The 41998-nt window shown below is 52.9% G+C and carries 36 protein-coding genes, 1 pseudogene and 1 riboswitch (1 of these 38 cut by a window edge); of the genes and pseudogenes, 10 read left to right on the plus strand and 27 right to left on the minus strand.

The genetic code is table 11. The features are described 5' to 3' along the window. Nucleotides 1-734 carry the 5' portion of a LysR family transcriptional regulator gene (locus tag ACZRKO_RS15065; RefSeq protein WP_463738048.1) on the minus strand. 166 nt of this gene lie to the left of the window's left edge, so only the first 734 of its 900 coding nucleotides appear in the window; its start codon is at nucleotides 732-734; the stop codon falls past the left edge of the window. Nucleotides 735-835: 101 nt separating this feature from the next. Here ACZRKO_RS15065 and ACZRKO_RS15070 point away from each other — a divergent pair, with 101 nt between their 5' ends. Further along, the gene (locus ACZRKO_RS15070; RefSeq protein ID WP_463738049.1) at nucleotides 836-1456 is read left to right on the plus strand and encodes a glutathione S-transferase; all 621 of its coding nucleotides are present in this window, start codon (nucleotides 836-838) and stop codon (nucleotides 1454-1456) included. A gap of 24 nt (nucleotides 1457-1480) precedes the next feature. Beyond that, nucleotides 1481-2410: a pyridoxamine 5'-phosphate oxidase family protein gene (locus ACZRKO_RS15075; protein ID WP_463738050.1), complete on the plus strand. Its 930-nt coding sequence runs from the start codon at nucleotides 1481-1483 to the stop codon at nucleotides 2408-2410. A gap of 4 nt (nucleotides 2411-2414) precedes the next feature. Here ACZRKO_RS15075 and ACZRKO_RS15080 read toward each other — a convergent pair whose 3' ends face one another. From ACZRKO_RS15080 to ACZRKO_RS15090, 3 genes and pseudogenes are all read right to left on the minus strand, one after another. Further along, nucleotides 2415-2768, minus strand: coding sequence for an MmcQ/YjbR family DNA-binding protein (locus ACZRKO_RS15080; RefSeq protein WP_463738051.1), 354 nt, complete (start codon nucleotides 2766-2768; stop codon nucleotides 2415-2417). Beyond that, a pseudogene (locus ACZRKO_RS15085) lies at nucleotides 2765-2872 on the minus strand (secondary thiamine-phosphate synthase enzyme YjbQ); the annotation flags it as partial. The pseudogene ACZRKO_RS15085 and the gene ACZRKO_RS15080, both read right to left, overlap by 4 nt. Before the next feature lie 81 nt (nucleotides 2873-2953). Next, nucleotides 2954-4147, minus strand: a complete 1194-nt coding sequence (locus tag ACZRKO_RS15090; protein WP_463738052.1) for an amino acid aminotransferase — start codon at nucleotides 4145-4147, stop codon at nucleotides 2954-2956. Between the two features lie 251 nt (nucleotides 4148-4398). Between ACZRKO_RS15090 and ACZRKO_RS15095 the strand changes: the two genes are divergently transcribed. Continuing rightward, the gene (locus tag ACZRKO_RS15095) at nucleotides 4399-5178 is read left to right on the plus strand and encodes a transporter substrate-binding domain-containing protein (RefSeq protein WP_463738053.1); all 780 of its coding nucleotides are present in this window, start codon (nucleotides 4399-4401) and stop codon (nucleotides 5176-5178) included. A 2-nt stretch (nucleotides 5179-5180) separates the two neighbouring features. On the opposite strand, the gene alr is transcribed toward ACZRKO_RS15095, so the two are convergent. Together alr and dnaB are read right to left on the minus strand one after the other, a co-directional pair. Then, a complete protein-coding gene (gene alr / locus ACZRKO_RS15100) occupies nucleotides 5181-6260 on the minus strand; it encodes an alanine racemase (RefSeq protein ID WP_463738054.1) in 1080 nt (359 codons plus the stop codon). 70 nt (nucleotides 6261-6330) lie between these two features. Then, complete coding sequence (dnaB, locus tag ACZRKO_RS15105; protein WP_463738055.1) at nucleotides 6331-7734, minus strand: replicative DNA helicase; 1404 nt, start codon at nucleotides 7732-7734, stop codon at nucleotides 6331-6333. Nucleotides 7735-7947: 213 nt separating this feature from the next. Between dnaB and ACZRKO_RS15110 the strand changes: the two genes are divergently transcribed. After that, complete coding sequence (locus tag ACZRKO_RS15110; RefSeq protein ID WP_463738056.1) at nucleotides 7948-8937, plus strand: NADPH:quinone reductase; 990 nt, start codon at nucleotides 7948-7950, stop codon at nucleotides 8935-8937. A gap of 389 nt (nucleotides 8938-9326) precedes the next feature. On the opposite strand, the gene pspG is transcribed toward ACZRKO_RS15110, so the two are convergent. Together pspG and dusA are read right to left on the minus strand one after the other, a co-directional pair. Further along, nucleotides 9327-9563: an envelope stress response protein PspG gene (gene pspG / locus ACZRKO_RS15115; RefSeq protein WP_463738057.1), complete on the minus strand. Its 237-nt coding sequence runs from the start codon at nucleotides 9561-9563 to the stop codon at nucleotides 9327-9329. A 202-nt stretch (nucleotides 9564-9765) separates the two neighbouring features. Next, nucleotides 9766-10794, minus strand: a complete 1029-nt coding sequence (dusA, locus tag ACZRKO_RS15120) for a tRNA dihydrouridine(20/20a) synthase DusA (protein WP_463738058.1) — start codon at nucleotides 10792-10794, stop codon at nucleotides 9766-9768. A 324-nt stretch (nucleotides 10795-11118) separates the two neighbouring features. Here dusA and zur point away from each other — a divergent pair, with 324 nt between their 5' ends. Continuing rightward, the gene (gene zur, locus ACZRKO_RS15125) at nucleotides 11119-11640 is read left to right on the plus strand and encodes a zinc uptake transcriptional repressor Zur (protein ID WP_463738059.1); all 522 of its coding nucleotides are present in this window, start codon (nucleotides 11119-11121) and stop codon (nucleotides 11638-11640) included. A gap of 200 nt (nucleotides 11641-11840) precedes the next feature. On the opposite strand, the gene ACZRKO_RS15130 is transcribed toward zur, so the two are convergent. The 3 genes from ACZRKO_RS15130 to ACZRKO_RS15140 all read right to left on the minus strand — a co-directional run bounded on the left by ACZRKO_RS15130 (nucleotide 11841) and on the right by ACZRKO_RS15140 (nucleotide 13362). After that, nucleotides 11841-12050: a CsbD family protein gene (locus tag ACZRKO_RS15130; RefSeq protein ID WP_140475900.1), complete on the minus strand. Its 210-nt coding sequence runs from the start codon at nucleotides 12048-12050 to the stop codon at nucleotides 11841-11843. Nucleotides 12051-12266: 216 nt separating this feature from the next. Further along, nucleotides 12267-12875: a transcriptional repressor LexA gene (lexA, locus tag ACZRKO_RS15135; RefSeq protein WP_463738060.1), complete on the minus strand. Its 609-nt coding sequence runs from the start codon at nucleotides 12873-12875 to the stop codon at nucleotides 12267-12269. A gap of 118 nt (nucleotides 12876-12993) precedes the next feature. Next, the gene (locus tag ACZRKO_RS15140) at nucleotides 12994-13362 is read right to left on the minus strand and encodes a diacylglycerol kinase (RefSeq protein ID WP_463738061.1); all 369 of its coding nucleotides are present in this window, start codon (nucleotides 13360-13362) and stop codon (nucleotides 12994-12996) included. A 176-nt stretch (nucleotides 13363-13538) separates the two neighbouring features. On the opposite strand from ACZRKO_RS15140, the gene plsB reads away from it, so the two are divergent. Next, complete coding sequence (plsB, locus tag ACZRKO_RS15145) at nucleotides 13539-16019, plus strand: glycerol-3-phosphate 1-O-acyltransferase PlsB (protein WP_463738062.1); 2481 nt, start codon at nucleotides 13539-13541, stop codon at nucleotides 16017-16019. A 110-nt stretch (nucleotides 16020-16129) separates the two neighbouring features. Here plsB and ubiA read toward each other — a convergent pair whose 3' ends face one another. The 4 genes from ubiA to pgi all read right to left on the minus strand — a co-directional run bounded on the left by ubiA (nucleotide 16130) and on the right by pgi (nucleotide 19874). Further along, nucleotides 16130-17041: a 4-hydroxybenzoate octaprenyltransferase gene (ubiA, locus tag ACZRKO_RS15150; RefSeq protein WP_463738063.1), complete on the minus strand. Its 912-nt coding sequence runs from the start codon at nucleotides 17039-17041 to the stop codon at nucleotides 16130-16132. Continuing rightward, nucleotides 17038-17577, minus strand: coding sequence for a chorismate lyase (gene ubiC, locus ACZRKO_RS15155; RefSeq protein WP_463738064.1), 540 nt, complete (start codon nucleotides 17575-17577; stop codon nucleotides 17038-17040). The genes ubiA and ubiC overlap by 4 nt, the downstream gene beginning before the upstream one ends. Nucleotides 17578-17678: 101 nt before the next feature. Continuing rightward, nucleotides 17679-18086, minus strand: a complete 408-nt coding sequence (psiE, locus tag ACZRKO_RS15160; protein WP_463738065.1) for a phosphate-starvation-inducible protein PsiE — start codon at nucleotides 18084-18086, stop codon at nucleotides 17679-17681. Nucleotides 18087-18224: 138 nt separating this feature from the next. Next, a complete protein-coding gene (gene pgi, locus ACZRKO_RS15165) occupies nucleotides 18225-19874 on the minus strand; it encodes a glucose-6-phosphate isomerase (protein WP_463738066.1) in 1650 nt (549 codons plus the stop codon). 239 nt (nucleotides 19875-20113) lie between these two features. Beyond that, a riboswitch (Lysine riboswitch) is annotated at nucleotides 20114-20303 on the plus strand. A gap of 106 nt (nucleotides 20304-20409) precedes the next feature. On the opposite strand from pgi, the gene lysC reads away from it, so the two are divergent. Together lysC and panS are read left to right on the plus strand one after the other, a co-directional pair. Beyond that, nucleotides 20410-21798 carry a lysine-sensitive aspartokinase 3 gene (gene lysC, locus ACZRKO_RS15170; RefSeq protein WP_463738067.1) on the plus strand — a complete coding sequence of 463 codons (1389 nt, stop codon included), beginning with the start codon at nucleotides 20410-20412 and terminating at the stop codon, nucleotides 21796-21798. 148 nt (nucleotides 21799-21946) lie between these two features. Continuing rightward, on the plus strand, nucleotides 21947-22870 hold the full coding sequence (gene panS, locus ACZRKO_RS15175; protein WP_463738068.1) for a ketopantoate/pantoate/pantothenate transporter PanS: 924 nt from the start codon (nucleotides 21947-21949) through the stop codon (nucleotides 22868-22870). Nucleotides 22871-22921: 51 nt separating this feature from the next. On the opposite strand, the gene ACZRKO_RS15180 is transcribed toward panS, so the two are convergent. Genes ACZRKO_RS15180 through ACZRKO_RS15210 form a run of 7 tightly spaced genes read right to left on the minus strand, consistent with a single transcriptional unit; the run spans nucleotide 22922 to nucleotide 29808 of the window. Beyond that, complete coding sequence (locus ACZRKO_RS15180; protein ID WP_463738069.1) at nucleotides 22922-24574, minus strand: Na/Pi cotransporter family protein; 1653 nt, start codon at nucleotides 24572-24574, stop codon at nucleotides 22922-22924. Nucleotides 24575-24589: 15 nt separating this feature from the next. After that, nucleotides 24590-25246, minus strand: a complete 657-nt coding sequence (locus ACZRKO_RS15185) for an HAD family hydrolase (RefSeq protein ID WP_463738070.1) — start codon at nucleotides 25244-25246, stop codon at nucleotides 24590-24592. After that, nucleotides 25243-26235, minus strand: a complete 993-nt coding sequence (locus ACZRKO_RS15190; RefSeq protein WP_463738071.1) for an ABC transporter ATP-binding protein — start codon at nucleotides 26233-26235, stop codon at nucleotides 25243-25245. Before ACZRKO_RS15190 ends, ACZRKO_RS15185 begins: the two co-directional genes overlap by 4 nt. Nucleotide 26236: 1 nt before the next feature. Beyond that, nucleotides 26237-27022, minus strand: a complete 786-nt coding sequence (locus tag ACZRKO_RS15195; protein ID WP_463738072.1) for an ABC transporter permease — start codon at nucleotides 27020-27022, stop codon at nucleotides 26237-26239. 29 nt (nucleotides 27023-27051) lie between these two features. After that, nucleotides 27052-27891 (minus strand): ABC transporter permease, encoded by an 840-nt coding sequence (locus ACZRKO_RS15200; protein ID WP_463738073.1) that lies wholly within the window; start codon nucleotides 27889-27891, stop codon nucleotides 27052-27054. Between the two features lie 26 nt (nucleotides 27892-27917). Continuing rightward, complete coding sequence (locus ACZRKO_RS15205) at nucleotides 27918-28715, minus strand: alkaline phosphatase family protein (RefSeq protein WP_463738074.1); 798 nt, start codon at nucleotides 28713-28715, stop codon at nucleotides 27918-27920. A gap of 34 nt (nucleotides 28716-28749) precedes the next feature. After that, nucleotides 28750-29808 (minus strand): ABC transporter substrate-binding protein, encoded by a 1059-nt coding sequence (locus ACZRKO_RS15210; RefSeq protein ID WP_463738075.1) that lies wholly within the window; start codon nucleotides 29806-29808, stop codon nucleotides 28750-28752. A gap of 209 nt (nucleotides 29809-30017) precedes the next feature. On the opposite strand from ACZRKO_RS15210, the gene ACZRKO_RS15215 reads away from it, so the two are divergent. After that, nucleotides 30018-30728, plus strand: coding sequence for a UTRA domain-containing protein (locus ACZRKO_RS15215; RefSeq protein WP_463738076.1), 711 nt, complete (start codon nucleotides 30018-30020; stop codon nucleotides 30726-30728). A 53-nt stretch (nucleotides 30729-30781) separates the two neighbouring features. On the opposite strand, the gene metH is transcribed toward ACZRKO_RS15215, so the two are convergent. Continuing rightward, entirely contained in the window at nucleotides 30782-34465 is a 3684-nt protein-coding gene (metH, locus tag ACZRKO_RS15220; RefSeq protein WP_463738077.1) for a methionine synthase, read from the minus strand. Nucleotides 34466-34727: 262 nt separating this feature from the next. Between metH and iclR the strand changes: the two genes are divergently transcribed. Beyond that, entirely contained in the window at nucleotides 34728-35570 is an 843-nt protein-coding gene (iclR, locus tag ACZRKO_RS15225; RefSeq protein WP_463738078.1) for a glyoxylate bypass operon transcriptional repressor IclR, read from the plus strand. A gap of 10 nt (nucleotides 35571-35580) precedes the next feature. Here iclR and aceK read toward each other — a convergent pair whose 3' ends face one another. The 4 genes from aceK to metA form a co-directional block, all read right to left on the minus strand. Then, a complete protein-coding gene (gene aceK, locus ACZRKO_RS15230) occupies nucleotides 35581-37338 on the minus strand; it encodes a bifunctional isocitrate dehydrogenase kinase/phosphatase (protein ID WP_463738079.1) in 1758 nt (585 codons plus the stop codon). A gap of 52 nt (nucleotides 37339-37390) precedes the next feature. Further along, nucleotides 37391-38704: an isocitrate lyase gene (gene aceA, locus ACZRKO_RS15235; RefSeq protein WP_463738080.1), complete on the minus strand. Its 1314-nt coding sequence runs from the start codon at nucleotides 38702-38704 to the stop codon at nucleotides 37391-37393. A gap of 55 nt (nucleotides 38705-38759) precedes the next feature. Beyond that, nucleotides 38760-40358: a malate synthase A gene (gene aceB / locus ACZRKO_RS15240; protein ID WP_463738081.1), complete on the minus strand. Its 1599-nt coding sequence runs from the start codon at nucleotides 40356-40358 to the stop codon at nucleotides 38760-38762. Between the two features lie 377 nt (nucleotides 40359-40735). Further along, nucleotides 40736-41665 carry a homoserine O-succinyltransferase MetA gene (metA, locus tag ACZRKO_RS15245; RefSeq protein ID WP_463738082.1) on the minus strand — a complete coding sequence of 310 codons (930 nt, stop codon included), beginning with the start codon at nucleotides 41663-41665 and terminating at the stop codon, nucleotides 40736-40738. Nucleotides 41666-41998 lie beyond the last annotated feature (333 nt).

Raw genomic sequence — 41998 nt, forward strand, 5'->3', positions numbered from 1 at the left:
TCGTCTGCCACCTGATAGCTCAGCAGCCGCGCAATACCATGACCATTGCGCACCGCCAGCAGTTGCGATTCCACGTCGTTGAACAGTAAACGCGGTGAGACTTTCACCCGCAGACCATCCTCATTCGGGCCAAATCGCCATTCGTTGCGCGGAGATCTCAGGGTGCCGACGATAGTCTGATGCTGCGCCAGTTCCGCCGGTTGTTGCGGGCTACCATGCTGTTGAAGATAAGCCGGGCTGGCGACCAGCACACGGGTGACTTCACCCACTTTACGCGCCACTTTGCCGGAATCTTCCAGATGCCCGATGCGGAACGCAAGATCCAGACCTTCGTCGATCAGCTCCAGATTGCGGTCATTGAGCACCATCTCAATTTGCATATCCGGATGCAGCCGCAGGAATTCCATCACCAGTGGCGCGACATGTTTGCGGCCAAACTGTACCGGCGCCGTGACGCGCAAAAGTCCGCTAAGCTGGGTTTCCGTGGTGTCGAACAACGCTTCCTGATAATGGCCGATCAATACTTGCGCACGTTCTGCCAGCCGTGCACCGGCCTCGGTAGCAGCCAGACGCCGCGTGGTACGTTCAACCAGACGGGCGCCAAAACGTTGTTCGAGCGAAGCAATGGCGCGGGTAATAGCCGGTGCCGAACGCCCGGTCTGCCGCGCCGCTTCTGCCAGACTGCCATATTGCAAGACGGCGACGAAAATCTCTAACTCATCCAGACGATCCATAGATTCTTCCACAAGATGAAACAGTCAATTTCAATCTTTACGGATTCGCTTCGTTTGTTGCAAGAGTAATCTGTCCCTGTAGCCCACACAGGAGAAAAACCATGCCCCCCATTCAGCTCTATGGCACCCCGCTTTCCGGCCACTGCCACCGCGTTGTTTTATTGCTCAATATGCTGAACCTGCCATTTGAAGCCAAAGAGGCACCGGCCAGCGTGCGTCAAACCGCCGAATTCCAGCGGCTCAGCCGGATGGCACAAATTCCGGTGCTGGTCGATGGTGAGCTGGTGCTGACCGACAGCAACGCCATTCTGGTCTACCTGGCGAAGCGTTACGCGCCGGGCAGTCACTGGCTGCCGGAAGATGCCGTACAGGCCGCGCAGGTACAGCAGTGGCTGTCGAAAGCCGCCGGAGAGATCCGCTACGGTGTGGCGTCGGCGCGGATGGTCGTGCAGTTTAAAGCACCTGAAGATTATGCGGCATCGCTGGCGGTCGCGGGCCGCTTCCTGCCACACCTCGAGCAGCATCTCAGCCGACATGATTTTCTGGCGACCGGTCAGATAACCATTGCCGATCTGGCCTGTTGCAGCTATGTACGCACCGCACCGGAAGGCGGGATTTCTCTCGAGCCTTATCCGGCTATTCGCCAGTGGCTGGCACGTATTGCGGCACTGCCGGGATATCAGCCTCAGCCGGAGCTGCCGCTTCCCGCCGGGGCACTTTAGCGTCCTGACGCACCGGAGGCCGACATGAGCGACACGGTTTATCATCCTGATGTTTTTCACCCTGACGAACGACGCGCACAGGCGCTGGCACAGTTTGAGATCGCCAGCGCACCGATTCGTTCCGCCATGCCGCAGCAACACCGCGAATTTTTTGCCGGTTTGCCCTACGTGCTGGCGTCCACCGTTGATGAATACGGCTGGCCGGTAGCGACGCTGCTGACCGGCCCGCGCGGTTTTATCAGCTCGCCGGATACCACCCATTTACGCATTAACGCGCCACGCAGGCAGGACGATCCGGCGCTCGCGGCGATGCACAGCGGCAAAGAGATAGGCCTGCTGGGGATAGACTTTTCCAACCGGCGGCGTAACCGGGCCAATGGGAGGATCGGACGTATGGATAAGAACCGCATTGAGATCGCGGTCGATCAAAGCTTTGGGAATTGCCCGAAGTATATTCAGATGCGCGAACTGGTAGATTGCGCACAACCCGGCCCGCGGCCGGTCAGGGAAGATCTGGCCTCATTAGACGATGACGCGCGAACGCTCATCGGCAGCGCCGATACTTTTTTTGTCGCTACCCACGCCTATAGCGACACACCTCAGGGGGGATCGGATGTCTCGCACCGTGGCGGCCAACCGGGGTTTGTACGCCTGGACGGCAACCGGTTATGGATACCGGATTTCACGGGCAATAAGTTCATGAACACATTGGGAAATTTGCTGGCACAGCCGCGTGTCGCCCTGCTGTTTCCCGACTTTGACAGCGGCGATATTTTACATCTGCAAGGCACCACGGAGATCCTCTGGCAGCCAGACGTGCTCAATGGCCCGGCAGGCGCAGAGCGATACTGGAGCGTAGAGTTCACCCGCGCATGGCGCTTTCGCGAAGCCCTGCCGTGGCGTGGCCGTCATGTGCAGTATTCGCCTGCGACGCTGGCTACCGGAAGCTGGTGAGCGGCTAAACGCCTAGCCCGTGGCGCGCCGCTTCCGGCAGTGATGACACCACCAGCTGATAGGAGCTGTCGATCAGGTAATAGAACTGCGAGTCGGGCAATTCACCGTCGAGATAAATGGTATTCCAGTGCGCTTTGTTCAGGCGATCGCCTGGAATAATACAGCTGTGCTTGGCGCGCAGTTCGTCGGCAAGTTCCACGCTGGTTTTGAGTGAAATGGCCTCACGCCCGTTGCATTCGCACAACATCGCGAACATCACATCCGCCACTTTAATCTGGTTGGCGCTGCGCTGGTTATTCAGCGTATGGTCTGCGCCGGGCTTGGCCAGGCAGTATTCAAGCAGTTCCGTACTGGTCATATTTCAACGTCCCCTTGCAAGGTTGTGACGATCCGGCGCTCTCCGCCGTCGATCCGGTGCTCGCCCAGCCAGATACCTTGCCAGGTGCCTAACACCAGTTTGCCTGTCTATTCTGTTGCCCGTTAAGAATAGCAGTCAAAAAAAAGGCCGACATTGCTGTCGGCCTCGTTTACCTATCTTTTAATTCATTGGACGGCGGCAAATGCCTCGGCCACCTGTTTAACGTTGTAGTGATTCAGGCCTGCCATGCAGACACGGCCGCTGGCGATCAGGTACACGCCAAACTCTTCACGCAGACGATCGACCTGAGCGACGCTGAAACCGGTGTAGCTGAACATCCCGCGCTGTTGCAGCAGGTAGTCAAAATTACGGCCCGGCAGCGCAACTTTCAGGCTGTTCACCAGTGTCTGGCGCATTTCCAGAATACGTACACGCATACCCTCCACTTCGTCCAGCCATTGGGCTTTAAGATGCGCATCGCCTAACACTTTCGCCACTACCTGCGCACCGAAATTCGGCGGGCTGGAGTAGTTTCGGCGTACGGTGGCTTTCAGTTGGCCGAGCACGCGGCCCGCCGCTTCGCTGTTATCACAAACGACGGACAAACCACCAACTCGCTCACCGTACAGGGAGAAGATTTTAGAGAAGGAGTTGCTGACAAAGCAGGTCACGCCCGCCGCTGCCATAGCGCGGATCGCATAGGCATCGTCATCAATACCCGCGCCAAAGCCCTGGTAAGCAATGTCGAGGAACGGAATTAACTCGCGCTGTTTAGCGACTTCAATCACCTGATCCCACTGAGCTGGCGTCAGGTCAGAACCGGTCGGGTTGTGACAGCACGGATGCAGCAGCACGATGCTTTGCGCTGGCAAGGTTTTCAGGGTATCGAGCATCCCGGTGAAATTCACGCCCAGACTTTCAGGATTGAAATACGGATAAGTGTGAACCTTGAAACCCGCACCGCCAAAAATAGCCACGTGGTTTTCCCAGGTCGGATCACTCACCCACACGGCGGAGTTCGGGAAGTAGGTTTTCAGGAAATCAGCACCGACCTTCAGCGCGCCTGAACCACCGACGGTCTGAATAGTGGCAATGCGGCCTTGCTGTAGCGCCGGATGTTCCGCGCCGAATAACAGCGTCTGGATCGCGCTGCGGTAAGCCGGCAGGCCGTCCATCGGCAGGTAAACTGACGCAGTTTGCGGTTGCGCGTTCAGCTGGTTTTCAGCCGCTTCGACGGAGGCCAACTGCGGGATAATACCTTGCTCGTCGTAATACAGACCGATGCTCAGGTTAACCTTCTTTTCTCTTGGGTCGTTTTTGAAACTGTCCATCAGCGACAGGATCGGGTCACCGGCATAGGCATCGACATGTTGGAACACGGTATAAATCTCCTGGTTTAATTTCTGGATACCGCTCAAAAACTGGCGCGGGCGTTGTTCGGCGGGTGGTCAACATTACTTCACAGACTATCAAAGTTCGTTAAAAAAGATGACAACAATGTTGTGATTTTGCGAAGGCTTAATGCCCGTAAATATCACACCAACTTAGGCAGATTTTTCAATATACTGAGAAAACTATAAATAAAGGCGCATGACGCCTGCCCTGCTGACCGCTACCAAGGAAAATCCCCATGAAGAAAACGCTAATGACTCTGACGTTACTGGCTGCCGGCACACTGGCCGCTCACGCCGAAGGCACTCCCTCGCATTTGGATCGCGTGCTGCAAAAAGGGTCAATTAACGTCTGCACCACAGGTGACTACAAACCTTATACCTTTTTGAATAAAGAGGGGCAGTACGAAGGCATCGACATTGCGATGGCGCAATCCCTGGCGGCCAGCCTTGGCGTCAAGGTTAACTGGGTACCGACCACCTGGAAAACCATCATGGCAGATATGACGTCGAACAAGTGCGATATCGCGATGGGTGGGATCTCTGTGACTCTGGCACGCCAGCAGAAAGCCTGGTTCGCTAACACACTCGATCAGGACGGCAAAATTCCGCTGGTGCGCTGCGAAGATGTGCGTAAATACCAGACCGTTGCGCAGCTAAATTCACCGAAAGTGCGTCTGATAGAACCGGCGGGCGGCACCAACGAGGCGTTCGTTCACAGCCATCTGCCTGATGCCCAGCTGGCACTGCACGACAACGTGACGATTTTCCAGCAACTGGTGGATAACAAAGCCGACGTGATGATCACCGACGCCTCCGAGGCGCTGTTCCAGCAGAAACACTACCCGAAACTCTGTGCGGTAAACCCGAAGAAGCCGCTGCAATATGGCGAGAAAGCCTACATGCTGCCGCGTGATGATGTGAGCTGGAAGATGTATGTCGACCAGTGGCTGCACCTGAGTAAAACCACCGGCGATTATCAGAATCTGGTCAGCCAGTGGCTAGCCGTGAAGAAGTAAAATTATCTTCCCACAAACACACGGACAACGCGGGAACTCAGCTGAGTGATCAACTCATACTGGCTGATACCGGTCGCAGCAGAAACCTGTTCGACCGGTAGCCCTTCCCCCCAGAAGATCACTTCGTCTCCCACGGCATCACAGGCGTCGGGGCCTAAATCGACCGAAATCATGTCCATCGACACACGGCCGACGATTGGCACGATGCGGCCATTGACCAGCACCGGCGTACCGCTCGGGGCACTGCGCGGATAACCGTCGCCATAGCCCATCGCAATCACGCCCAGACGAGTGGCACGTTCACTTCTCCAGATACCACCGTAACCGACCGGCTCTTCGGCGGCATGGTCACGCACGGCAATCAGGCTGGATGTCAGTGTCATGGCGGGTTTTAGTCCGAAATGCGCGGCATCAGCATAATCCAGCGGTGAGACGCCGTATAAAATAATGCCTGGGCGAACCAGATCCCGATGCGAATCAGGCCACAACAAGACACCGCCCGACGCAGCGATAGACTTCAGCCCCGGTTTACTCTGGACAAATTGCTGGAAAACGCTCAGCTGGTTTGGCGTGGCGTCAGACTCCGGCTCATCGGCACGGGCAAAGTGGCTCATGATATTCACGGGCTGCTGCACATTTGGGCAGGCGCACAGACGCCTGTAAAACGCCTCCGCGTCAGTTGGGTGCACACCCAAACGGTGCATGCCGGTATCCAGTTTCATCCACACGTTAAGCGGCTTCGATAAGTTCGCTTCTTCAAGAGCAACCAGTTGTTCCAGGCTGTGTACCGCAGTGTCCAGACCCTGCGCCACCACCTGTAGCAAATCCTCGGCGCTGAAAAAACCCTCGAGCAACACAATCGGCTTCACCACGCCACCGGCACGCAGTTCAAGCGCTTCACTCAGACGGGCAACACCATAACAATCCGCATCCTGCAACGCGTGGGCCGCATCGAGCAGGCCGTGGCCGTAGGCATTCGCTTTCAGCACCGCCACCACACGACTTTGTGGCGCAAAATGCCGCACCCGTTGCAGATTATGTCGCAGAGCGCGGCAATCAATGACAGCCGTAGCCGCTTTCATTTTTATTCCTTTAAAGAGTTTTTAAAAATGTGGAATATGGCATAAAGACCCGTAAGCTAGCCACGCACGATCAGTCTTCATCATATTGAGGACCGCCATAATTATCGAAGCGCGAGAACTGACCATTAAACGTTAAGCGCACGGTACCGATTGGGCCGTTACGCTGTTTACCGAGGATGATCTGCGCGATGCCTTTTTCTTCACTGTTATCGTGATAAACCTCATCACGATAGATGAACATGATCAAGTCAGCATCCTGCTCGATGGAGCCAGATTCACGCAAGTCGGAGTTCACCGGGCGCTTATCGGCACGCTGCTCCAAGCTTCGGTTAAGCTGCGACAGCGCCACGACCGGCACCTGCAACTCTTTTGCCAGCGCTTTCAGTGAGCGGGAGATTTCGGCGATTTCCAGCGTACGGTTATCGGACAAGGCCGGCACGCGCATCAACTGGAGGTAGTCGATCATGATCAGGCTCAGGCCGCCGTGCTCACGGAAAATACGTCGCGCACGCGAACGCACTTCGGTTGGTGTCAGGCCGGAGGAGTCATCGATATACATGTTCCGTTTTTCCAGCAGAATCCCCATGGTGCTGGAAATACGCGCCCAGTCCTCGTCGTCGAGTTGGCCGGTACGGATTTTGGTCTGATCCACGCGCGACATTGATGCCAGCATACGCATCATGATCTGGTCGCCGGGCATTTCGAGGCTGAAGATCAGCACCGGTTTTTCCTGCATCATCGCGGCATTTTCACACAGGTTCATCGCGAAGGTGGTTTTACCCATCGACGGACGTGCGGCCACGATAATGAGGTCGGATTTTTGCAGGCCCGCCGTTTTTTTGTTGAGATCCGCATAGCCGGTATCTACCCCGGTCACGCCATCATGCGGACGCTGGAACAGCTCCTCGATGCGCGATACCGTCGTTTCAAGAATACGGTCGATGCTTTTCGGGCCTTCATCTTTACTGGCACGGCTTTCGGCAATCTGGAATACGCGGGATTCGGCCAGATCCAGCAGGTCTTCGCTGCTGCGACCCTGCGGGTCATACCCTGCATCGGCGATTTCGTTGGCGACGGAGATCATCTCACGTACTACCGCACGTTCACGCACGATATCCGCATAAGCACCGATGTTCGCCGCACTAGGCGTGTTTTTCGATAACTCTGCCAGATAGGCAAATCCACCGACCGAATCCAAATCCCCTTTCTGCTCCAGTGATTCAGAAAGCGTGATGAGATCGATGGGCTTGCTCATTTCCAGCAGGCGCTGCATTTCGGTGAAAATTAGGCGATGCGGACGGCTGAAGAAGTCATTACTGACCACGCGCTCCGCCACGTTATCCCAGCGTTCGTTGTCCAGCATCAGCCCACCCAGAACGGATTGCTCAGCTTCCAGCGAATGCGGCGGAAGCTTGAGGCCTTCCATCTGGCGATCGCGGTGTTCGTTCTGTTGAATGGTCGGTTTTTTTGCCATGTGTCGCTGAATTCCTGATCTAAGCGCCTGTTTTCAAAACAGGCTTTGGAAATGTGTTGTCAAAACGGGAAGCATAATGATGCGTCAGTATACGCAATTATATTTCGTTGTGATGCCTCATTTCCAATTGGTCTTAGCCGTTCGCCCTCTGCGCTGGATTGTCTCAATCAAATAGCCTAGGGTTATCCACAGACCTGATAACGAGGAAGTAAAATGGCTAAGCGCATTGAATTTTCCGCCACCGGCGGACCTGAAGTTTTGCAATATGTCGATTTTCATCCGCAGGACCCCGCAGCAGGCGAAGTGCAGGTTGAGAACAAAGCGATAGGGATCAATTATATCGATACCTATATGCGCAGTGGCCTGTATCCAACGGCCTCGTTACCGTCCGGATTAGGCACCGAAGCGGCCGGTGTCGTGAGCAAAATTGGCAGCAGCGTTACCGGCATTAAGGTCGGGGATCGCGTGGTGTATGCGCAGTCAGCACTGGGTGCGTACAGCGAGATTCACAACGTGCCGCAGGAGAAAATCGCGCTGTTGCCCGATGCTATCAGCTTTGAGCAGGCTGCTGCCTCGTTCCTCAAAGGTCTCACCGTCTATTATCTGCTGCGTCTGACGTACAGGGTGAAGGCCGGTGAAACTTTCCTGTTCCACGCCGCGGCTGGTGGTGTCGGGCTGATTGCCTGTCAGTGGGCCAAAGCACTGGGCGCGAATCTTATCGGGACCGTAGGTTCGGATGAGAAAGCCGAACGCGCCAAACACGCGGGTGCCTGGGCGACCATCAATTATCAGAAAGAAGATATCGTTACGCGCGTCAAAGCGCTGACCGCGGGTGAGAAAGTCGGGGTGGTGTACGATTCGGTCGGCAAAGATACCTTTGAGCGCTCCCTCGACAGCCTGAAACCACGCGGATTGCTGGTCAGTTTCGGCAACGCGTCTGGCCCGGTGAAAGATGTCGATCTGGCGATACTCAACAAGAAAGGCTCGCTGTTTGTGACCCGACCATCATTGAATGGCTACGTCACCACGCGTGAGGAGCTGAAAACTGCCAGCGATGAGCTGTTCTCGATGATCGCCAGCGGGGCTATTAAAGTGGACGTCAGCGAAGCGCAGAAATTCCCGCTTTCCGAAGCGAAGCGTGCTCACGAAACGCTGGAAAGCCGTTCGACCCAGGGTTCAAGCCTGCTGATACCGGGTCGCTAATCTGGTCAAAGTACAGACGCAAAAAGGGCCTCCACATAGATGGAAGCCCTTTTATGCTGTCTGTCTCAGACGACCTCTGATTCAAGACGGGTACTGCTGTAGGGTACTGCCAGGTCACTCCACGGACGATGTCGCTTAAGCAACTATTTTATGTCTCATGGATTTGATGAATTTTTTCGGTATGGCATTCATGTTGCCAGCAACGAAAATCAATCCTAGCAGCCCGTCATGTTAAAAAATATGATTAATAAAATTTCGGTGCACTTTAAGCCGTAAGCTGTGATCGATGCCACATAAGTAAAAGTTATATCTGCAACGATTACATATTAATGGGCATTCAGCCTGCTGATAATTCAAGAATTAGATCTTCAGGATTGTACTGCCCGGCTTTACGGCAAACGGCGGCCCTTATAACGCGGCAGCTCAGGCTTGTTGAAAGCACGGTAAATCCAGACGACGACGACGGCCAAAACCAGCCAAGGCAACATTTTTATAACAATTGCCAAAAAACCACCAAACATCATCAGCGCAAACGCCACTATCAGCGCGGCAATCATCCCCAGCAAAGAAATACCGGTCAACAACAACATAAAGAAAAAACCAAGCACAAAGAGAATTTCCAGCATCGCGTGCTCCTTACAAACAGCGAGAAAACAGAGTCAGCCTGACAAATGCCATCTGAGGTACAGAGGATATTACAAGAAACGTGCCAGAGTGGAGGGTTGCTTAACGCAATGAAAATATTGAATAATTGTCACCAGCCGCAAAATCACGCGGCTGGTGACATCGTCATTTAGACTAATTTTTAGTGAATTTAACCAAGAGCGATCAGACCTGGCTGAATACTTTCTGCGGCTGAGTCACGAGTTGCAATGCTTGCTCAACCACTTCCACGCCCGCGCCCGGTTTATGTGCATTTTCACTGAGGTGGCGACGCCACTGACGCGCGCCCGGTACGCTTTGGAAAATTCCCAGAATATGGCGGGTCATGTGCCCGAGATACGTACCTCGGGACAGTTCTGATTCGATGTACGGATACATGGCGCGGATAATGTCCGGCGCGGTGCGCAGCGACGTATCCATGCCGAACAGCTCACGATCCACGTTCAGCAACAGACCGGGATTCTGGTAGGCTTCGCGCCCGACCATCACGCCATCCATGTGTTGCAGATGCGTTTTGGCTTCTTCCAGCGTTTTGATACCGCCGTTAAGTGCCATCGTCAGGTGCGGGAAATCTTTTTTCAGCTGATAAACGCGCGGATAGTCCAGCGGTGGGATCTCTCGGTTCTCTTTCGGGCTGAGGCCCGACAGCCAGGCTTTGCGCGCATGAATGATAAAGGTATCGCAGCCGCCATTTTCTGAAACTTGTGAAACAAAATCGCAGAGGAACTCGTAACTGTCCTGCTCGTCAATGCCGATGCGGGTTTTGACGGTGACAGGAATCGACACCACATCACGCATCGCTTTCACGCAGTCTGCCACCAACGAGGCTTGCGCCATCAGGCAGGCACCGAACATGCCGTTTTGTACTCGGTCAGACGGACAGCCGACGTTCAGGTTGATCTCATCATAGCCGCGCTCTTCGGCGAGTTTGGCGCAGTGCGCCAAATCGGCCGGATTACTGCCGCCAAGCTGCAACGCCACCGGATGTTCGGCATCCCCAAAGCCCAGATAATCGCCCTTACCGTGAATGATGGCGCCGGTAGTGACCATCTCGGTATAAAGCAGCGTCTGGCCGGTCATCAGCCGGTGAAAATGGCGGCAATGACGATCGGTCCAGTCAAGCATCGGCGCGACTGAAAAGCGTTGGGCAGAGAATGGGGCTGAATAAGGTGTGGCGTTTTGAGTTTCTGACATCGACCTGAGATTCGCTGAAGGTGTTCGGGGCTCCCCGGCAAACACAGTAGGCTTCTACCGGAGGGTAATCGTGGATTATATCACAGAACAAAGATTCAGCATCCCGCCTCGTCCCCGCGGGTTTCAAGCGCCTTGCGCTCAAGCGCGAATATCAGATCATGGGTATCGGAAAGAGAAATGTCGAACAAGCGCTGGCAAAGATGTGCCAAACGATGACCCCTGTCACTGAAATGGCGCATAATTCGGCGATTACCCCGAAGCATGGTAAAATCCGCCTTGCTTGTTCAAAGCATTCAACCCAGCAGCGTATTCAGAGAACCTTTTATGACCCTGACTAACCCGGATCAACTCCTCTCGCAAGTTCTCGCTCAGGCGGAAAAACTTTGCCAGCAGCGCAATGTGCGCCTGACACCGCAGCGTCTTGAAGTGCTGCGTCTTATGACGCAACAACCCGGTGCCATCAGTGCTTACGACCTCCTGGATTTACTGCGCGTCAGCGAGCCTCAGGCTAAACCCCCTACGGTTTACCGGGCGCTGGATTTTTTGCTGGAACAGGGTTTTATTCATCGCGTAGAATCAGCCAACAGCTATGTTCTGTGCCACCACTTTGAAGAGCCAAGCCATACTTCTGCCCTGTTTATCTGTGACCGCTGCGGGCTGGTAACCGAGAAAACCACCGACGGCATCGAAGAACGTCTGGCAAAACTGGCAATAGATTCAGGATTTGAATTGCGCCACTCCGTTGTCGAAGCTCACGGATTGTGCGGAGAGTGTAAGGTGGTTGAACAGTGCGACAGCCATGAGCATTGCGAACACGATCATACTATCGTCACTAAAAAGCGTTAATGCATTCAGGGTTTCTGGTTATAGATTGGTAAGGTAGTACAGGGATAGTGCGGGAAAGAAGAATATTGCGGAGGGTAATCTTTTACTCAGCGTTGCAGCAAGGTCGGTACGTCCCTGTACCTTGCATCCTGAAAGCGTTTCCGGGTAGGAGCAGCGTATTTCTCAGGATGCATCATTGATGCGCAAGGGGGAGTTGCGACTTACCAATGATATTTGTTATCCGTTTCCCAGGACTTGAGTTCTTTCTCGGCTTCTTCTTTCTTGTAGCCGTAACGCTCCTGGATTTTACCTACCAGCTGATCACGTTTCCCTTCCACCACAGTCAGGTCATCGTCAGTCAGCTTGCCCCATTTTTCTTTCACTTTACCTTTAAACTGCTTCCAGTTACCTTCGGTTTGGTCCTTATTCATAACAAATTCTCCTATTACCTTGGGTTAGGTTGTCGTGTTTTCTTCAACACGGTAAGTGCTTACCACATGAATAAGAGTAGTTGAGAATTTGGTTTTTACTTCAGATAACAGCGATAATCGCCACTATTAGGATTATTCCAGAGTGGTAAATAGCGATAACCGCTAAAGATTTCACCCGCGGCGGAAAAGAAAATTTGTTTTACCGTCGCAGGTAATTTAGATCCAGTCACCGTTGCGGATAACGCCAACCGCAAGGCCTTCAATACTGAAACTCTGTTCACGCAGATCAACGACGATAGGTTCGAAGTCGCTGTTCTCAGGCAGAAGCTGAACTACGCTACCCTGTTTTTTCAGACGCTTAACCGTCACTTCATCATCAATACGAGCGACGACGACCTGACCATTACGCACATCCTGCGTTTTATGCACTGCCAGTAAATCACCGTCGAGGATACCGATATCACGCATCGACATACCGCTGACACGCAGCAGGAAATCGGCACTTGGTTTGAACATCGCGGGATCAACTTGGTAATGCCCTTCGATATGTTGCTGAGCTAGCAGAGGCTCACCGGCGGCCACACGGCCAATCAGTGGTAAACCTTCTTCCTCTTCCATCAGCAGGCGAATACCGCGTGATGCACCGGAAACAATCTCGATGACGCCTTTGCGTTGCAGTGCTTTAAGGTGCTCTTCCGCCGCATTAGGTGAGCGAAAACCCAAGCGCGTAGCAATCTCAGCACGAGTTGGTGGCATACCGGTGGTGGCGATGTGATCGCGAATGAGGTCGTAGACCTCTTGTTGTCTGACTGTTAAAGCTTTCATCCCGCCCCCTGATTGTTTATACAGTATTGCTGTGAGTATATACAGGTAACCCCTGAATGAAAACCTAAGAGTGAATAAAAACAGATGCTAAAGTAAAATATGGAATCTGTATTCCGCTTTAGAACCAATGCGACCAAAACACACTGACCCAGGTGAAAACTGCCAGTATAATTGTCAGCAGAACCGCCGCAGACCCGATGTCTTTTGCGCGGCCAGACAGGACGTGGAATTCAGGCCCAATACGGTCAATAGCACATTCAACCGCGCTATTTAATAATTCGACGATGACCACCAGCACCAGAACACCCACTAACAAGATGCGCTCAATGCTGGTCACATCGAGGAAAAAAGACAAAATGATGAAGGGCAACACGCCGATCACTTCCTGACGAAAAGCCGCCTCATTTTTCCACGCCGCACTCAGGCCTTTTAGGGAAAAACCAGCGGCTTTAACGATACGGGTAAGTCCGGTAGATTCATTTTTCATGTGTTTTTCGTCTTATCGGAAAGTGTGCGGCATTTTATACTTAAAAGCCCCCGGGTTGCAGCAAGCAAAGCGGCAGCCAGATAGGCCCAGAAAACACACAGAGTATCACCACAGACCACGAATCCAGTTTCTGGTATCCTTGCGGCGAATTGCTAACGAAGAGGCTTCACGTTTTTATGTCAGGTTGGCGTAGACTTTATTATACCTTATTGAATTTACCGCTAAAATTGCTGGTAAAGAGCAAGGTCATTCCGACAGATCCGGTTACCGAGTTGCGTTTAGATCCGACTCGCCCGATCCTGTACGTTTTGCCTTATCATTCGAAGACAGATTTACTGACCTTACGCACTCAGTGCCTGGCGCAGAATCTGCCGGATCCCCTTATTCCATTGGAAATCGACGGCGTACAGCTGCCGAGTCACGTTTTTATCGCTGAAGGGCCGCGTGTATTCACCTATTACACGCCGAAGCTTGAGTCGATAAAACTGTTCCACGACTATCTGGATTTACATCGCAACAACCCGCAATTAGACATTCAAATGCTACCGGTCTCGGTCATGTTTGGGCGTGCACCGGGTCGCGAAGGACAAGAAACGCCGCATCTGCGTGTGCTGAACGGCGTGCAGAAGTTCTTTGCTGTGTTGTGGCTGGGTCGTGACAGTTTCGTGCGCTTCTCCAATACCGTATCGCTGCGCTATATGGCAACCGAACACGGTACGGATAAAACCATCGCACAGAAACTGGCCCGCGTGGCGCGTATGCACTTCTCACGTCAGCGTTTAGCGGCCGTTGGCCCGCGTCTGCCGGTACGTCAGGACCTATTCAATAAGCTGCTGGCGTCCAAAGCGATTGAGAAGGCTGTCGAAGACGAAGCGCGCAGCAAAAAGATCTCCCACGAAAAGGCCCAGCAGAACGCAATTGCTCTGATGGAAGAGATCGCCGCTGATTTCTCCTATGAAGCCGTGCGCCTGTCAGATCGCGTATTAAGCTGGACGTGGAACCGCCTGTATAAAGGTATCAACGTCAATAATGCCGAACGTGTGCGCCAGTTGGCGCTGGATGGTCAGGAGATCGTGTATGTGCCCTGCCACCGCAGCCATATGGACTATTTACTGCTCTCTTACGTGCTTTATCATCAGGGTCTGGTTCCGCCACACATCGCCGCCGGTATCAATCTGAATTTCTGGCCAGCTGGCCCGATTTTCCGCCGATTGGGTGCGTTCTTTATCCGCCGCACCTTTAAGGGCAATAAACTTTATTCGACGGTATTCCGTGAATATCTCGGTGAACTGTTCACCCGCGGTTACTCGGTTGAGTACTTTGTTGAAGGTGGCCGTTCGCGCACCGGACGCTTGCTCGAACCGAAAACAGGCACATTGTCCATGACCATTCAGGCCATGCTGCGCGGGGGTTCACGCCCAATCACGCTGGTGCCGATTTACATCGGTTATGAGCATGTGATGGAAGTTGGCACCTATGCCAAAGAGCTGCGCGGCGCGACGAAAGAGAAAGAAAGTTTTATGCAGATGATCAACGGATTACGCAAACTGCGTAACCTTGGTCAGGGCTACGTTAACTTCGGCGAACCTCTGCCTCTCACGACGTATCTTAATCAAAATGTGCCGACCTGGCGCGAGTCTATCGACCCGATTGAAGCCCACCGTCCCAGCTGGCTGACGCCGACCGTGCAGGACATTGCGGATAAGATCATGGTGCGCATCAATAACTCTGCTGCAGCCAACGCCATGAACTTGTGCTGTACCGCGCTTCTGGCTTCACGTCAGCGTTCGCTGACTCGCGAGCAGTTGACCGAACAGCTCGACTGTTATCTGCAATTGCTGCGCAATGTGCCTTATACCGCAGATTCTACCGTGCCGAATCTGACAGCTGGCCAGCTTCTCGACCACGCGCTGAACATGAATAAGTTCGAAGTCGAGAAAGACAATATTGGTGACATCATCATTCTGCCGCGTGAGCAGGCAGTCCTGATGACCTATTACCGCAACAATATCCATCATCTTCTGGTGCTGCCGTCGCTGATTTCAAGCATCATCATGCACCACCGTACAGTTACCAGTGCCGAGCTACTTCGTCAGGTATCACTGATTTTCCCAATGATGAAAGCCGAACTTTTCATGCACTACAGCAAAGAAGAGCTGCCGACCGTGCTAGAAGTGCTGTGTGCAGAGCTTGCACGTCAAGGACTGATCAAGATCGATGGTGAAACGCTGGCGCTTAATCCTCTGCGTATCCGTCCGCTGCAACTGCTGGCAGCCGGTGTCCGGGAAACACTGCAACGCTACGCCATTACCCTCTCCTTATTGAGCAATAACCCAAGCATCAGCCGCGGTGCGCTGGAGAAAGAGAGCCGGATTATGGCTCAGCGTCTGTCGGTGCTGCACGGTATCAATGCGCCAGAGTTCTTCGACAAAGCAGTGTTCACTACGCTGGTCGGCACGCTGCGCGAAGAGGGTTATATCAATGATATCGGTGATGCCATCCCTGAACATACGCGTGAAATCTACACCATCCTCAGTGATTTAATGACCCCGGAAATCAAGCTGACGATCGAAAGCTCGGGTATGCCATCTGAGCTTCCGCAGCCATCCGTACCCCCCGCTGAGCCCAAAGTCGATGTGCGGGATACCGATCACTAACGAAGCCCACCCGCAGGCTAGCTGGCTTCGTTAAAGGTACGATCAAAAATGCCCGGTTCTCTGTATAAAGAACCGGGCATTTTTTTATAGCTATCAGGATGGCAGCAGCTTCAGAGATTGAAGTTCGACAGACTCATCAGAATGCCGAGGAACAGCACCAGCCCGACATAATTATTCTGGCGGAAGGCGAGGAAACAGGCATCGCGGTCGCGTTTAGCAGTAAGTTTATGCTGATGCGTAAACAGTGCCGCCGCCAGTAGTAACGACCAGTAGAACGGCGCGCTAAGCTGTGTCAGATACCCTACCGCCGCCATCAGTACCAGCATGGCTAATTGCAGAATACCGTTGATGAGATTGTCAAAACGCCCAAACAGGATTGCCGTCGACTTGATGCCGATTTTCAGGTCATCGTCGCGGTCAACCATGGCGTATTGCGTGTCGTAGGCCACAGTCCAGCAGATATTGGCTGCAAACAGCAACCAGCAGCTCAGCGGTACGGCTTCGCTCACCGCCGCGTAAGCCATTGGAATAGACCAACCAAAGGCGGCACCCAATACCACTTGTGGCAAATTACTCACCCGTTTGACGAACGGATAAATCCATGCCAGCGCTAACCCGGCCAGTGATAACAAGATTGTCATCCGGTTGAGGGTCAGTACCAGAAGGAAAGAGGCCAGCACCAGACTGACAAAAAGGATTTTGGCCTGTTTACTGCTGATAGCACCGCTTGGCAACGGGCGGTTGGCGGTGCGCTTAACGTGACCATCAAATTTACGGTCAGCGTAATCATTCACCACGCAACCGGCCGCACGCATACAGAATACGCCCAGCACGAAAACCAGCATAATTTTCAGCGATGGCATTCCGCCACCAGCCAGCCACAATGCCCACAACGTCGGCCACAGCAGCAGCAACGAACCAATAGGTTTATCAATGCGCATCAGGCGACAGTAATCCCGCCAGTGGCCCTGAGAAAGGCTAACAGACACCTTTTGCTCCCCTTGTTGATTAGCCTGACTCATCCCTTTTGCACCTTATTTTCGGGGCGATGTAGGGGGGATTCAGGCAGGAAAATTTCAGTCAGCAGCAGTGGCTTGTCAGAAAGACGCAAACGCGAACGGCGCGCCCACAGGTCGCCCTGCTCATGTTGCAGTTGACCGAGATGAATATAGTCGCGGGTCAGCGTATTGCCGCCAAAAAGATAACGACCCAGCGGCACCGTGCCCAAATCCACCAGCGCCAGATCCGGTCCGGTCAGTGTTTCTTCCGGGATCACCGTGCGGCCAAGCAGCCAGGGCTCGTCATCAGCAAACAGCACCACTTCACGTATCCAGTAACGCGCACTTTCCGGCAACTGCTCCGCCTCGCTTTCGCCCAATTCTTCACGAGTAACAAAACATTCACGCTTAGGTTGTACCGTGACGGTGACGCCCTGCTTTTCAAAACGGCGGGTCATGGAGCCCATTTCCATCAGCCAGTCGGCAACATCAGCGGGCACGTGCTGCGGATCGTCAAACCAGTGAATGGGTGGCTGTGCGGCGGAATGAGACTCAGACATTACGAACTCCGTGAAGGGGAAACATTGAGCTCCCCCTATTAATCATCAGCCTCGCATTCTAACGCAGAATGCGCCAGCGGCAATCGGCTTGCAGAGCGCATTTACTCGCGGCGCAGGCGCTCACCGTTAGCCAGAAACAGCGTGACCACCAGCACCAGAATCGCACAGGCGTAAACCAGCGTATCGTACGGGCTTTTGTGATCAACAATAATCAGACGAATAATGGCCGTTATACCGATGTAAATAAAGTATCGCAGCGGGAAGTGATAGCCCGAGGAAAAGTACTTTACAATCAGTGCGATAAACTCGAAATACAGGAAGTAAATCACGATACCTTCAATCAATAAATAGGAGGACGACTGATCATTATTGACAAACAACACCATGGCCAGATGATAAGTTTCCCGGCCCAAAAACAGCATCAGGATCGCCGCCAGTCCTAATAAAAACACGTTCAAAACCCGCTGCATGATGACGGCTATCATCGTTGCACGTTTAGATCCTGCCATGTGATCTACATCCCACTTTTGTTGTTAATCTCCGCAGAATACCACAGTGCCCGCAGAGAAAAAGTGACATTAAAAAAGGGCCAGCCCGTTAAGGCTAACCCTTATATTTTTGGCAATCTTTAACGTATGACTACGTTATCAGGCACGCCAGTTTTTGAAGCGATTAATCAGGCCGTTGGTGGAACTGTCGTGACCTTTCACATCTTCGCTGCCAGCAAGTTCTGGCAGGATGCGGTTTGCCAGTTGCTTACCTAATTCCACACCCCATTGGTCAAAGGTGTAAATGTTCAGGATAGCGCCCTGCGTAAAGATTTTGTGCTCGTACATCGCGATCAACGCACCCAGGCTGTACGGGGTAATTTCGCGCAGCAGGATGGAGTTGGTCGGACGGTTACCTTCAAACACTTTGAATGGCGCAACGTGTTTCACGTCTTCAGGTTTTTTACCTTGTTCCGCGAACTCTTTCTCTACCACATCCAGAGACTTACCAAAGGCCAGCGCTTCGGTCTGCGCAAAGAAGTTGGAGAGCAATTTGGCGTGGTGGTCGCTCAGCGGGTTATGGCTGACCGCAGGTGCGATAAAGTCACAAGGGATGATTTTAGTACCCTGGTGAATCAGCTGATAGAAAGCATGCTGGCCGTTGGTGCCTGGCTCGCCCCAGATGATCGGGCCAGTCTGGTAATCCACCGGGTTGCCGTTACGGTCAACGAACTTACCGTTGGATTCCATATTGCCCTGCTGGAAGTACGCAGCAAAACGGTGCATGTACTGGTCATATGGCAGGATAGCTTCGGTTTCAGTGCCGTAGAAATCGTTGTACCAGATACCGATCAGCGCCAGCAGAACGGGCAGGTTTTTCTCAGCCGGGGTTTCTGCGAAGTGCTTGTCCATTGCGTGAGCGCCGCTCAGCAACTGTTCAAAGTTTTCGAAGCCCACGGACAGAGCAATAGACAAGCCGATAGCTGACCACAGGGAGTAACGCCCGCCGACCCAGTCCCAGAACTCGAACATGTTGTCAGTGTCGATACCAAACTCACCCACTGCTTTGCCATTGGTAGACAGCGCAGCGAAGTGTTTCGCAACGTGCTTAGCATCGCCAGCCGTTTTCAGGAACCAGTCGCGCGCACTGTGGGCGTTGGTCATGGTTTCTTGCGTGGTGAAGGTTTTTGAAGCCACGAGGAACAGCGTGGTTTCCGGAGACAGATCTTTCAGCGTTTCGGCAATATGGGTGCCGTCAACGTTGGAAACAAAATGCATATTCAGGTGGTTTTTGTACGGACGCAGTGCTTCGGTCACCATGAACGGGCCGAGGTCTGAACCGCCGATACCGATGTTCACGATGTCAGTGATCGGTTTGCCGGTATAACCTTTCCAGTCGCCGCCGATAACACGTTCGGTAAAGCCTTTAATCTTCGCCAATACCGCATTCACTTCCGGCATCACGTCTTTGCCGTCTACCACGATCGGCGTGTTGCTGCGGTTACGCAGCGCAACGTGCAAAACAGCGCGGTCTTCGGTGCGGTTGATCTTCTCACCGGAGAACATCGATTTGATTGCGCCCTGAAGATCGGTCTCTTTCGCCAGCGCCTGCAGTTTGTTCAGAGTTTCAGTGGTGATGCGGTTTTTAGAGAAGTCCACCAGCATCTGGTCTTCAAAGGTTGCAGAGAACTTGGAGAAACGGTCGCCATCTTCAGCAAACAGATGACTAATCTGCACATCTTTCATCGTATCGAAATGCTGCTGCAGGGCTTGCCAGGCAGCGGTTTGAGTTGGATTGATATTTTTCATAGCAATGCTCTTAGGCTGAGAATAAATGTGACGTAACTGACTTGATTGTATCCCGTTATACTGGAGATGAGATGCCTTTTCTTGCGATAGGTCAGATCTGTGTATTCGCAATGACAGAAAACAATATTAGATGACAATTGCTCAAAATGTATCGATGCGGGCCGTCAGACCGTTGACAGGAGAGCGATAACCCGTTATTCCTAAGCACCTAACTCGCAGGCGCGCTAACGCGCGCTTTGTGAGCCAGAAGAGGCGCGTCGCCCAGGCAGTGTATCGGAGGAGCCGAAATCCTACGAAGATACATCAGGGGGAGCGGCGCCGAGGTCAGAGGCTTTCGGCAGGCTGAAGACCGACTACAGGGGCTGAATCCCCTGGGTTGTCACCGAGATACCTGTGAGGGTATCGGCAAGGTGGGGCGCTTCTGGGTGTATCGTAGTATCTCTACGCCTGCTCCCGTTTCCCGCTCTCCCCCTAGTGCCAATTCTTATGGAATAGATGGTCGTCGTTTATCGGCGCCCCTGACACGAGGTTTACCATGAATTACGCTGTATCCCGCAACGCCAATCGTCCTCCTTTGGGCACTACGGTCGTAGCCAAATTTGGCGGCACCAGCGTTGCGGACTTCGACGCCATGAACCGCAGCGCCGACGTCGTTCTCTCTAATCCCAATGTACGCCTGGTGGTCCTTTCTGCCTCGGCGGGCATTACTAATATTCTGGTTGAATTGGCTATAGACCAGGATACCGAACGCCGCAATTTCTTGCTCGACGAGATCCGCCGCATTCAGTCTGCCATTATCGACAAACTGATCAGACCGGAGGTGATCCGCGACGAAATTGGCCGCATGTTGGACAACATCAGTATGCTGTCAGAAGCGGCTAGCCTGGCCACGTCCACGGCGCTGACCGATGAACTGGTAAGCCACGGCGAACTGATGTCCACCCTGCTGTTTGTTGAGATCCTGCGCCAGCGCAATGTGCCGGTGGAGTGGTTCGACGTACGTAAAGTGATGCGCACCAACGACCGTTTTGGCCGCGCCGAACCGGACACCGATGCGCTGTCGGAACTGACGATTCAGCAATTGCAGCCACGTCTTGAGCAGGCGCTGGTGATCACGCAGGGCTTTATCGGTTGTGAAGGCAAAGGCCGTACCACCACGCTCGGCCGTGGCGGCAGCGATTATACCGCTGCTCTGCTGGCTGAAGCGCTGAGCGCTGCGCGGGTGGATATCTGGACCGACGTTCCGGGCATCTACACTACCGATCCCCGTGTGGTGCCGGACGCCAAACGTATCGACCGCATAGCTTTTGAAGAGGCGGCTGAAATGGCCACCTTCGGCGCAAAAGTGTTACACCCTGCCACACTGTTACCGGCCGTACGTCGCGGTATTCCGGTGTTTGTCGGCTCAAGTAAAGATCCGTCGGCAGGCGGTACGCTGGTGTGCAACACCACCGATAACCCGCCGCTGTTCCGCGCGCTCGCACTGCGCCGTAAACAGACGCTGGTCACGCTGCACAGCCTGAGCATGTTGCATTCACGCGGTTTCCTCGCCGAAGTGTTTGGCATTCTCGCGCGTCACAATATTTCGGTGGATTTAATCACCACATCCGAAGTGAGCATCGCGCTGACGCTCGATACCACCGGTTCAACCTCTTCTGATGACAGTCTGCTGACCACCTCATTGCTGACTGAGCTGTCGTCGCTGTGTCGTGTGGAAGTGGAAGAAAACCTCGCGCTGATTGCCATCATCGGCAACAAATTGTCGCAGGCCTGTGGTGTCGGTAAAGAAGTCTTTGGCGTGCTCGATCCATTCAATATTCGCATGATTTGCTACGGAGCAAGCAGCTATAACCTCTGCTTCCTGGTGCCGGGCAACGATGCCGATCAGGTCGTTAAAACGCTGCACCGCAATCTATTCGAATAAGAACGGGCGCGGTGCATTTCAATGCCGGGCCTTTGTGCCCGGCTTTTTTATGCTCCCGGTTTTATGCTACAACCAAAATGCTATGGCAAAGCTTTACCTGCAACATCACATAATTAAAAACAACAAAGACCAATAAGGGATCCTCACCATGTTAGCCAAAATAACCCGCCTGTTCCCGCTGTGGGCCGTGCTGCTGTCCGTGGCCGCCTACTACACACCGAGCACCTTTACGCCCATCGCCCCACACGTCGCGACATTGTTGATGCTTATCATGTTCGCGATGGGCGTCACACTGGAGTTCGGTGATTTCAAACGCGTGCTGTCACGCCCGGCACCGGTCGCTGCCGCCACGTTCCTGCACTATCTGATTATGCCGCTGGCGGCATGGGTGTTGGCGAAACTTTTTCACATGCCGGCAGATTTGTCGGCGGGGATGATTTTAGTCGGCAGCGTGGCGTCAGGCACCGCGTCTAACGTGATGATTTATCTAGCCAAAGGGGACGTCGCCCTGTCGGTGACGATTTCCGCTGTTTCCACGCTGGTCGGCGTTTTCGCCACCCCGCTGCTGACCCGCTTCTATGTCGATACCCACATTAAGGTCGACGTGGTGGGTATGCTGTTAAGCATTCTGCAAATCGTGGTGATCCCGATTTTTGCCGGTCTGGTGATTCACCATCTATTTACTAAAACCGTTAAACGCGTCGAGCCACTGCTACCCGCGTTCTCGATGATCTGTATTTTGGCCATCATCAGCGCCGTAGTTGCTGGAAGTCAGGGCTTTATCGGTTCCGTCGGTCTGGTGGTGATTGTGGCCGTGATCCTGCACAACGGCATTGGTTTGCTGAGCGGTTACTGGGGCGGAAAACTGTTTGGCTTCGATGAAACCACCTGCCGTACGCTGGCGATGGAAGTCGGTATGCAGAACTCAGGGCTGGCGGCAACGCTCGGCAAAATGTACTTCAGCCCGCTGGCCGCGTTGCCAGGCGCGCTCTTCTCAGTCTGGCACAACCTTTCTGGTTCGCTGCTGGCAGGCTACTGGTCAGGTAAGCCGGTTGAGAGCAAAGAGAAATAATTCAGCACGATAAAAATGAGAAAGGCGCCTCAGGCGCCTTTTTTATGGCTGTCAGGCCGGTTTTACCAAATCGACTTCATCGCGCTCATCGTCTTCTTGCGCGTCTTTATCCAGCACATTATAGGCCACGGCGCAGAACAGTGAGTTCAGGCGCTTCATATCCCCCAGCAGCCCTAAATGCAGCGAACTGGTTTCGATACTCTGCACGTTGTGCTGATGCAGGCGGTCAACGTGCGCGTGTGCATAACGGCGGTCGAGCAGACGGAAGCGGTGTTTGGAGCGGCGCAGGCGGCGCGCGCTGGTCAGATCGTTTGACAGAAATACCGACAGGCTCAGCCGCAGATTATCCACCAGTTTTTCATGCAGAGAGTCCAGCTCGGTCAGCCCTTCAGCCGAGAAGGCGCGGCGGGCCGCATGAGATTTCGCCGCAATATCGGCGGTCATGCGCTCGATAATGTCACCGGCCTGTTCGAGGTTCAGCGCCATTTCAATGATTTCGGCCCAGCGGCGCGAATCATCCTCGCCCAGCCCCTCTTTGTTGATCTGCGCCAGATACAGTTTGATCGCCGTATACAGTACATCAACGTCATCATCGAGGCGGCGGACTTCACGGTCCTGCGCCAGCTTGCCGTGCATCACTTCATGATTGAGGATCAGCATATGCTCGACCACGTCGCCCATACGCAGGGTTTCGCGGGCAGCATTGGCAAGCGCCAGCGTAGGGGTATCGATAGCGCTGACGTCTAAGTGCCGCGGACGCAGGCGCGGGTCATCTTCCGCCACGTCAGCAATCATCAGTTCGCAAACACGGGCCATCGGGCCAGACAGCGGCACCATCGCCAGACAGCGGATCAGGTTGTAGAACATGTGAAAATAGATCACCAGCTCTTCATCCGGAATACCGAGCCGTGCCAGCTGAACCGAAAGCGGGCCGATAAAGGGCAGCACAATCACACAGCCGATCAGTTTGAACAACACGCTGCCAAGCGCCACGCGACGCCCTGCCGCATTCTGTTTGCTGGCGTTGATCATCGCCAGCAGCCCGCTGCCGACGTTGGCACCAATCACCAGACACAGTGAGACTTTGAGGGAGATAACCCCGGTCGCTGCCAGCGTCGCGGTCAGCAATACGGCGGCCAGACTGGAGTAACTGACGATGGCAAACACCGCACCGGTCAGCGCATCAAGAATGACGTCGCCAGTCAGCGAAGAGAACAGCACTTTAACGCCGGAGGCCTGGGTGATTGGCGTAGCGGCTGCGACAATCAGCTCCAACGCCAGCAGAATCAGCCCGAGGCCAATCGCGACGCGGCCCATCTGGCCCGCACGAGTCTGTTTACGGCTAAGGAAGAAGGAGACGCCCGCAAAAATCAGTAACGGGGAGAGCCAGGAGAGATCAAAGGTCAGCACACGCGCCATCAGCGCTGTTCCGACGTCGGCCCCGAGAATGATCACCAGCGCTGGTGCCAATGCGACCAGTCCCTGAGAGACGAACGACGTCACCAGCAGCGCGGTAGCATTGCTGCTTTGCACCAAGGCGGTGACGCCAATCCCCGCGACAAACGCCAGCGGTTTTTTCTCAACGCTGCTGCTGAGAACACGGCGTAAATTGGCGCCAAAAACACGCATGATGCCGGTACGCACAATGTGCGTACCCCAGACGAGAAGTGAAACAGCGGACAACAAATGAAGAAGAGTTAACACTAAAGAACAGCTCCGTTAACGCCAGGCATAAACAGGCCATCCTGCCTGCCGGGCGTGTTGGTGCAGGATAGCGTCCGGATTGACTGCATAGGGCTTGCCAACCTGGGTCAGCAAGGGCAAATCATTATGAGAATCCGAATAAAAACTGGCGGTTTGCAGCTGTGAAATATCCTGATTAATCAGTTCCATCAGCCGCGTAACTTTACCCTCACGGTAAGTCATCACGCCTTGCGTTGTGCCGGTAAAAATCCCCTTTTCAATACCGACACCAATCGCCAAAGTTTCGTTAACGCCGAGATAACGGGCTATCGGCGCAACCAGATGCACACCCGAAGCGGAAATCACCACGGTGCGGTCGCCGCGTGCACGATGCCGCTCCAGACATTCACGTGCATCAGTATAGACGCGGGGAGCAATCACTTCCTGAATATAACGCTCAACCATCGCCGCGACGTCCAGTTCCGGGCGGCCCTTCAGCGGCGCCAGCGTGCAGGTCATGTACTCCTGCATGTCCATCTGACCCACAGCATATTGCTGCATCAGTTGGGCGTCGCGTTGCAGGAAAGCCTGCTCATCCGCCACCCATCCCTGCTTCACCATAAAGGCCGACCACAGGCTGGAACAGTCGCCATTAATCAGGGTTTCATCGAGATCAAACAGCGCCAGACTCATGCAACTTCCCGTAACGTAACAAGATCTAACTGTAGACCAATTTCGATGCCATCGGCGAGAAGAGAGGCCACAGACCGGTTTAATACATCCACCGACAGCTCAACATTATTCGCCAGAACGCGATAACGCACGACGTTGCCGAGCAGGCTGTGATGCAGGATTCGGGCAGAAATACCCTGTTCAGGTGGACATATTACAATCGATTCAGGGCGGATTGCCACCTGCCCGCCGTAGTGCTGTCCAGTCAGCGCCTGTGCATCGGTGGCGCTGAGCAGGTTATAACTGCCAATGAAACCAGCGGCAAAAGCATCAACCGGTTCAGTATACAGGGTTTCTGCATCAGCATTTTGAACGATTTTTCCTTTATTCATCAGCACAATGCGGTCTGACATCGTCAGCGCTTCCTCCTGATCGTGGGTGACAAAAATGGCCGTCAGGTTCATTTCGCGCTGAATCCGGCGGATTTGTTCACGCAGATGTTTACGGATCCGCGCATCCAGTGCAGACAGCGGTTCATCCAGCAGCAGCAGGCGCGGTTCGGTGACGAGGGAACGCGCCAGCGCCACGCGCTGACACTGACCACCGGAAAGCTGATGCGGGTAACGTTTGGAGTAATCATTCATTTCGACCAGCGCAAGGACGTCCCCAACCCGGCGGTGCACCTCACTGGATGAGGCTTTCTGCATTTTCAGACCGAACGCCACATTGCCTTCCACCGTCATATTAGGGAACAGCGCGTAACTCTGGAAAACCATACCAATACCGCGCTGCTGCGGGCTGAGCGGAACGATATCCTGCCCCTGCAAAATGATCTGACCGCTGTCGACAGTCGTCAGCCCGGCCAGACAACGCAACAACGTCGATTTTCCACAGCCACTCGGCCCCAGCAAGGTGACAAACTCACCCTCTCTGGCGCTGAAATCGATGTTATTGAAGATCTGTGTCTGACCGTAATGTTTATTGAGTTGCGTGACCTGTAAATAGGACATATCAGCTCTTTCCTTTATTCAGCACGTTAGCCACCCAGGTAAAGGCCAGGACAACCACGAAATAAGAGATAACCAGGGCGCTGGTGAAATGGCCGCTGCCGTTACGCATGTTGTAGAGATACACCTGCAAAGTTTCATAGCGGCTGCCGGCCAGCAGGTTAGCGAACACAAACTCGCCGATTAAAAAGGAAAACGAGAGCAGCACGGCAATGGTTCCGCCTTTGCGCAAATTCGGTAAGACCACCAGCAAAGCCGCTTTCCAGGTACTGGCTCCGAGCAGATGCGCGGCGTCCATCAGGTCGCGCAGATTGATCGCCTGCATATTGTTGGAGATAGCACGGTAGATAAACGGCAATGCGATGGTGAAATAACAGCCGATTAGGATCCACGGCGTACCGGTCATCGCCAGCGGCCCCGATGAATAGAGCGACATCAGGCCAACGGAGGAGACCACCGGAGGGACAGCGAATGGCAACAGGATCAGCACATTCATCAGCACATCAAGCCGAGGGAAGTAGTAAGCGATCACAAACATCAGCGGCAGAATCAGAACCAGAGACAGTAATAACGTACCGAAGCAGATCAGCAACGAATGCCCCAGCGCCACCAAAAAACGCGGGTCACTCCACAGAGCCCTCATCCATTTCAGGGTAAATCCGCTGGGGAAAATCGTGGCTCCCCACTCGTTCACCAGCGCATAAACCAGCGTGGCGGCAAGCGGCAACAGCAGGATGATCATCAGGATCCAGACAATCAGACGATGGTAAAGCCCTTCAGCGCGGGACATAGCACTCCTCCCGGCAATCAGCCCAATGTTCAGCGCACATTCAGGTAGCTCCTGCGTAACAACCACTGATGAATCAGGGTAATAAAGGCCATCAGTACTACCAGCAGCATCGCCAGCGCACTGCCCATGTTTGGATCAAGAGAGATATCTCCCGACACCAGTGCCGCAATCCGCACCGGCACGACGTTGAAGTTACCCGTAGTCAGCGCATATACCGTGGCATAAGCCCCCAGCGCATTAGCCAGCAGAATAACGAACGTCCCCATCAGCGCAGGAAACAGCACCGGCAGGCCAATATGGCGCCAATAGCGCCAGCGCCCGGCACCGAGCAGCGCCGCTGACTCACGCCAGTCTTCGCGCAGCGCGTCAAAGGCCGGATAGAGCAACAGCACGCCGAGGGGGATCTGAAAATAGGTGTAAAGCACAATCAGTCCGTCTTTCGAATAGAGATTGAAGCTGTCCATCAGACCGTATTTTTTCAGTATCAGCGTTAAACAGCCGTTCAGCCCGAGCAAAATCACAAAGGCGAATGCCAGCGGAACGCCCGCGAAATTACTGGTCATATTAGTAAAGGACATGACGAAGTCATGCAACTTTGTCGGGCCGAGCTGTCGAAGTGAGTAACTGCTCACTAACGCAATTAGCAAACCGTACAGACTCGACCAGATGGAGATGTCGAGCGAGAAACGCATGGCCTGTAAATAGAAATCCGACGTCAGAATATCGCTGTAGTTTCCCCAGCCCCAGGCTTCGTAGGTGTCACTGTAAAAACTGCTGACTGCCACCCAAACCAGCGGGGCCAGCTGAAAAGCGATAAAAAACACCGCAAACGGCAGCATGAATAATGCGGCTATCCACTTGGCTTTCATCGGCACTCCTCAAAAAGTGGCGTGGTTCAGGCCAGCAATTCCGCGCAGTGCGGTTTGTCGTGGGCGATATTCAGCAGCTGGCATACCGTGCCACAAAGCTCAGTTTGCAGCGGTCCGGCGTCTTGCAGACTGAAGGAGGAACCAAACACAAACAGCGGCACCTGGCGCTCTTCAGGCAGAATCCCGCCGTGGCTGCGGTCATCATTCATGCCATGATCAGCGGTGACGATCACCTGATAGCCGGCCGCCAGCCAGTCACCGAGGTAATGCGACAAGATACCGTCGGCCACCCTTGCTTTGTTGCGATACTGCGGTGTGGAAAGACCAAACTTATGGCCGGCATCATCGATATTCATCGGATGGATCAGCAGAAAATCCGGATCATGACGACGACGCAGGCTCTCGGCGTCATCAAACAGATGGGAGTCTGGGTAACCGTCATCGTAATAGAAGTGGCCGTACTGGATAGCCAGCGTTTCGTCGCTGGTATGACGGTCGCGCGGCGGGTCAAACGGTGTACGATTATACAACTCGCTGACCCAGTGGTATGCCGCAGCGGCAGTGATCAGGCCCGCATCGCGGGCATAATGAAAAATGCTGCGCTGCGTTGAGAGCCGGTCAACGTGGTTATGCACGATGCCACTCTCAACCGGCGTCACGCCGGTGAGAATGCACTCATACAGAGGGCGCGAGAGCGAAGGCAATGCGCATTCCAGTTGATACAAGCGGCCGCGTCCAGCAGCGCACTGTGCCTGTAAATATCCCATTGCATCACGGGCGACCTGAAAATTCAGTCCGTCCAGTACCACCAAAATGCTTTTCATCGACTCTTTTGCCTTTCTTGCTAAATTGCGACAGTTATTGCTGCATGTTGATCATGACGTTTTCCTGCCACAGACGCGGCAGCGTTTTTGCGCTCTTATCCCAGGCTGCAGTATCAGCAATCGGGTGAGCATTTTTGTATTCGCTGGATGGCAGCAGTTTGGCTTTCACGTCGTCGGGTAAGGTGATGTGATCGGCGCGAATCGGACGGGCATAACCGCGCGCCAGATTGATCTGACCGGCATCGGAGAAGATATATTCACGTGCCAGTTTTGCGGCGTTTGGATGTTTGGCGAATTTGTTGATGATTGTGGTGTAGCCGGAGGTGATGGTGCCATCGGAAGGAATGACTACATCAAAGCGGGTTTTGTCGATTTTGTCACGATAGCTCAGGCCGTTGAAATCCCAGACCACACCTACCTGCACTTCACCTTTTTCCAGAGAGGCAATCACCGGGTCAGTCAGGCTTAGACGCCCCGCTTTTGCCAGTTTGCCGAAGTATTCCAGACCAGGTTTCAGATTTTTTTCATCACCCCCCATAGCGTAGGTCGCGGCAAGTACGCCATTCGCTGCCTGAGCCGCCGTGCCAACGTCACCGATAGTCACTTTATAGTTGCCTTTCAGCAGATCGGCCCAGCTGTGCGGCTCATCTTTTACCTGCGATTTATCGATAATAAAGGCGATGGTTCCGGTGTAAGCGAGTGCCCACATACCGTCTTTATCTTTCGCCCAATCCGGTACCTGATCCCAGGTCGTCGGTTTGTAAGCCTGAGTGACGCCCTTCTGCACCGCTACCGGTCCGAATGCGGCACCCACATCGCCGATGTCGGCGCTGGCATTGTCTTTTTCGGCAAGGAATTTAGCGATTTCCTGCGCCGAGCTCATGTCAGTATCGCTGTGTTTCAGCGCGTATTTAGTGCTCAGGTCACTCCAGGTCCCTTTCCAGTTCGCCCAGTCATCAGGCATACCGACACTGTTTACGGTTCCTTCGGCTTGCGCCGCTTTCAGGAGTTCAGCAGGAGGCTCAGCAGCAAAAACGGCTGAGGTCGAAAGAACGAGCGCGCTGGTTAACACAGAAGCGAACAACTGTTTCATAACGAATGCTCCGGATGGTAGGGTGTGTGAGTACTGGTCTAGTCCAGCAAGAACCAAGCCAATCTAACGGTCTATTGTGATAATTATATTACAGTGCGAAAAACCAGCATTTTTAAGCTGAAGGCTGTTAACAAGCGCACACTAATTCAGCAAAAGATTGCTGTAATTGACGTAATGGTGCAAAAACGCACTGAAATGAGGCCAGAACCATGAGCGAAGCCTTAACCACCGTGGCTGTGATCTGCCTGAAACTGAGCGAAAAAATCGCCAATGGAGATTTTTCTGCCGAGGGCCGTCTTCCATCCGAGCGGCAATTGAGCGAGCAGTTTTCCACCACTCGCATTACGCTGCGCGAAGCGCTTAGCCAGCTCGAAGGACAGGGATTGATCTATCGCGAAGTGAGACGCGGCTGGTTTGTTTCTCCGCCACGTATTGTCTATAACCCGCTGCAACGCAGCCATTTTCATGCGATGGCCCGGGAACAGGGGCGCAGTGCCCGAACAGAGGTAATTGATGCGCAGGCGCTGAAGGCCAGTGACGCAGTGTGCGGGAAACTTTCACTACCGGCTGAAAGTGAGGTTTATTGCATCCGCCGCTTGCGTTACCTCGACGGCAGGCCGGTGCTGTATGTTGAGCATTACCTCAACCCGCAATTCTTTCCAAATATTCTGAGCGCCGATCTGACACAGTCGCTGACAGACCTCTACTCATCACAGTATGGCGTAAGCTACGGCCGGGTGCGTTTTGATATGGTGCCCACACGCCTGCCTGAGCAAGCTTCCTGCGCGCTGAAAGTCGCACCGGGTAGCCCGGCGCTGTTCATCACCCGAACTAACCGTGATCAGCACGACCGGGTGATTGACTGCGATCTGGAATATTGGCGCTATGACGCATTACATATTGATGTAGAAGTGAATTAAGCGCAGTGAAGCCAGACGGGGAAAGTGCCCGTTTTTCCACGGGCATTTATAGGTCAATCCGCGTCGTAGCCTAAGTTCGGTGCCAGCCAGCGTTCAACTTCAGAGACAGGCATATTTTTACGTGCCGCATAATCTTCTACCTGATCACGCTGGATTTGGGCCACGGCGAAATATTTGCTGTCAGGGTGGCTGAAGTACCAGCCGGAAACTGCGGCACCGGGCCACATCGCAAATGACTCGGTGAGTTGCATTCCGGTATTGGTTTCTGCATCCAGTAATTTCCAGATCTCACCTTTTTCGGTGTGTTCCGGACAAGCTGGATAGCCGGGCGCAGGGCGAATACCCTGATAGTTTTCGCGGATCAGTTCGTCGTTACTCAGGTTTTCATTGGCGGCAAAACCCCAATACACCTTGCGCACACGTTCGTGCAGATATTCGGCGAAAGCTTCAGCTAGACGGTCCGACAGCGCTTTGACCATAATTTTGTTGTAGTCATCATGCTGTTTGTCATAAGCCTCGGCTAAGTCATCTTCCTCCAGCCCGCCGGTAACGGCAAACGCGCCCATATAATCTTTTTTCCCACTGGATTTCGGTGCCACAAAATCGGCCAGACAGTAGTTAGCGAAATCCGTCTTTTCAGTTTGCTGGCGCAGATGGTGGCTGACCACCAGCACTTCATCACGCCGCTCATCGCTATAGATTTCGATATCGTCACCGACACGGTTAGCAGGGAACAATCCGACGACACCGCGCGGGTTCAGCAATTTCTCCTCAGAGAGCTTATCGAGCAGATCGTTGGCATCCTTAAATACGCGCTTAGCCTCCTCACCGACCACTTCATCTTCCAGAATGCGCGGATATTTCCCGGCCAGTGCCCAGGTCATAAAGAATGGTGTCCAGTCGATGTAGTTGCGCAGCGTTTCAATACTGGCTTCCACTTTCTGCACACCCAGACGATGGGCAACCGGTGGCGTGTAGTTTTCCCAGTCAATACTGGTCGCATTTTCACGGGCGACTTCCAGACTGACCGGCGGAGTGCGTGGTTTCTTACGCGCATGTTGAATACGCACTGTCTCATACTCTTTACGGGTACGTTCGATAAAGGCATCACGCTGAGTATCCGAAAGTAGTGCAGAGACGACACCGACTGACCGTGAGGCGTTCTGGACATAGGTCGTGGAACCGCTGTAGTTCTGTTCGATCTTCACGGCCGTATGCGCCTTGGAGGTAGTGGCGCCACCAATCAGCAGCGGTATGGTGAAGCCGCGGCGCTGCATCTCTTTGGCAACGTTGACCATTTCGTCAAGTGACGGCGTGATCAATCCAGAAAGCCCGATAATATCGACCTTCTCTTCAATCGCAGTTTTAAGGATCTTATCGGTCGGAACCATCACGCCAAGATCGATAATTTCGTAGTTATTACACTGCAATACCACGCCCACGATGTTTTTACCGATGTCGTGTACGTCACCCTTTACCGTCGCCAGCAGAATCTTACCGTTGGTTTTCCCTTTCTCTTTGCTGGCTTCAATATAGGGTTCCAGATAGGCCACCGCTTGTTTCATCACGCGGGCCGACTTCACCACCTGCGGCAGGAACATTTTACCCTCGCCAAACAGGTCACCGACAACATTCATGCCGTCCATCAGCGGGCCTTCAATCACTTCTATCGGGCGCTCACAAAGCTGGCGTACTTCTTCAGTATCCAGCTCGATAAATTCGGTAATGCCTTTGACCAGAGAATATTGCAGGCGTTTGCGTACATCCCATCCACGCCATTCGGCCTGCTGTTTATTGGCTTCACCGTCATCTTTGGTACCACGGTATTTTTCAGCGATATCCAGCAGGCGCTCAGTGCCGTCGTCACGACGGTTGAGGATCACATCTTCAACCGCATCACGCAGTTCGGCAGAGAGATCGTCATAGATTGCCAACTGGCCCGCGTTAACGATGCCCATGTCCATTCCGCTGCGAATGGCGTGGTACAGGAACACTGCATGAATAGCTTCACGTACCGGATCGTTACCCCGGAAAGAGAAAGATACGTTGGAGACACCGCCGGAAATCAATGCATGTGGCAGCTCAGCTTTAATATCTGCGCAGGCTTCAATGAAATCCACCGCATAGTTGTTGTGCTCTTCAATACCGGTTGCTACGGCGAAAATATTGGGGTCGAAAATGATGTCTTCAGGCGGGAAATCCACCTCTTCCGTCAACAATTTGTAGGCGCGGCGACAAATTTCTATTTTGCGGGCGCGGGTATCAGCCTGACCGTCCTCGTCGAAAGCCATCACGACCATCGCGGCACCGTAGCGACGAACTTTACGTGCTTGTCTAAGAAAGACCTCTTCACCCTCTTTCATTGAAATCGAGTTAACGATGCCTTTGCCCTGAATGCATTTCAGCCCTTTTTCAATCACGTCCCATTTGGAGGAGTCGATCATGATAGGCACGCGGGCAATATCAGGCTCACCGGCAATCAGATGGAGGAAGCGCACCATGGCGGCCTCTGCATCCAGCATGCCTTCGTCCATGTTGATATCGATGATTTGCGCACCACTCTCAACCTGCTGACGGGCGACAGCCAGCGCTTCAATATATTTTTCTTCTTTGATCAGCCGCTTAAACCGGGCAGAACCGGTGACATTGGTACGTTCGCCTACGTTCACAAACAGGGTTTGCGCATCAATGGTTAATGGTTCAAGGCCGGCCAGGCGGCACGCTACAGGAATCTCCGGCAGGGCACGAGGGGGTACGCCCTCAACCGCTTTCACCATGGCGGCAATATGCGCAGGCGTTGTCCCACAGCAACCGCCGACAATGTTCAGGAAACCTGAGCGTGCCCACTCGCCGATGTGTTCTGCCATTTCTTTGGCTTCGAGATCGTACTCGCCAAAGGCATTAGGGAGGCCTGCGTTCGGGTGTGCGGTGACATAGCATTCTGCAATGCGTGACAGTTCAGCCACATATTGACGGAGTTCGTCTGGCCCCAGCGCACAGTTCAGGCCAAAGGTCAGCGGTTTTACATGACGTAATGAGTTGTAGAAGGCTTCGGTAGTTTGCCCTGAAAGCGTACGACCGGAGGCATCAGTGATGGTGCCGGAGATCATGACCGGTAACACGACCCCCATCGCTTCAAACTCGGTTTCTACGGCAAACGTTGCGGCTTTGGCATTCAGGGTATCAAAGACGGTTTCGATCATGATCAGATCAGCACCGCCTTCGATCAGGGCACGCGTTGATTCGCGGTAGGCTTCAACCAATTGATCAAAAGAGACATTCCGGTAGGCCGGATCGTTCACGTCCGGGGAGATCGACGCCGTACGGTTAGTTGGCCCAAGGACACCGGCGACATAACGCGGCTTGTCCGGTGTACGGGCAGTCCATTCATCAGCACAAATACGTGCCAGGCGAGCGGCTTCATAGTTAATTTCTGCCGACAGCGACTGCATGTGGTAATCCGCCATGGCAATGGTGGTGGAGTTGAAGGTATTGGTTTCGAGGATATCGGCACCAGCCTCAAGGTAGCCGTAATGGATCGCGGTGATCACTTCCGGCTTTGTCAGCACCAGAAGATCGTTATTGCCTTTGAGATCGCTTTCCCAATCGGCAAAACGTTCGCCACGGTAGTCCTCTTCTTCCAAACGATAGCTTTGGATCATGGTACCCATGCCGCCGTCCAGTACCAAAATGCGCTTTGCTAACTGCTTACGTAGCGCCTCAACTTGATTCGTCACTCTCACCTCTTCACCTGTCGCACACCACCGGCACACCCTAAGTACAAGCCGGAAATCATGGTCAACATCCTAGCATATCTTCCTTTGCTGAAAGCTCAGCCCAACGTGAGACTTTTTCAATTCAGGAATGCATCCCGCAGTCTGAATGCAACACATCGGATGAGCAGAAAGGCAGGTTGCGATCCATACTGTAAAAACGAAAATGAATTCCAAAATAACTTTAATTCGTCGCTAATTAGCGCATCTTACAAGGAAAAGGCCCATGGCAACGTCCGCTTCTACTCCGGCCAAACGCGTTAAGAAAACCAAAGCCGCTGCCGCATCGGGTAGCGCCGCCACCGGACAGGTGCAGTCCCTGACTCGGGGCCTGAAATTACTGGAGTACATTGCCGAGGCACAAGGCAGCGTCGCGCTGACCGACCTTGCTCAGCAGGCCGGTTTGCCCAACTCCACAACACACCGCCTGCTAAGCACCATGCAGCAGCAGGGATTTGTTCGTCAGGTAGGGGATTTAGGGTTATGGACTATTGGTTCACATGCTTTTGTCGTAGGCAGCAGCTTCCTGCAAAGCCGCAACCTGCTAGCAATGGTACATCCGATGCTGCGCCGTTTAATGGAGGAGTCTGGCGAAACGGTTAATCTGGCAGTGCTTGATCATAGCGATTATCAGGCGATCATCATCGATCAGGTGCAGTGCAACGCGCTGATGCGTATGTCTGCACCTATTGGTGGCAAGCTGCCGATGCATGCTTCAGGTGCGGGAAAAGCATTCCTTTCCACTTTGCCGGAAGAAAGGCTGGTAAAACTGCTGCATAAAATCGGCCTGCATAGCTATACGCCGCTGACACGCACGTCGCCGGTCAATCTGAAGCAGGAATTGGCCGAAACACGTAAACGGGGCTATGCCTTCGATGACGAAGAACATGCGCTGGGGCTTCGTTGTGTAGCAACCTGTATCTATGACGAACATAACGATGCCTATGCTGCGATCTCAATTTCAGGGCCGGTATCCCGAATAACGGATGACCGGGTAACTGAGCTAGGCGCTCTGGTTATTCATGCAGCAAAAGAGATCACCCAGGCGTATGGCGGGGGTAAACATTAAGGCTCGAGAATTATTCTGTCAGCGTTAAAAACGTCTCAGTGAGCTGGCGTTCATCATGCCGCTGGCTGAAACGTTGTCTGCGGCGGTAGGCATAAACATCCTCGATGTGGCCATCGATAATGCGCTTTTGCACCGCCTGCCAGTAACTGGCTTCAAACAGATCGCCATGCAGTTTCTCAAATAAAGGTTTCAGCCGTTTATCGCTGCATAGAAAATGGCGAAACTCTTCAGGGAAAACATCTTGCGCGGAGATGCTGTACCAAGGCTCGCTGGCCAGTTCATCTTCCGGATAACGCGGGGCAGGAATACGGCGGAAATTCACCTGCGTCATATAGCAAATTTCATCGTAGTCATAAAACACGACCCGCCCGTGGCGAGTGACACCGAAGTTTTTAAACAACATATCACCGGGGAAAATGTTAGCCGCAGCCAGTTGTTTTATCGCGTTGCCATATTCTTCAATCACGTCATGCAACTGCTGAGCACTGGCTTGCTCCAGATAAAGATTCAGCGGGGTCATTCGGCGTTCGATGTACAAGTGACGTAAAATAATATTGTCACCGACCTGTTCAATTTTGGCAGGAACTTCACGCATCAGTTCTTCCATCAGCGCTTCACTGATGTTCTTTTTCGCCAGCGTAAAATGCTCAAACTCCTGGGTATCCGCCATACGCCCCACCCGATCGTGATCTTTAACCAACTGATAACAAGCCATAACCTGAGCTTCCGTCACCTCTTTTTGTGGAGCGAAGCGATCTTTAATCACTTTAAAAACACGGTCGCTACCCGGTAGCGTGAAAACCAACATCACCATCCCTTTTACTCCGGGGGCGATAATAAACTGCTGATTATTTTGTGCCATAAAGCGCAGATGTTCACGGTAGCACTCCGTTTTTGCATGTTTCTGGCAACCTATGGCGCTGTAGAGCTCCGCGGTGGTTTTGCCAGGCAGAATTTCGCGCAGCCACTCCACTAATGCCCCCGGCTGAGGGGCATAAACCATAAAGTACGAACGGGCAAATCCGAATACGATACTGGCGTCATCACGATCAGTTAGACAGGCATCCACAAACAGCTGGCCACTGAGGCTGCGGTGAACCGGCAGAAGGAAAGGTAAGACCTGGCCGCCAAAGCGTATTTTCCCTACTAGCCAGGCCGCCTTGTTGCGATAAAACAGTTCGGTTGCAACGTCCAAAATGGCCGAAGAAATTTGCGCGTGCGGGACAACCGCTTGCAGGGCTTGAGCGATATAACTGGCATCCCGCTCACTGTCTTCCCATGCAAGCTGTATCGGCAAGTCTGCCAGTATCATCCTGATTAAATTGTGAAGATCACTCTGAGATTCGTACCGGCGAAAAAGCGGGCGGGGAAATACGCCGCGATAGCATTCAGGTTGTTCACTGAAAATGAACAGTTTTTCCGCCGTCAATTCACGATGTTTAAAAATGCGGCAGTAGACCGAATTGAAGAAGCTTTCGGCAATTTCTGCCCGGGGATATTCAGGTAATAGCTCACTGTAGGATTGTTTGACCGTCGCCAGAAAGGCAGCGTCATAGAAATGGGGGCCGGTGATACATTTTAGCTGTGCAACAACCAGCCCGACATGATGATCGTACAGATGGATTCGCTGTTTCATCGCCGCTTGCACTGCTGCCCACTCGGCTTGCTCAAACCGGTGCTGAGCACCCGAAGTGACTTCCAGAAAGCGACCATACTGGGCGTCAAATCCTTGCAAAATCGTCTGGGCAATCAACAGTTCAATACGCATAGGGGATGCTCCCAGTCAAAAGCAGGCCCGGAGTTATTCGGGCCTGCAAATGTTAAACGCCAAACTGCTGCTCTTCAGTAGACCCGGTTAACGCAGTGACGGATGAACGGCCACTCTGAATAATATTGGTCACTTTATCGAAATATCCGGTGCCAACTTCCTGCTGATGAGAGGCGAAGGTATAACCACGACCGATAGCGGCAAATTCGGGCTCCTGCACTTTTTCCACGTAATGCTTCATCCCTTCCCCCTGAGCATAGGCATACGCCAGATCGAACATGTTGAACCACATGCTGTGAATACCGGCCAGGGTAATAAACTGATACTGGTAACCCATTGCAGCCAGTTGGTCCTGAAAACTGGCGATGGTTTTATCATCGAGATTCTTTTTCCAGTTGAAGGATGGCGAGCAATTATAGGCCAGGAGTTTCCCCGGGAATTTAGCGTGGATTGCGTCAGCAAAACGCTGCGCTAATGCCAAATCCGGCGTGGAGGTTTCGCACCAGACAATATCGGCGTACGGTGCATACGCCAGTCCACGGCTGATTGCCTGCTCTATTCCGGCATGAGTACGGTAGAAACCTTCGTGCGTGCGTTCACCGGTGATAAACGCGCTGTCGTATGGGTCGCAGTCGGAGGTCAGTAAGTCAGCGGCGTCTGCATCGGTGCGTGCAACCAGCAGAGTCGGTACGCCCAGAACATCGGCCGCAAGGCGGGCGGAAACCAGTTTATGAATCGCTTCCTGAGTCGGCACCAGCACTTTTCCGCCCATGTGCCCGCACTTTTTCACCGCAGCAAGCTGGTCTTCAAAGTGCACCGCAGCGGCCCCGGCTTCAATCATCGATTTCATCAACTCAAATGCGTTGAGTACGCCACCGAATCCAGCCTCCGCATCCGCAACAATAGGCAGAAAATAGTCGGTGTAACCCGTCTGCCCCGGCTCGATATTATTTGACCATTGGATTTGGTCAGCCCGGCGGAAAGTATTATTAATGCGTGCCACGACTTCAGGAACCGAGTTCACCGGATAAAGGGATTGGTCCGGGTACATGCTGGACGCCGTATTGGCGTCTGCAGCCACCTGCCAGCCAGAAAGATAAATAGCTTCAATACCTGCTTTTGCCTGCTGTAACGCCTGTCCGCCGGTCAAAGCACCGAGGCAATTTACGTAACCTTTGCGCGCTGAGCCATGCAGCAAATTCCACAAACGGTTTGCGCCGTTCTGGGCCAGAGTACATTCCGGATTCACCGAGCCTCGCAGACTCACCACTTCGGCAGCACTGTATGGACGGGCGATCCCCTGCCAGCGTTGTTGTGACCAGGATTCTTCAAGTTGCTGAATTTGCTGAGTACGGGAGTTTTTCATGGCGCGGTTTCCTGTTCTTAATGTTATGGGGTTACTTTTGTAGGGTTGAACGTGATCAGGCCAATAAGGCATAGCCTGGCAGGGTGAGGAAATCGATCAGCTCTTCCTGTGTAGTAATGCGTTCCATCAGCGCGGCGGCTTCATCAAAACGTCCCGCACTGAAGCGCTGTTCGCCCAGTTCTTGTTGAATAACCTGCATCTCTTCACAAAGCATCTGGCGAAAGAGCGCTTTGGTTACCAATTGACCATTACTGAGCATTTTGCCGTGGTGGATCCACTGCCAGATCGAGGTACGGGAGATCTCAGCAGTCGCGGCATCTTCCATCAGACCGTAGATAGGTACGCAGCCGTTGCCGCAGATCCAGGCTTCGATGTATTGCACGGCGACGCGAATATTGGCACGCATCCCCTCTTCAGTTCGATCTCCCGGACAAGGTTCGAGTAATTGGCTGGCAGTTACAGGCGCATCAACCTGACGCGAGACGTCCAGCTGATTTTTACGGTCACCCAGTGCCTGATTGAAAACCTCCATGACGGTATCCGCGAGGCCAGGGTGGGCAATCCAGGTTCCATCATGACCATTCGCAGCTTCCAGCTCTTTGTCAGCTTTGACTTTATTGAGCACCCACTGGTTACGTTCAGTCTCTTTACTGGGAATAAATGCTGCCATTCCCCCCATCGCCAGAGCACCACGGCGATGACAGGTTTTGATCAGCAGGCGGGAATAAGCACTCAGGAAGGGTTGCGTCATCGTAACGGCCTGACGGTCAGGCAATACGCGGTCGGCGTGGTTTTTCAGGGTTTTGATGTAGCTGAAGATATAGTCCCAACGTCCGCAGTTCAGACCGACAATATGGTCACGCAGATGGTAGAGAATCTCGTCCATCTGAAAGACCGCAGGCAGAGTTTCAATAAGTACCGTAGCCTTGATTGTTCCCCGTGGAAGTTCCATATAATCTTCGGCAAAACTGAATACCTGACTCCACCATGCCCCCTCCTGATAGGACTGCATTTTAGGCAGGTAGAAATAAGGGCCGCTGCCTTTTGCCAACAGTGCGTGATGGTTATGGAAAAAATACATAGCAAAATCAAACAAGCCACCGGGGATAGGCTCTCCGTTCCATTGCACATGCTTTTCCGGTAAATGAAGACCACGCACGCGACATACCAATACGGCCGGATTCGGCTTTAGCTGGTAAATTTTGCCGGATTCATTGGTGTAACTGATCGTTCCATTGACCGCATCACACAGATTAATCTGCCCTTCGATGACTTTGTTCCAGTCCGGAGAGAGTGAATCCTCAAAGTCAGCCATAAATACCTTCACGTTGGCATTGAGAGCATTTATCACCATTTTTCTTTCTACCGGACCGGTGATCTCAACACGCCGGTCTTGTAAATCGTCTGGTATTCCACGAATAGTCCATGATCCACTTTTAATGGAATCCGTTTCTGAAATAAATTCAGGCAAAAAACCATCATCAATACGCTGCTGAACCATAACTCGTTCTTGCAAAAGCTTATTGCGTGAGCGGGAAAAATGACTGACCAGTTCAGTCAGAAAGTCGACCGCCTCCTCCGTTAATATCAGGGACTCCTTTTCCGTAAAGCGGCGCGTGAAGTCCAGTGCGGAGCGTGTTATCTGCTGATTCATCGGTATTCTCCTGATATATCTCTTATATCAGCCAGGAGAATCTATCTCCGGCTGTCTCATGTTCAGGCTTCTGATGGTCAAGATTGGGGGATCGTTTTAGCCAAGAGATCCTTATCTCAACTTCTGCTCTGTGAGACTTAAGCGTAATCAAGAAAATGATAAAATCAAAAACGATTTCCATTTTATTTTTAATACATTTTTTAATTACTATAAATCAATGAGATATATTTGAAATTATTTTTATAAAAATGAGATATGGTTTCATTTTTAAAAAACAAGGGCGGGTGTTGATAGGCAGTATTTGGGAAAGGCAGAGAGAAGAAGAGAAGGCAATTTTCAGACAGGTGATCCTGAAGATCCCCTGCCCGGTCAAACAGTTACTCGAGGGTTGGGTTCATCTGGCGCAGGTCAAATGGTGTTATCTGATAAACGTAGTAATTCAGCCAGTTGGTGAATAACAGGTGCCCATGGCTGCGCCATGCCGCCTTCGGCGAGAGATCAGGATTATCCTGAGGGAAGTAGTTGAACGGCATATCCGGTGAAAGCCCGGCGTCACGGTCACGCAGGTATTCGCCGGCAAGCGTTCCCGCATCATACTCGGGGTGCCCCGTGACAAACGCCATACGCTTGTCTTTGGTTGCAAATAAATAAGCACCAGCTCCTTCAGATTCCGCCAGAATATTAAGATCAGGATATTTACGCAGCTCTTCCACAGGAAAATCAGCATAGCGCGAATGAGGAGCTAAAAAGCTATCATCAAATCCGCGAGTCAATAATGCTAATGGCTGTAGCGTCTGATGAGGATAAACACCTGAGAGTTTGGTTTCGCGCGTCATTTTAGGCGTGCCATAAAGCACGTTCAATGCGGCCTGAACGGCCCAGCAAACAAATAACGTTGATGTCACATGCTCTTTAGCCCAATGGACCACACGTTCAATTTGTGGCCAATAGGCGACGTCGCAGAAATCTACCAGACCAAGTGGAGCACCGGTAACAATCAGGCCGTCAAAATTATCATTCTGGATATCTTCGAAATCACAGTAGAAGTTATCCAGATGTTCTGCCGGCGTGTTTTTCGATTCACGACTATCGATACGCAGCAGCTGTACATCAATTTGCAGCGGAGAATTGGAGAGTAGACGCAAAAACTGATTTTCCGTCTCGATCTTTTTTGGCATCAGATTCAGTACCAGTACCTTTAAAGGGCGAATTTCCTGTGTTTTTGCACGTGATGAGGTCATGACAAAGACATTTTCATTTTGCAGAAAATTCACGGCCGGTAACTCATCAGGAACCCGAATTGGCATAACAACTTCCCCACTACATCCGCTTATACGTTTAGACTTCTAGATGCCTGAAGATAACGTTTTTCAACCAGAATGTCGAGGCTCCATAGCTAAGGTGAAAAATCTTCAGCTTTATGGAATGTATTTAGATGTTTTTGTTCTGGATGGCTAGTGATAGTCGCTAAGCTGAGTGTGGGGATTTACCAAACTCCCCATAGCAAAAAACCCCAGTCTTTCGACTGAGGTTTTCCACTTATTTGATGCCTGGCAGTTGATGACCCACTTCGTGCCTCACCCTTCGGGCCGTTGCTTCGCAACGTTCAAAAGGCATAGCCTTTTGTCCTACTCTCTTCT

The sequence above is a fragment of the Ewingella sp. C233 genome (assembly GCF_055407225.1).

Coding starts and splice junctions, on each gene's coding strand:
- ACZRKO_RS15070 (WP_463738049.1), top strand. CDS start 836: ATGCCCCCCATTCAGCTCTATGGCACCCCGCTTTCCGGCCACTGCCAC.
- ACZRKO_RS15075 (WP_463738050.1), top strand. CDS start 1,481: ATGAGCGACACGGTTTATCATCCTGATGTTTTTCACCCTGACGAACGA.
- ACZRKO_RS15080 (WP_463738051.1), bottom strand. CDS start 2,768: ATGACCAGTACGGAACTGCTTGAATACTGCCTGGCCAAGCCCGGCGCA.
- ACZRKO_RS15095 (WP_463738053.1), top strand. CDS start 4,399: ATGAAGAAAACGCTAATGACTCTGACGTTACTGGCTGCCGGCACACTG.
- alr (WP_463738054.1), bottom strand. CDS start 6,260: ATGAAAGCGGCTACGGCTGTCATTGATTGCCGCGCTCTGCGACATAAT.
- dnaB (WP_463738055.1), bottom strand. CDS start 7,734: ATGGCAAAAAAACCGACCATTCAACAGAACGAACACCGCGATCGCCAG.
- ACZRKO_RS15110 (WP_463738056.1), top strand. CDS start 7,948: ATGGCTAAGCGCATTGAATTTTCCGCCACCGGCGGACCTGAAGTTTTG.
- pspG (WP_463738057.1), bottom strand. CDS start 9,563: ATGCTGGAAATTCTCTTTGTGCTTGGTTTTTTCTTTATGTTGTTGTTG.
- dusA (WP_463738058.1), bottom strand. CDS start 10,794: ATGTCAGAAACTCAAAACGCCACACCTTATTCAGCCCCATTCTCTGCC.
- zur (WP_463738059.1), top strand. CDS start 11,119: ATGACCCTGACTAACCCGGATCAACTCCTCTCGCAAGTTCTCGCTCAG.
- ACZRKO_RS15130 (WP_140475900.1), bottom strand. CDS start 12,050: ATGAATAAGGACCAAACCGAAGGTAACTGGAAGCAGTTTAAAGGTAAA.
- lexA (WP_463738060.1), bottom strand. CDS start 12,875: ATGAAAGCTTTAACAGTCAGACAACAAGAGGTCTACGACCTCATTCGC.
- ACZRKO_RS15140 (WP_463738061.1), bottom strand. CDS start 13,362: ATGAAAAATGAATCTACCGGACTTACCCGTATCGTTAAAGCCGCTGGT.
- plsB (WP_463738062.1), top strand. CDS start 13,539: ATGTCAGGTTGGCGTAGACTTTATTATACCTTATTGAATTTACCGCTA.
- ubiA (WP_463738063.1), bottom strand. CDS start 17,041: ATGAGTCAGGCTAATCAACAAGGGGAGCAAAAGGTGTCTGTTAGCCTT.
- ubiC (WP_463738064.1), bottom strand. CDS start 17,577: ATGTCTGAGTCTCATTCCGCCGCACAGCCACCCATTCACTGGTTTGAC.
- psiE (WP_463738065.1), bottom strand. CDS start 18,086: ATGGCAGGATCTAAACGTGCAACGATGATAGCCGTCATCATGCAGCGG.
- pgi (WP_463738066.1), bottom strand. CDS start 19,874: ATGAAAAATATCAATCCAACTCAAACCGCTGCCTGGCAAGCCCTGCAG.
- lysC (WP_463738067.1), top strand. CDS start 20,410: ATGAATTACGCTGTATCCCGCAACGCCAATCGTCCTCCTTTGGGCACT.
- panS (WP_463738068.1), top strand. CDS start 21,947: ATGTTAGCCAAAATAACCCGCCTGTTCCCGCTGTGGGCCGTGCTGCTG.
- ACZRKO_RS15185 (WP_463738070.1), bottom strand. CDS start 25,246: ATGAGTCTGGCGCTGTTTGATCTCGATGAAACCCTGATTAATGGCGAC.
- ACZRKO_RS15190 (WP_463738071.1), bottom strand. CDS start 26,235: ATGTCCTATTTACAGGTCACGCAACTCAATAAACATTACGGTCAGACA.
- ACZRKO_RS15195 (WP_463738072.1), bottom strand. CDS start 27,022: ATGTCCCGCGCTGAAGGGCTTTACCATCGTCTGATTGTCTGGATCCTG.
- ACZRKO_RS15200 (WP_463738073.1), bottom strand. CDS start 27,891: ATGAAAGCCAAGTGGATAGCCGCATTATTCATGCTGCCGTTTGCGGTG.
- ACZRKO_RS15205 (WP_463738074.1), bottom strand. CDS start 28,715: ATGAAAAGCATTTTGGTGGTACTGGACGGACTGAATTTTCAGGTCGCC.
- ACZRKO_RS15210 (WP_463738075.1), bottom strand. CDS start 29,808: ATGAAACAGTTGTTCGCTTCTGTGTTAACCAGCGCGCTCGTTCTTTCG.
- ACZRKO_RS15215 (WP_463738076.1), top strand. CDS start 30,018: ATGAGCGAAGCCTTAACCACCGTGGCTGTGATCTGCCTGAAACTGAGC.
- iclR (WP_463738078.1), top strand. CDS start 34,728: ATGGCAACGTCCGCTTCTACTCCGGCCAAACGCGTTAAGAAAACCAAA.
- aceK (WP_463738079.1), bottom strand. CDS start 37,338: ATGCGTATTGAACTGTTGATTGCCCAGACGATTTTGCAAGGATTTGAC.
- aceA (WP_463738080.1), bottom strand. CDS start 38,704: ATGAAAAACTCCCGTACTCAGCAAATTCAGCAACTTGAAGAATCCTGG.
- aceB (WP_463738081.1), bottom strand. CDS start 40,358: ATGAATCAGCAGATAACACGCTCCGCACTGGACTTCACGCGCCGCTTT.
- metA (WP_463738082.1), bottom strand. CDS start 41,665: ATGCCAATTCGGGTTCCTGATGAGTTACCGGCCGTGAATTTTCTGCAA.